Here is a 57,671-nt window from a genome sequence, read left to right on the forward strand (position 1 = left end):
ATTACAAAATAACGTCAATGGTAGCTTGTCGAAGGACCATGTTTTAATTGCTCTAAAGGCGTTTCGACAGGCTCAACGTGACAAACGAAGGTAAAATTACAAATCATGACACAGCTTCTTTTATTTAAGAAAGCTTTTCCTACAAATCAAAAAGCAAACCTGCATTAAAACTCGATCGGTTTGTCCTGACCTGGTAACCTTGATTTTGTTTAAAAAGATCGGTAAGGCCGGATTGTCCGTCAAGTTCCAGTAATACCTTTACTTTATTGGCTACAGGTAATTTTACACCGATACCCAGGTCAATGCCAATATCTCTGTTATGGATAAAATTCTTTAAATCGGTATTGAATTTTGTTTCGTTCGCATTCAATAAAACCCCGAAATATGGCCCGAAGTTCAGGTACCAATTTCTTTTTTTTCCAAAATGCCAGTTCGCCATTACAGGGACAGTCAAATAGTTAATCCGGTAATTTGTAATAAAGCTTTGCCCGTTATCCAAATTGGTGATGTAGCCATTGTCCCAACCTTTTTGATCATAACCAATCTTAGCTTTAATGCTCCACCTGTCTGAAAAGAAGTAGTCGCCAACAGCTGTAAGGTTAAAGCCATTTCTGTAATCGCTGTTTGTTTGGCTACTGGTTGATACGGTAGCGAGGTTAAATCCGGCATGTAGTCCCAATTCCAGACTGTTTTTTTCTTGTGCCGATACGGTTATGCCGAAGCCGGCAACTAATAAAAGCGTTAATAGTTTCTTCATTGTTTGATCTGAGTTAAATTTTCATGAAGATAAAACTAAAAAACAAGTTATTGAAGAACGGACTGTATTCTGGAAAAAAAATGTTAGAAATTAGAGGATGTATCCTATAAGAATGCCTGCTATTACAATAACCGGCGGACTTATTTTAGTTAAATTAAGCAATAGAAATGTAGCGAGCATAATACCCAGAAACAACCAGTTAAAGCCTATTGGGATCAATAACAGCACAAAAGCAGCAATAATAAATCCAACACTAACTGCATTAATGCCCGAAAGGCTATGGCGGATCCTGGAAATCTTTTTCAGATCATCCCAAAAAGGCACAATGAATAACACGAGGATAAGGCCGGGTAAATTAATCCCGATCACGCCGATCAATCCACCTAAAATCTGCCCCCATAATCCATATCCGAAATTCTTCATGCTTAGCGCGCCCAGATAGCTCGTAAAAGAAAATGTCGGTCCAGGTAAGGCTTGCTGTAGCGCGAAACCTGATAAAAACCCGGATGAAGGCAGGTAATGTTTCATCTCTACAAACTCGGTAAACATTAGCGGAACCAGCACCTGCCCTCCTCCAAAAACCAATATTCCGTTACGGTAAAAGTTCTCCAGTAAACGGATGGGTAAACTGAAGGGAGACGTTCTGTTTATGATTGCGCCTACCAATGCAAACAAAAGTAAAGCACCAAGAAAGTAAACCAGTTTTCGGGGATTGATATTCGAAAAAAGTTTTACCCTTAACTCCGTTTCCTCTTTTGGTGTTTCAATAGCCGAAGAGATCATTCCTCCTATCAATATCGACAATGGAAAAACATAAGCATTTCTTAAAACCAATGTGGCAATAACCGAGGCAATAGCTAAAAATATAGAAACCTCTGATGATAAAACTTTTTTGCCAAGTTTCCAGGCACCATAAGCAACAATACCGAGTGCTATGGGCTGAATATATTCTAAAACATAACTAAACTTCTGTTTTTGATCAAGTAAAGCGTAACTGATGGCAGCTAAAGTCATTATCGTTGCGGTGGGTAATATCCAAATCAGGAAAGTGATAATGGCCAGCTTGAGCTTTCCAACCTTCCAGGCTATGCCAACCAAGGTTTGTGTAGATGCTGGTCCGGGAAGTACCTGTGCCAAGGCATTCAACTCTAAAAGTTCTTCCTCTGAAATAAACTTAGCACTCTGGACAAAATATTTTAGCAACAAGGCCAGATGCGCCTGTGCGCCACCAAAAGAAGTGAAGGTGAAAAAAATTACATTCCGGATAAACAGCAACTGTCTTTTAGCAGCGATGGGTTTGTTTTGCATTAATTTAAACTGATAACATTAACTGAATGCAGTCAACTGACAAGTGTAAACTGAGAATTGTAAACTGACAACTGTAAACTGAAGATCTGCCTAGTCATCCTCATAATCTAATCCCGCGGCTGTATTATACGCGCCCTGCAATTCTGAAAAGGCGTGCATATCTCTTTTATTTCGGGCTACCTGCATCCCCTTTTGGTAAATTTCGATTGCTTTCTCTTTTTGATCGTCTTTTTCCAATAACTTGCCTAAATGGTAATAGGTACCTACATAATCAGGATGTTTATCCGTTAACTGAAGGTAAAAAGAATACGCTTTTTCTTTATCATTTTGAGCATTATACTCTGTGGCTAAGGCATATAGTATAAATGGATCGTTTGGATCGCTTTCTAAAAATTCCAATAACTTACTTAAACGGGTGGATGACATTTTATTTCCTTGCTTTTTTAATTAAATTTGCAGAAAGACCTTATATAATAATCATATCGTATATGGACTGATCGATAGCTAAACAATTTTAGTTCGAGATCGTTCATAACAATAAAACCACTATTAACATATGAAAATATTAGTTTGTATCAGTAACGTGCCAGACACAACGACAAAAATAACTTTTACTAATGATAATACCGAATTCAATACCGCAGGAGTTCAATATATTGTTAATCCATACGATGAAATCGCTTTATCACGCGCAATTGAGTTAACTGAAGGTGGAAAAGGAACGGTAACCGTGATCAATGTTGGCGAAGCAGCTAATGACCCAACCATCAGAAAAGCCCTTGCGATTGGTGCTGATGATGCGATTCGGGTAAATGCAGCGCCGAGAGATGCTTATTTCGTGGCTAAACAAATTGCTGAATATGCAAAGGGCAAAGATTTTAATCTTATTTTAACGGGTCGCGAATCAATTGACTATAATGGTAATCAGGTTGCCGCTATGGTTGGCGAATTTTTGGATATTCCTTCGGTATCTATCATCAAAAAATTAGCTATTGATGGAGATACTGCAACAATTGAACGTGAAATTGAAGGTGGTAAAGAAGTTTTAACTGTTTCGGGCAAATTTATTGCCAGCTGTGCTGAAGGTGTGGCGGAACCTAAAATCCCGAATATGCGTGGTATTATGAGCGCCAGAACCAAACCATTGAATGTGGTAGATGCAGTTGATGCTGAAGAAGTAACCAAAGTCATCAAATATGAAACCCCTGCTCCGCGTGGAACGGTAAAATTAATTCCTGCAGATCAAACAGAATCGTTAATTGATCTTTTACATAGCGAAGCTAAAGTAATTTAATTGGCCTTTTAAAATTTTCAGCTGCCAGTTGATAAAGAGATAATAAATAGAATTAATTCATTGTAAAATTAAATTCCCAAATAAGGGAATTTCGGGATAAAAATATATGTCAGTATTAGTATATGTAGAACAAGCTGAGGGAAAATTTAAGAAGTCGGTTTTTGAAGCTGTATCTTATGCCAAAGCCATTGCCGATCAACAGTCAACCAATTTAACTGCTATTTCTATTGGCGATGTAGCCGACAGCGAATTGAAAGAATTAGGTAAATACGGTGCATCAAAAGTGCTAAATGTAAGTGCCGATCAGTTAAAAACGTTTGTAAATCAAGCTTATGCAAGTGTTATCGCTGCAGCTGCCGAAAAAGAAGGTGCAGATATTGTTGTGCTGTCTAATTCCTTTTCTGGTAAGGGGTTAGCACCGCGTATTGCAGTAAAACTTAAAGCAGGTTTAGCCGATGGAGCGGTAGATTTACCAAGTACAGATGGGAAGTTTGCAGTTAAGAAAACAGCTTTCTCTGGTAAAGCATTCGCCATTACCGAGTTAACATCAGCCAATAAAGTAATTGCTTTAAATCCTAATGCATTTGGTGTGAAAGAAAATGCTACCGATGCAGCGATAGAAACTTTTACTGCAGATGTGAAACAATCAGATTTAGGAACGGTTATAAAAGAGATTGTCAGGGCAACCGATAAAGTATCATTACCTGATGCAGAATTGGTCGTTTCAGCAGGCAGAGGTTTAAAAGGACCTGAAAACTGGGGAATGATCGAAGAATTAGCTGGTTTATTAGGCGCTGCTACTGCCTGCTCTAAACCAGTATCAGACGCAGATTGGAGACCGCATTCAGAACACGTTGGTCAAACTGGTATTGCAATTAGCCCTAACCTTTATATAGCAATTGGTATTTCCGGCGCTATCCAGCACCTGGCGGGTGTGAGTTCATCAAAAGTGATTGTTGTCATCAATAAAGATCCGGAAGCGCCTTTCTTTAAAGTAGCGGATTATGGTATTGTAGGCGATGCTTTTGAAGTTGTTCCAAAATTAATTGAGGCATTAAAAGCACATAAAGGATAATATCTTATAGACCTTATCGGTTTTTAAAAACCGATAAGGTCTTATCACAAATATGAAAAAAGTTAAATTAGATATTGTAGGTTTATCTTACAGCCAGACACAATCTGGTGCGTATGCCCTGGTTTTAGGAGAAGTAAACGGGCGGCGGCGCTTACCGATTATTATTGGCGCATTTGAGGCACAGGCGATAGCGATAGAAATTGAGAAAATGACTCCTAGCCGGCCATTAACGCACGATTTATTTAAATCAATGGCTGATACTTTTCATATCGGTATCAAAGAAATTATCATATACAATTTGGTTGATGGTGTTTTTTATGCAAAGTTGATTTGTAGTGATGGTAAAAACACCCATGAGGTTGATGCGAGAACATCAGATGCTATTGCTTTGGCTGTTCGCTTCAATGCCATGATTTACACTTACGAATTTATCCTGGCTTCTGCAGGAATCGTAATCGAAGGAAATGACTTTCTTTTCCTAGAAAATATGGATTCAATTGCAAAAGAACATGAAACCGAAAACTTGTCAGGCTCAACGCAGCAACCGGGCTTTGGTGATTTAACATTAGACGAACTTCAGCAAAAATTACAGGAAGCCATTGCTGAAGAAGCATACGAAAGAGCCGCAAGATTAAGAGATGAATTGAATAAACGCAGTAAATCCTGATAACAGCGTGCTTAAAATGTTCATCCTTTCAAAAGCTCTTGAATTTTTTTCTCAAATCCCATTTGTAAAAGCTAAATTCTAAAATGATCCGAATTAATTAAAATAATTTGGGTTCATTTTGGATTATCATTCAAAATAATTCTATATTCAGCTTTTACTTTCAATCATTCAAACTAAAGTATTATTATGAATGTTAAGTTTCGCTTAACTATAATGAGTTTCATGCAATTCTTTGTATGGGCTGCCTGGTTAATTACAATTGCAAATTATTGGTTTGGGACCAAACAATGGGATGGTGCAGATTTTGGAATCATTTTCTCCACCATGGGTATTGCATCGCTGTTTATGCCTACCATTACCGGTATTTTAGCCGATAAGTGGATCAATGCAGAAAAACTTTATGCTATCTTGCATCTTCTATACGCCGCAACCATGTTTTACCTTCCGCAGGTAGATAATCCCCATACTTTTTTCTGGGTAATACTGGTAGCCATGTGTTTTTATATGCCAACCATAGCGCTGAGTAACTCCATCAGTTACACCACTTTAAAAAACGGCAATTTCGATGTGATCAAAGACTTTCCGCCAATCAGGGTTTGGGGTACCATTGGTTTTATTGCCGCCATGTGGATAACCAATTTAACAGGTAACAAAGCCAGCGCCAACCAATTTTATATTGCAGGTATAAGTGCTTTATTGTTGGGTATATATTCTTTTACGCTACCCGCTTGTAAGCCTTTAAACTTAATCAGCGATAAGAAAACATTTGCACAAAAACTTGGACTGGAATCCTTTAAGCTCTTTGCCGATTACAAGATGGCCTTGTTTTTTATCTTTTCGATGTTTTTGGGGGCAGCCTTACAGTTAACCAATGCTTATGGTGATGTTTTTCTGGATGAATTTAAATTATTTCCTGTTTTTGCAGAGTCATTCGTAATTAAATATTCTACCATTATTTTATCGATTTCGCAAGTGTCAGAAACGCTTTTTATCCTGGCTATCCCCTTCTTTTTGAAAAGATTTGGAATTAAATGGGTTATTGCCATTGCCATGTTTGCCTGGGTGCTGCGTTTTGGGTTATTTGCCTATGGCGATCCATCAACCAATCTATGGATGATCATCATTTCATGTATTGTGTATGGAATGGCATTTGATTTCTTTAACATTTCAGGGTCGTTGTTTGTCGAAACATCAACCGCGCCTAAAATCCGCTCTTCTGCGCAGGGATTGTTTATGATGATGACCAATGGTTTTGGTGCCGTTTTTGGCAGTTTGGTTTCGGGCTGGATGATTAGCCGTTTCTTTACAACATATTACCATACCATCGGATCGCTATCCAAATATGTTAAAAGCGAAGAAGACAACGTGCATCTGCTTAAATTTCTTAAAAATAAAGGGATTGATGTACTGCCAAATGGCGAACTGAGCCGGGCGCTGGATGTAAAAGACTGGCATAACATCTGGTTAACCTTTACCATTTACGTACTCATAATTGCCATTATCTTTGTTATCACTTTCAAACACAAGCATACCCGAGCCGAACTCGAAGTCATTAACCATTTATAATTTGCGATTAGCCTCTTATGTCAGCTGGTAAATATAGAAAAGAACACAATTGCTTAAACTGCGGTGCTCATGTTGAGAAACATTATTGTAGCGATTGTGGTCAACCGAATTTAGAATTAAAGGAAAGTTTCTGGACTTTTATAAGTCATAGTATTGCCCATTATTTTCATTTCGACAATAAGTTTTTTCAAACGCTGGTCCCTCTCCTAACCAAACCAGGTAAAGTTACACTCGATTATCTGGCTGGTAAAAGAGCCCGGTATATCAATCCGGTAAGCATGTACATTTTTGTTTCCATTATCTATTTTTTGGTGGTATACTCTCCAAAACATGTAGAAAAGGATCCTGATCATGGCCATATCGACATTGAAGAAAAAAAAGGTGCGGATGTTTCCGATAGTGTGAATAAAGCATTAAAGCTTACAGGTTTATCTAAAGAAATTGCCAATAAAGCAACAAAATCAATTAATGAAGCAATCAGGAGAAAAGAATTTATAAAACTTGGCTTTGCTGATCAAGAGAAGGAATTAAAAAGACTTAACGCAGAAAATGCCAAACTGAAATCCGATTCTCTCAGCGATATTATCGATGAGTACAACGATATTCATATCGAACGAAACGATAGCACCTATGTGGCTTATCTGTCAAGACAAAAAAAACTGCCTGTTTCAAAACAGGATAGCTGGTATGATAGATTGATTAAAAAAAGAGCAATCACCCTTGGAGAAAAATCAGAAGTCATTCAGGAGACCCTTGAACATAACCGGCCGAAACAATATTTTTTATTGATGCCATTGCTGGCCTGGTTTATTATGCTCAATTTCAGGAAAAATCATATCTATTATCTTGATCACCTGATTTTCACCATCCATGGTATGATGGTTTATTTTATCGTTTCGATAATCACCCAGCCTGTAATGAAGCATGTTTTCGGTGAAGATTCCTTCATAAGTAAAATTATAGCGGTGTGTGTGACGATATTTTTATTCTGGTACATGTTTAAGGCGCTTACTATTTTTTATCAACGCAAAACGTGGAGTACCATTTTTAAAATATTCTGGATCTTGATTTTGTATTCAGTGGCATTTAAGCTAACTGAAATGGTGATGATCAATTTAATTTATTATGTAGCGACTTAGTTTAGCGAGATCCCGATTGGAATGCAGTGAAATGGAGAGCTCTACTTATAGCAGATTTTTCGGCTACCTTGCACTCTGCTCAAGACGAATCTGATCACGCAAAATCGTGTTTCTGAACTTGTTTTACGAGTAGAAATGATATTTTCAATGGCCTTGTGTCTGTTTTATGGTCAGCATCTTATTGTTGAACCACCTTTCTATAAAGACCCTGAAACAAGTTCAGGGTGACGACCGTTTCCTGTAAGTTGGCAACAAACCTAAATTATAGCAAATTATTAATTGAATTCAGGTTTTTATCACTTAAACATTGTTTAAAGATCTCTCGACTGCATTGCACTTCGCTCGAGATAACGCATAAAACCAAAAAAACCACCCGGATTCGGGTGGTTTTTTATCTTTTTTTTGAAATTATTTTCTGTCTTTAATCTCAACAAATTCCCTGTCGGTTTCGCCAACGTAAACCTGACGTGGACGACCAATCGGTTCTTTGTTTTCGTGCATTTCCTTCCACTGTGCAATCCATCCTGGTAAACGGCCTAAAGCAAATAACACCGTGAACATTTCGGATGGGAAACCCAATGCGCGGTATATAATACCTGAATAAAAATCCACATTCGGATATAATTTACGGTCAATGAAGTATTGATCCGTTAAAGCTGCCTCTTCTAATTTTTTAGCAATTTCTAAAATCGGATCATCAATACCTAAGTTCTCTAAAATATCATCACAAGCTTTTTTAATGATTTTAGCTCTTGGATCGAAGTTTTTGTACACTCTGTGTCCAAAGCCCATCATGCGGAACGGATCGTTTTTGTCTTTAGCTTTTGCAATCCATTTTTCTGTATCACCACCGTCAGCTTTGATCAATTCAAGCATATCAATTACAGCCTGGTTAGCACCGCCATGCAATGGTCCCCACAGCGCGGCAATACCAGCAGCAACTGAAGCATATAAATTACAGTCTGAAGAGCCTACAATACGAACGGTTGACGCAGAACAGTTTTGCTCGTGATCGGCATGCAGAATCAGCAATTTATTCAAGGCATTTACCACGATAGGATTCACATCATAATCTTCTGTACGTTGGCCAAACGTCATCCAAAGGAAGTTGGTTACATAATCATATTTATTTTTTGGATAAATAAGCGGGTGACCTAATGACTTTTTGTAAACGAATGAAACAATGGTTGGAAATTTAGCCAGGAGCTTAATAATGGTTAAATTCTGCTCTTCTGCAGTTTGATTTGGCTTTAAGCATTCCGGATAGAACGTAGACAACGAGAAGATCAGTGAGCCGAGTTGCCCCATAGGATGAGATCTTGACGGATAACCATCAAAAAATTTCTTCATATCCTCGTGGATGAGCGTATGTTTGCTGATTTCGGCCTGTAATTCTTCTAATTGAGTGTGTGTAGGAAGATCGCCATAAATAATCAGATAAATCACTTCCAAAAAACTCGATTTTGCTGCAAGTTCTTCAATAGCGTATCCCCTATATTTTAAAATGCCTTTTTCACCATCTAAAAAAGTGATTTTACTTTTTGTAGAACCAGTATTTTTAAAACCAGTATCTAAAGTTACGAAGCCTGTTGAATCTCTTAATTTCGAAATATCTATGGCCTTTTCATCTTCTGTTCCTGTTATTACTGGCAATTCTACTGTCTTACCATCAACTTTTATCTCTGCAATATCTGACATATTATTGTATTGTGTTTATAGCTTTCTAAATTATATAAAATTAATATACATGCATAACAAATCTGTTAAATTAATATGAATAATTGGTCAAAATGACGTAACAATCATGCTTAATTTAACCCGGTTCAGCCTCTTATTTTGCTTTGATTTCTTCTGCAACTCTGCCACATTCCAACATTTCATTGCCGTAATAAGGGTTTTTAATTTCCTTTTCGGTTGATAACCAGTCCCCTCCATCTCCTTTATTCGCCATCGGACAATGCTGAACATAAATGGTTCCTTTTTCTATTTCCGCATTTTTAAGCAAAGCAATGATATCGGCACTTAAAGCAGTAAAATCTTTTCTTTGTATAACCAGGTTATTACTTGCCGCTATTTTCTGAGCAATTTCAGCAGTTGGCTCACAGCCTTCGTAGGCAGCCAAACTATTTTTCAGTACGGCAGCAGTTTTTTGTGCATTTGCGGCATCAGACCTCACCAGCGCATTTTTCAAATTCACATAGTTTTTAAATATCGCCAGTTTCTTCTCGTCCTTTATTAAAACCTCGTTCTTAACCGATGTAGCTTCGGTTTTGGTAGAATCTTTGGTTTCAGTAGATTTCTGCTCTGCCTGGTTGCAGGCCATTAAAGTAGTAAATATGGCTATCCCGAATATTCTTTTCATGGTATTTGGTTTTCGGCTCAAAATAGGAATTAAAATGGTAAATAAATAAAAAAGTCCCAATTTTCATCGGGACTTTAATATTATATGATGTTTGAATTATAATTTGAAATTGTAAGCCAGCCTTAATGCGTACTGACCTGTTTTTCTGAAATAGGTTGCTGATGAGCTATCATTCACATAACCTTCATATCGAACACCAGCGTCGAAACCGCCAAACTCATAACCCAGTCCACCCGAGTAAATAAAGTTCGTTTTGCCACCATCTTTAATAGCAAAGCCTGCACCTGCTTCAGTGGCTAAATACATTCTTTTAATCGGAAACACTTTAACGCCACCTTTGGCCGGGATAAAATCAATGTCAATGGCGTTATTCTTAGCCATTAGTTTGGTATAACCGCCTGAAGCAGTCACGGCAACATATGGTGATAAATCCCATTGCAATTTCAAATCAGCACCATAAGCGTAATCCATTGGCGATTGATCACGGAAGAGTCCGCCGTTAACACCAACCCCTATTTTGAAAGCCATTCCCTTAGGAGCCGGATTCGGATCAGTTTCTGTCATGGTTTGCGCATTTAGTGTTGTAGTGGCAAACAAAGCAACTGCAGTAGCTGCTGTAGCGAAAATTTTAGTAATCATTTTCATATTAGATAAATTAAGTTAATACTAAGGTTTTGGTAGATATACGTAGTGTGATTTGGTTCAGATTTTTTTATTTTCATTTTTTTCAGAAATAATGATAAATAAAAAAGCCCCGGCATTTGCCGGGGCTTTAAGTATCAGGTAAATAATCTTACAAGCTAAATCCGTAAGCTAAGCGAATGCCTGCAAAACCAATGCTACCATTGTTTGAATAACCTTCGTATTTCGCGGCTAAATCTAAACCATTAGCCCATGCATAACCAATTGCTGGTGAATAAACAAAAGATGTACCAGCACCTTTTTCAGTTCCAAATCCAGCACCAAGTTCAGCTAATCCGTAAGCACCAGAGCCAGAATCATTAAAGAAATATTTAGCACCGGCTTTTACAGGAATAATTCCGAAGCTACCTCCACCGTACGAATCTTTTCTTGAAAAATTGTTGTACCCAGCGGTTACAGGGATAGATAATTGCTTATCTACATTGAATTGGTATCTGATATCTCCACCAATAACCAAACCTAAACCTGTTGTTGTTCCTGCACCAACATTTAAACCTATACCTAAGTTTCTTGCAGAGCTTTGAGCATTTGCATTAGTTGAAAAAAATAGTGCTACAACAGCTGCTGATGTAGCAAAAATTTTTGTAATTGTCTTCATGTTTAAGATATTCTTTTTGAGTTAAAATAATATCGGATGCAAATACAAAGGTTGTGCCAAAAGGGTATTTTTGGGCTTATTTGCGCATTTTGCTTGCTAAAAATTAGCTTTTGAAGCTAATTTTTATTTGTTGAAACTTTTTCCAAAACCAGCTGTTTTAACAAGTTTGTCGGCATGCTGGCATCAAGCCAGATAATCTCCACACTGTCCTTTTCCATTTTTCTGAAAAATGTATTTTGTCTTTTAGCATACTGACAAATGGCCGTACCAAGTTTTAACTTTAGTTCCTCAAAGGTTAATAATCCATCAAGATAGTTTACGATAAATTTGTACTCCAGGCCGTAGAAAACTAAGATTTCCCGGTCAATTCCCTCTTTCAGCAATTGTTCTACTTCTTCTACCAGGCCGGCTTTGAGCCTTTCGGTCAGCCTGCTTAGAATTTTAGCCCTGGTAACTTCAACCTCGTTTTTTAACCCAAAAATAACCGGTTTAAGTGACGGTCGATTTACTTCTTCGAGTATGTTATGTTTGAGATAATCTGCTATTTCTAATGCGCGGATCAGTCTTTTTTTTGAGGATAGATCAACGTGTCCGATATTTTGGCTTTCATCACTTTGCAATATCAAAACCAGTTCTTCCTTTGATAATAAATCTAATCGATCCCTCAAGGGTTGATTGACGGGGACAGCGGTATAGGTTTGATTCTGTAGTAGGCTGTGAATGTACATGCCTGTACCGCCACACAGCACCGGCATGTTGTTTTTTTTCGTTATGGCTGCAAATGCCTTGTAGAAATCGTTTTTAAAGGCATCTACATGATAACGTTCGCCTGGCGATAAAATATCGATCAAATGATATGGAATTGTTTTGCCGTTGATATGATACTCTTGCAGATCTTTACCTGTGCCGATATCCATTCGTTTAAAAACCTGACGGCTATCGGCACTAATGATCTCGCCATTTAAAGCATCCGCAACGCTCACGGCCAGCTTCGTTTTACCAGATGCAGTTGCTCCTAAAATGATGATGAGATTATGTTGGTCCATTAAAACTGAAGAATAAATTTAAAACTCCCGGTGTTAAATACCTCCTGTGCAAAAACCAGAGCATCTTTTTTGAGTACACGATTAAGATTCTCATCCAGGTTGTAAATCTGCGGTTCCAAAATTGCAGTTTGTAAAAAGCCCAGTTTAGTATAGGCCTCTCCTGCAGACCAATCGCGATCAGCGTAAGTCATGAGGTCGTTAGGTTGATAGGTTGCAGCAAAAAATGAAATCAATTTACTTAATCCGCCTGTAATAGAATAACCCGCTTTAACTGCAAACCTGATCAGTTCTGCAGATTTGTAATTTTCGGTATGGTTCATTTTGCGCAATCCCGAGAAGGTAGCAACAGCCACCAGTTGATCTTTTTCAAATAAACCCATTTTATAACGGCTCGTTACAGCACCCTGCAAATGATTTTCAGTTAAAAAAGAATCAGCAACAGGTTTGGTGATTTTTAATATTTTAGTTTTCCTGCCGTGAATGCGGCTATTTTTGCCAAGCAAAGATTTTATTCTCGCTAAAACCTGCCCGGGTTTTGATAACCAGAGGTCTTCCCAAAGGTGAATGAGCTTAATGCCTTTCTGATAATGTCGTTCCTGCAGTGCAATAAGATCCTGTGGAACAAAGCTGTTTTGTAAGCTGACCAGGTGGATGATCAGTTGATGATCAATCCGAAATAACTGAAAACCATCTTCTGAAAAAAAAAAGCACCCAATTTTATGATCAGCAAGAGCCAAACTAAATTGATGGTGCCAGTTATATTCAAAAGTTAAATTATTCAATCAGTAGAATGTTATTCAGAAATATATCTGCTGCAAATTTAACCATCAGATTGCTAAATCCATTCTTTTTCTTTAAAGTTGGTACCAATAATCTCTATTAAAGTTTCTACTTCCTTTAATTTGGCATCGTCAAGAGCCGAAATTTTCAAGCCAGCTTTATTATGGCCAAAATCAGTTAAATTATGATTGTCTGTAGAAAATTCTTCTGTATTGATCTTAACTTCAACGGCATCTCCATTGATATAAACACCTGCAAAAAATCGCTCGGTTATTTTTTGTCCATTTAGTTCAATATTTTTTTCACTATACAGATCATATCCGTTTTCTGAATTTTCGTGTACCGTATATCCGCGGGTGGCATAGGGCTGTAAGCCGGCTCTGATGGTCTGAAAAATTTCTACAAGATCAGTTTTCATAATGGTATTTGATTTTAGCATTAAACACCATAGTCTTCTTATTGTTTAATTTTTTATTCTTTTAGCCACCAGTTTTCGGTTGGTAAATATTCATCTAAAATAATGGTTTCTCCTAATTTTGGAGTGACCAAAGGAAACTGTTTGGCTGCTGCGGCTACAACTATCCGTTTTATTGGCTCATTCCAGGGGTGCATGGCCAAGCTAAATTTTCCCCAATGTACCGGCATTAAAATTTTAGCTTTCAGGTCGATTGCGGCCTGTACAGTTTCTTCCGGGAACATATGGATGTATGGCCAGTAAGCATTATACTGTCCGCACTCCAGCAAGGCCAAATCAAAGGGACCGTGCTCCTCACCTATTTTTTCGAAGTGTGTATCATAACCGGAATCGCCACCCAAAAAAAGTTTAAAGTCTGCAGTTTTCAGCACGAAGGCTGACCATAGTGTTTGATTTCTTTTAAATTTTCTGCCTGTAAAATGCCTGGCTGGAACAGCTGTTAAATGCAAACTGTTAAACAATGTGACCGATTCGTTCCAACTCAGCTCATTAATTTTTTCTTTTTTAATTTTCCATCGCTCCAGATGCGACCCTACACCAAGCGAAGTGACAATACTGTTAACCTGCGGCGAAATTTTTAATATACTCTCATAATCCAAATGATCATAATGATCGTGTGTAATGATGAGGATATCAATATTTTTGAATTCTTCGGCCTTTATAATGTCAGTGCCCAAAAAAGCCTTACTCCCGATAAATGAAAACGGAGAAGGTGTTTTGCTGAATATAGGATCAACCAAAATTCTTAGTCCGTTTATTTTGATCAGATATGATGAATGACCAAACCAGATAATTTCAGGTGCATTATCCTTAGCACTGCCATTTACATTCGGTGAAATATATGGAAGCGCTTTGCTCGGAGCCTTATCCGGATGTTTTTCGAAAAAGAAAGCACTTAAAATCTTGAAAAAACTTACTCCTTCTGGCTGCATTGGTGTGATGGATAAGTTCTGTAGCGCACCATTGCGATAATTACTCAGGCTACGGATTTTATCCAAACGCAATCCCTTTGGTAACTGTCCGAAAACGGGTAGATTGGTTATAATAAGGAATAAGGCGACAACAAAAACTAAAATATATACTGCGATCATTTTTAAATTAAATAGCAGCCAAAATATGAATATGATTTCAAAGATGCGGCCAGTGTCATATATATGACGAATGGATTACAGGTTAGGTGTAACTACATATAATTTTAGCTGAACAAAGGAGTGAAAACAGCGCAAACGTTTGATTAATTTTGTATTATTATATGTTGAAGCAATTTAATATAGTAGTTTAGTACGCATCATGCAGTCGAAACCCACAACGATCAAAGAAATAGCCAGAATCTTAAATATCTCTCCCTCCAGCGTTTCAAGGGGCCTGCACGATCATCCGAGCATTGGGGCAGTTACCAGGGAGAAAATTAAACAATTGGCGAAGTCGCTAAATTATGAGCCTAACAAGGCTGCCATTCTATTTCAAAAAGGAAAAACATATACCATTGGTGTCATTTTACCGGAGCTATCAGAACACTTTTTTTCAATCGCTATTTCTGCAATTGAAGATGAGGCGATGAAGAAAAATTATACCGTGATTTTTGCCCAGTCGCACGACCGTTATGAGCTCGAAGTAAAGCTTGTTGAGAAAATGAAAAATCAACGTGTTGATGGCTTATTGGTATCAATCAGTAAGCATACCTGTAATTTTGATCATTTCGAAAAAGTTAATTCGTTTAATATTCCGGTTGTATTTTTTGACCGGATACCACCTTTAAAAAACGTGCATTACGTAGCATCCGGCTTGGAAAGTGCAACAGTTAAAGCGGTGAACTATCTTTTAAAAAAAGGACACAGAAGTATCGGGATGATTAATGGTCCAGGTACCTTATATGCCAGTGAAGAGCGCAAAGACGGTTATAAACAGGCGATTACTTTTAACCGTTTAAAGTTCGATCCATCATTGGTCATCAATTGCGATTTAACAGAACAAGGTACTATAGATGCTGCCGAAAAGTTTTTAAAGCATAAAAGAAAACCAACGGCTATAGTCGCTTTTAATGATTATGTGGCACTTTTTCTAATCAAACACTTTAAAAAGATGAATGTAATCGACGATTTTGACATCGTAAGTTATGCCAACCTTCCTATTATCAGTTATCTTGATCACGCTCCCGTAGCTTCGGTAGAGCAATACCCATATTTGCAGGGGCAAAAGGCGGTAAATATTCTATTGGATCTTATTCATAGCCCCAATACTGAAAACCAGGCCTATTATAATACCATTGTTGATGCCGATCTTATTGTAAATGAAACGAATTACTGAACAAACGTTTGCGTGATGCTTCAGGTTGCTTAAACTTTCGGGTAAGCGTATTGAGCCTGTAATCATTAATCTCCATTTTATTTGGTATCTGTGTTAAAGAATGACAAAGTTGTAAATCTGCCTTACCAATTTCTTCGCTCACAGAATCTTCAGTATATCCCCCGCTACTAAAATTTCTTTTTCTTGTTTTTGGTAGACGTTTTGTAATAGTGATGTGCATACCAATAAAAGAATTTGAATGACGTGTAATGTTTCATGGTTTGCAGTGAAAATTGTTTCACGCTCTTACATAGCTTAGTACCATGAAATTTTCCCGATGCATCTGGTCATTAATAAGTTTTTTTCCTGAAGAAAGGAAAGGTAAATTCATATTCAATCATCCTTTTAGCGTTATCCTCTTCCTAAAGAATATGAATATATTTTATAATTATTTATAATTAGTCTAAATAAGTTATAAGATAATTATATATTTGTGTAAGGAACGGGCCAAGAGATATTTGGATTACGAACAATAGGGCTTGCAAATTTGAAAATTCAAATTTTACCACAGAATGAGTAATTGAACCGGGTTAATCTGATAATGATTTATAGCAACACACCGGGTTTAAACATATTGATAAAAAGAATATCCATTTTAGTGAAGATCCTAACCTGGTAAAAATATGTTTTGTTAGTTGGATACATGCTCCCCGCGATGGGGAGCTTTATCATTTATATCGGTATGTTTGATAAGCACGCTTTATTTAGCCGCTATCAAATTATCGCAGCATTAAGATGCTAAAAAAGTCTGGAATGGAGATTTCTGGTATTCGCTTTATTTTATGTGCTTAAATAAGCAGAGTGTTTGTAGCTAAACCGAATTTAGATTGAAGAGCGATGATATCTAAACGCAAAAAGGGCTTTGGCGTACCAAAAACCCTTTTTGTTTCATACTCGCGAAATATTATTTTCCAGAGTTTTTCTTTTCAGTTACTTCTGCACGGATTTCTTGTGCTAAAACTTTAAGATCTTGCATTGCTTTACGCACACGAGTACCAGCAGCTGCGTTGCCAGCATTGTAAAATTTTTCTACGTCTGCTTCAATAGCAGCAACAGCAGCTTTAACTTTTGAGAATTTTTCCATCGCTAATTGATGTTTTAAGGTTTAAAAAATTTATTTTTTTTCAATAATACATATTTACCTCGAATTAACAACAGAAAGCAAATATTTATTTACAATAAGTTTTGCACATTTTCAAAATCAAAAAAATGCCCTGGCACATATTACAACCACATTTTTAGTTTTTTTAAATTAAAATAAGTTGATTTATGTCATTTGTTTGGAGAGCATAATCAGGTTATTAAAGGTTTGGTTTGCGCTATTGCTACAACGTTCGTAATCGGCTTCTGCAACATGCTCATTTATTACCATAACAAAGCTTTTCCATTTAGTGCTGAGCTCATCACCATATACACCGTAATAATTTAAGCCACCCTCCTGGTTTATAAAATTTGGATTGGCCAGTATATGCTTTTTAATTACGTTACCACCTAATGTAGCGCCCTCAAGCACATATAATGCGCCTAAAACCTCTGCTGTATGCTGTTCAGGAATAAATAATTCGAAATTTAAACCCGGTAATGTCAAACTGCTTATTTCCCAGTAATCCAGGTCTTTTTCTAAAGCATTTAACTTAAAACGACCTTTCATGTCTAATCTCTCCGCAATAGCCAGGTCTAGCATATTTGCCAGTGCATTCTCCAGTTTTTGGTGAACGATATAATTAATGGTTAACAGCTTTTTGTATTGATCGATACTTAGAGAATGGTTCATAATTTCGTTAACGAACATCATTGACTCTAATGTTTTGTGATTATGTGCTGTTTCTGTTCTCAGTAAATTGGCAATCATACAGGGAAGTTTACGATGAAATAGAAAAAATCTGGGTCTGCCGCCAGATTTTTTCATATTTGTATTATATTATTAATTTAACCTCAAGTGCTGATTAAACCAAAAGTCGTGTACGGAATGTACGCACTTAACCAGGTTCTCGTAACCATCCGGTTTGGTGAGGTAAGCATTGGCTCCAAATTCTATCGATGCTTTTACATCGTCCGGATTATCGGATGTTGAAAATAAGATAACCGGTACGGTTTTTAAATAAGGAATATCACGTATAAATTTCAATAAATCCAAACCGGATAAGCCCGGTAAGTTCAGGTCAAGCAGGATTAACTTTGGTTTGGTTTTATGTTCTGCAAAATGCTGAAGTTTTTTCAATGCCTCTACCCCATCTTCAACTATGGCCAGATTAAGCGTATCCTTAACTTCCTGTACAGCACTTTGCATAAAAAATGCATAGTCTATGTCATCTTCAACATAAAATATATCTGGTGTTCTCATTTATCTGTTTTTAAAAGCTACAAAAAAGGTAGATCCAACATTTAACTTACTTTCAAACCAAACCCTGCCATGATGTTTCTCTACAATCCTTTTTACTATAGCAAGCCCTACTCCTGATCCTTCAATATCTTTCACATTATCCATGCGCTTAAAAAGCTCAAAAACTCTGTCGTAATAACGGTTATCAATTCCTATACCATTATCTTTTACCGAATAGATGATTTCTCCCCCTTCTATATACGCAGCAACTTCTACTTTGGGTTTGTCGGCATTTGAAGAGTATTTTACAGCATTTCCGATCAGATTGGTAAAAACCTGTGTAATCATGGTTTTATCTCCTTTGATATTGGGAAGTTGTCCTAAAACCAGGGTAACATGATCTGCTTTGTAGGCTGCCCAAACTTCGCTGGTGATGTCTCTTATTAAAGAGGCTATATCAACTGTTTCAAAATTAATTTCAGAGCGGCCAACTCTTGCTAAATTTAAAATCTCTTTAATTAACAAGTTCATTTTATCGGCACCCACCAAAATTCTGCTTAACATTTTTTTACCTCCCTCATCTATGCTTTTGTTTTTAGACATCAGCTCTGCGTAGGTTTTAATAGAGGTAAGCGGTGTTCTTAAATCGTGCGACACGGTGTAGCTAAACGTATCCAGTTCTTCGTAAGCGGCCTGAAGTTTTTCATTAAGCGATCTGATCTCGTTTGCTTTTTTATTAATATCGGTAATGATAATTTCGCGTATCCTTAACACGGAGGCAATTTCTTCAGCCATCCATTTTTCTGAAGTATTATTAACAACCTCCGCCCAGATTTCGAAAGATTTACGTGGAGATAAACTCATCAAACCATTTTCTGATGGAACTACAGCTTTGTCCGGATTTCCAGCCCAATTTACCTGTGTAATCATTTCCGGCTTAAACCAAATGATCATTTCGCCCATTTCCTTATTGATCACGCATGAAAGAATGCCAGACGCTACAGATTTGTATTTCTGAGCCGGAGAATAGATTTCAGACAACCGATGGGTATAATATAACGACTCATCGCTGGTGGTTTTTAACCAAAAAGCAAGGTCACTTATTTCTTCTGCTGATGGTACATTCCCAATAGTTTTAAGCTCGTTTTCAAAAATGATCGCCACTCCGCTGGCTTTAGTGGCATCCAGAATGGTTCGTTTATGGGTGGTTATCGCTTCGATCAGATATTTATCCCGGTTTAAATGGTCTGACAGTATATTCGCGGTATTTTTAAATTGTTCAATAATTTTGGCATCTTCCTCTTCCTGGCGATATTCAAGCGCTGAAGAAAGAATCTGTCCGATTAACTTGGCACCCTCTCTTGCCTTATAATCTATAAATTTAGGGCTATAGTTATGGCAGGCAATCAACCCCCAAAGCTCGCCATGAGAAATCAGGGAAATACTAAAACTGGAGTGAACACCCATGTTTTTCAAATATTGAATATGAATGGGTGATACGGCACGTAAGCCGCCGTTTGTTAAATCCAGCGCTTCACCCTCCTTAAATGTAATCACCTTCGAATCGGTTATGTTTACATCGGCAATTAACCTCGTTAAGTTGAGTTTATACAATTGTCTGGCCTGCTTTGGAATATCTGTTGCCGGATAGTGTAAGCCAAAAAACGCTTCCAAACCGGCTTCTTTTTCTTCTGCTACCACTTCACCATGGCCATCTTCTAAAAATTTATAAACCATAATCCGGTCGTAATTGATCAATCGTTTTACTTCCTTGGCAGCACCTTTTAACAAGGACTCTATGTTTTTTCCCTGAAGCATCGATGAGGCCGAGCGGCCTATAGAACTTTGAATGTCATATTGAAGTGTAACGGGTTCAAATTCCAATAACCAATCGTTTTTTGAGGAAGAAATAATCAGGTAAAAGGGATTTCCTTCAATTTCTATCGGATGCGGACTTATGGCATCGAAACTTTTACGAATGATACCCAGCTTTAACAAATTCTCGATATGCAGAGCTGAATCCGGTTGGCTGATTAAATCATTTAATGTAGATAATGGGGAATTTAATAAGCTTTTGGCATCTTGTTTTAAAAAATCTCCTGTATTTTCACTGATATAGGAAATGGTTGAGCTATTTTTATCAACAGCTATCAGAAAACCATGTGATTGAATCTTGCCCGGTATATGAATTGGCTCTTGATCACAATTGGTCAGGTCTACAGAAAATTTACTCATGTGTTTGATGTTGCAACATATTTAATCTCGCAAATTAACAATTTTAAAGCCTAATTTTAGAATGTCTCTAATTTGATAAATTCAGATTTGAGATTTATTTTTTGTTATATATTTGTTTGAATTTAAAAAAAAACCATTCAAACTTTGGCAAAGAAAAACATTTTGGTGATTGAAGATAACCATGCAATCCTAGACGTTATCACACTTATTTTAGAGAGCGAAGCATTTAACGTTGAGGGATTAAATAAGGGTGCTGATTTTATTAACCATGTTCAGGAATTCAATCCAGACGTAATCATCATGGATATTATGCTCCCTGACGTTGACGGAAGGGTCCTTTTAAAGGAACTTAAAAATTCCGGGGCTACAAAGAACATTCCGGTTTTGATGATTTCCGCCCGGTATAATGCCAGCAACTATGCACTTGATGGTGTAGAGGCGGATGACTTTATGGCCAAACCTTTCAACATTGATGAGTTAATGGATAAGATTTACGCTTTATTAAAAAGCTAAATTTTTAGTCAGGCATACCCGGTAATTTTATTCCTCCAAGTTTTAGGTTTTTCATCAGCACTTCCAGAAATGAAAGCTTGGTATCGGTAAATCCATGCGCATTTACCCAGATATTTAAACTTGCTTTGAAACCGTTATCCTCTAAAGAGGATACACCAATTCTCCTTTCGGGGGTTTTTAAGCAAGACTTAAACTCATCCACCGTTTTATTAAAAATGGAAACTACTTTTTCGTAATCTATTCCGTAGCTAAATTTAATTTCTATATCCAATCTGCGGGTGCCTTCCCTGCTGATGTTGATAATCACCTCATTAGATAGTTTACTGTTGGGTATCACCACAGTTCTGTTATCAAATGTTTTCACAATGGTATAAAATATCTGTATTGAGGCTACTGTTCCTTCCTGGCCCTGCGCAATGATGTTATCTCCGGCAACAAATGGTTTCAGGAGTAAAATCAATACACCGCTGGCAAAATTTTGCAGGGTGCCCGACAACGCCAAACCTGCCGCAACGCCAATACCACCAATCAGCACAGTTAAAAAAGTAAGCTGAATGCCAATAACCTGCATCACGGTAAGAACAAGCAAAACCCTCAAAGTAATGATGATCAGGCTTGTTAAAAAAGGTCGTAGTGACGGATTGATGTCTTTACGGTGCATGCCGCCCTGCATCCATTTTCCCAGCAGCTTAATGAGCCATAAGCCAAAAATAAGCAGTATGATCCCTAAAATTACTGAAGGTCCCCTGTCTATTATCCAATCGTAAGCTTTATCATAAAAACGGTTTACATTACCCGCATCAACTTTCATAATGGTATTCAATGTATCTGATTATTGTTTTTTCTTTTTAGCTGATTTGTCTTTGGTTACATCCACTTTCTCCGCATCTTTTGCTGATGTCACTTTATCATCAGCACCTTTGGCTTTAACATTTTTCGGTGCAGTAGCCTTGCTACTTTCGGCCGATGTTTTTGAATCTTTCATATAGTTTAATCGTTAATCTTCAGCATTAAGCCAGGCTTTTGCATCTTCTATTTCTTCAGGTTTAAAGCCTTTCGACTGACCAGGTGTAGCGATGGTGAATACATCAGTAAACCACTCCACTCCTTTTTCAGCGCTTACAACTGCAATTTTTTTCCATTTACTGAAATTTTGCAGGCCCGCTTTAATGTCTTGTGCCCATGCACCGGCCGTAAAATTTTTTACGTCAGTTTCCAATACCAGCAAATACCTGATTTCTTTAAACCTCCTGGCCGTCCTTTGCAAACCAGTTAATAAAACGCTTTTAATATCATCACTGGTAACTTCTCCCGTGGCCCTTACGCCAAAAATGTGATCTGGTAGTCCTGTAATTTCTGTCAACATAAATTATTCGTTTATTTAAGAACAGATTAAGCTGTCAAGAAGTTTGCCATTTATATAAATTCTGAAAAGTTGTGTTATCATAAAAACACTTGTATTACCGATTACGTTATAAAGCCGTATTAAAAAGTAAAACAACCCTATGAAAAACAATCTGCTAAAACCTATTATTCTGGCTTTTGGAACAACCATTTTGCTTTCAGCCTGTACTGGCGAAACAAAAAATACAACAGTTACAGATTCTTCCATGACTGATTCTACACAGATGGCGACATTAAAGCCTGCCGGACCTGCACCGGAATGGGGCAAAACGATCAGACCTGAAATGCAGGTAATAATAGAAAAGTTAAGCAGTTATGGTGATCAACCCATAGAAACTTTAAGTGCTGCTGATGCACGTAAGAACCATACCCCAACAGATGCGGTAATGGACTTAGCCAAACAAAATAATATTGCGGTACCAATGCCTAAGGTAGATACCACTGGAAAGGATATTGATGCCGATAACGGGAAGGTTCACCTGCGTATTTACACGCCTAAAGTTGGAAACGGGCCTTACCCGCTCATTGTTTATTATCATGGCGGTGGTTTTGTTATTGCTAATGTGGATGTTTATCATGCATCTGCCCAGGCCCTGGCAGAGCAAGTGGGCGCAATTGTCGTTTCTGTGGCTTACCGCCTGGCGCCAGAGAATAAATTTCCTACGGCGCACAATGATGCATTTGCAGCTTACGAATGGGCAGTTAAAAATGCTGTAGACTTAAAGGCAGACCCGGCAAAAATTGCTGTAGCTGGCGAAAGTGCGGGTGGAAATTTAGCAGCAAACGTTTCTATTATGGCCAGAAACAAACACATTATGCTTCCTGTACACGAAGTTTTGATCTATCCCATTGCACAAGAGGATATGAATACCGAGTCTTATAAAATGTATGCGAATGCAAAGCCTTTAAATAAAGCGATGATGGGCTGGTTTACAGAAAAATACCTCAATAGCACGATCGAAGCGCAAGATCCAAAGATATCATTGGTTGATGCCAATTTAAGCGGACTTCCATCAACCACGATCATCACCGCCGAAATAGATCCTTTGCATGATGATGGCGTAATGTTGGCTGATAAGCTTAAAGCTGCCGGGGTAAAAGTTAATCTTAAAAATTATGAGGGTGTAACACACGAGTTTTTTGGCATGTCGCTTCTTGTACCAGAAGCTAAAGCCGCACAGGCGTATGTTGCTGACCAGTTAAAAGCTGCTTTTAAGTAAAATCAGCTGCATTGGAGTGGAAACACTTCAATGCAGCCTCGTATGTGCGCTCAGTTGAAACTTTAAAAAATTCCTCTTCCAACCTAATAACTGCAAACTGACAACTGCAAACCGCTAACTGAATACTGCAAACTGTCTAAGCTCCTTTCTTCGAACCCAGACTCTGCATCAACTGGTCATACAAATCATCACTTGAAGCTTTTTTCGGTTTCATCTTTTTAACGGTAGCCCGCTTTCCTTTGGCCTTGGCTTTAATAATTTTCAGTAATTCATTACTGTAATCATCTTTGAATGTACTCAGGTCAAATTTTGAGCTGTATTGTTTAATCAGGGCCAGTCCTACATCCATTTCTTTTTTAGTGATGCTGATATCATCCGCCTTATTAATTTCGGATAAACTTCTGATTTCCTGGTCAAACCTAATTTTTGTGATGACAATAACGTTTTCCATGGGATGGATAACACAAAGATTTTCGGTATTCCTTAACACAAACCTGGCCACGCCGGCTTTGCCAGATTTCTGTAAGGCTTTTAACAATAAGCTATAGGCCTTTCTACCCTGCTTTTCAGGTTCGGTATAATAAGATGTTTCGTAGTAAATGGGATTAATATCTTTGATATCAACAAAATTTTCGAGTTCAATAATCTTTGTTTTTTCAGGTGCAGCCTCTTCAAAATCATGTTTGTCTAAAATGATGTACCTGTCCTTTAAAAAGTAACCTTTTACGATCTTATCATAAGGTACCTCTTTTTGTGTATTTTCATTTACCCTCAAAAATTTAATCTTGGCATGGTCGCGTTCGTCAAGCATATCCAAATCAAGGTTACTGTTCTGGACACCGGAAAATAACTTAACCGGAATATTTACCAAACCAAATCCAATTGAACCTTTCCATATTGATCTCATAGCGAAATGTTTAAAATATTAACCTATTAACAGGTGTCTAAACTTATTGTTTTGGGTTTGCAAGCCGTAAATCGTCCAAACAGCAAACTATTTGGAACCAATAATGTTATTTAACCATAACCTTATAGAAATACTTGTGAAACTATTATGATTTTTCAAAGTAATAAAGGGAACGAAGAGATCACGATTGTGTAATTACCATTGAAAACATTTATAAAGATGAAAATAGCCTATATTTCTACCTATCCGCCCCGTGAGTGTGGTTTAGCTACCTTCAACCAAAATTTAGTTAATGCTTTAAGTTTAAATCCTACCTACGATGCCAGCAAGAGTTTTGTAGTGGCCATGAATGAGTCGGATGATGTAAACGAACATCAGTACCCGGGCGAAGTAAAATTTGTTATCCGACAACAAAATCAACAGGATTATATTGAAGCAGCTGATTTTATCAATAACAGTGATATAGATACTTGTATTATTGAACATGAATTTGGCATATATGGTGGTAATAGCGGTGTTTTTTTGCTTTCACTAATTAACCGGTTAAAAAAACCTTTCATCACTATTTTGCATACGGTTTTGAAAGAACCAAATTTTATGCAGCAAACCATTATCAAGGAGATTGCATCTAAAACGGCTAAATTGGTAGTAATGAGCAAAAAGGCAGTAATGTTTTTAACAAGCATATACCAGATTCCACAGGCATCTATTAAGTTAATAGAACATGGTGTTCCTGATTTAGAACCGATCGTTAATAATCAAATCGAACAGAGTGATTTATTTAAGGGTAAGAAAGTACTTTTTACTTTTGGTCTGATTAGCAGAAATAAAGGTTTAGAAACCGTAATCAATGCTTTACCGGATATCGTAGCAAAACATCCTGATGTTTTATACCTGATTTTAGGAAATACCCATCCTGGTGTAGTTAAACACAACGGCGAAGAATATCGCGATAGTTTGAAGGCCCTGGCAAAAGATTTAGGTGTAGAAAAGAATATCGCTTTCGTCAATAAATTCGTTTCGGAAGAAGAACTGCATCAATATTTAACCGCATGCCATTTATACATTACTCCCTATTTAAATGAAGCCCAGATTACCAGCGGTACCTTATCATACGCTATTGGCGCTGGTGCGGCAGTAATTTCTACACCTTACTGGCATGCACAGGAATTATTGGCCGATAACAGAGGTAAATTATTTGATTTTAAAGATCATCATAAACTGGCAGCAATTGTTAATGATCTTTTAAGCGACAGCGATAAATATCACAAACTGAAGCAGAATGCATATGAGTACGGATTAAACCTTCGCTGGCCGGCGATCGGAAGTATTTATCTCAATGTATTGAATGAAGCGCTATCTGCAGGGACGAAAACAGAGCGGTCAATCCCGCCGATTATCGACGTAGAAGGAATGCCTGCTTTGAATTTAAGTCACATTGCTCTACTAACAGATGATACCGGAATTATACAACATGCCCGCTTTGGCATTCCGAATTTAAAAGAAGGTTATTGCATTGATGATAATGCGCGGGCATTGATTATGTCCATTATGGCTGTGGAGCAGAATAAAAACCGAAGGGCTTTAGCTTTTATGCCAATATACCTCAGTTTTATTCAGTACATGCAAACAGAAGATGGAAATTTCAGGAATTTCCTGAGTTTTAACAGACAATTTTTAGATGAGGTTGGCTCTGAAGATTCATTCGGCAGGACCATTTGGGCATTAGGTTATCTGGTTTCCAGCGCACCGAATAATTCCTATCGGGAGTTTGGCCGCGAACTTTTTTCTCATTCGGTAAAACACTTTAAAGAACTAAAATATCTGCGCGGAAAGGCAAATACGGTTATTGGTTTATCTTATTACCTGAATGCTCATCCAGGAGATGAATTGATTAGCCAGGAGATTAATATGCTGGCAAGTTCATTGGTGGCATCATATAAAGAAAATAAAGATGGAGACTGGCATTGGTTTGAAGATATTCTGACTTATGATAATGCCATTCTTCCTTTAGCTTTGCTTCATCATTATGATGTTACAGGCAACAAGGAATCGTACCAGGTAGCTATGGAAAGTATTAAATTCCTGAACAGTTTCTCTTTTGAAAACGGATACCTGAATCCCGTTGGAAATGCCGGCTGGATGAAAAAGCATGGTAAAAACCCTATTTATGATCAACAGGCTATAGAAACAATGGCCATGGTTTTATTGTATGCTAAAACTTATGAGATTACTAAAGATGATCAATACCTGAACCTGATGCACATCAGTTATAAATGGTTTCTAGGCGAAAACAGCCTTCACATCCCATTGTACGATTATGAAACCCATGGCTGTGCGGATGGATTGCAGTTTAACAGTGTGAACAGAAATCAAGGTGCCGAAAGTACATTGGCTTATTTTATCTCGCACTTGGCGATTTTAAAAATTGCTGAAGTAGAATATGAAACTTTGTCTTCACCACTAATGGAGACAGAGAAGATCAGTTAGATCAAAAGACTTACACGGAGATATTAAAAGCTGGTTCGAAATGAATCAGCTTTTTTTTTGAAGATCAATTCATTTGATAACATCAAAATACAAAAGCCATCTTTTGCTTGCTAGAGATGGCTTCGTGTGAAAGGATTTGTTACTAAAAATATTAAACCAATAATTTCAGCTTTAACTTCGATTCTGGTTTTGTCCAGGCTAACTTTAGCCTGTAATAATAAAGAAGAAGTGTCTAAACGATTTGTTTTAATTTAATGGCGGTATTTAAACTGCTTGAGCCGAAACTTCTGAATCTCGCGCTGAAATTAAATTATACCGGGGTGTCACAACATAACGATGATCGATGGCAGTATATTAAATCTGATTATTCTCTAATAGCCTATTCAACAGTAACTCCAAATTTACCGTAGCAAATGATGAGCTATAATCTGATAAACCATAAGGTATAATCAATTCGCCATTGCTGATAATAGAACCACAAGAGTATACTACATTTGGTACATAACCTTCCCGCTCGTCGTTATTAGGGATAATCAATGGTTCCTTTAAATGGCCTATTTCAATACTGGGATCCTCCAGGTCCAATAAACTCACACCAATGCAATATCTTCGCATCGGCCCAACTCCATGCGTAATCACCAGCCACCCTTTTTCAGTTTCTATGGGCGAACCGCAATTACCGATCTGCACCAGTTCCCAATCGTAACGGGGCTGCTTTAAAAGAACCGGGTTTTCCCAAACATTCACCTTATCCGAAAACATCAGGTAATTGTTCCATCCATCTATCCGACTCATCATCACATATTTTCCTTTGATTTTCCTTGGAAATAAAGCAAGGTTTTTATTCTGTGCACCGTCGCCATAAAGGGGAATCACTTTAAACTCATAAAAATCTTCTGTTTGAACGAGTTTGGGAATAATTAAAGAACCATCAAAAGCAGTGTAGGTGGCATAGTATAGTACTTTGCCATCATCTTTAATAAACTTGACAAAACGAGCATCTTCAATCCCCTTGCGTTCAAATTCTGAGATAGGAAAAATTACACGATCAGAAATATCCGTATCCTTTGAAAAGGTGATGGTGTGATAAGTGTCTGATAGCCAGAGCACCTTATCGTATTCGATTAAACGTGCCGGATTCTCTTTATATAAGCTTTTAGAATCTTTGATGATATTGCTTAAACTGGTGTATTCAAATTTATCATCAAGTTTAGATTCAATTTCTTCTAAAACAGCAGGATCAATCTGCGCATAAGCCGCTTTTTTCAGGAATAGTTTTTTAATGTAGATGGCATTTTTTACTACCTCGGCCTCATCAACATAATTTCCAACTGGTAAAACCTGTATGTTGTTATTTTTATCAATTAAGGCACGTCGGAATACGATAGACGAAATATGTCCCTCGCCTACAGCCCTAAAACTTATGATTACCCTTTTTTCACCTTCAACTAAATCGGTCTGATCAGGATCATCAACAATACTCGGATTGAAAAAAGCAGCCGATTCTATGGAATATTCGTGTGTAAAATATGCGCCAATCAATAACCGGGTATATTCATCAATATCTTCGAATGAGGTGCCCAGGGCTAAAAACTGCTTTTTTAATTTCTTACAATGACGGGTTAAGATTTTAGTGATATTCCGGTGTCTTTTGGAATATTCCTGCAGTATAGGCGATATCAGTGAAAACACTTTTTCATCCGAAAATTCCAAGACCTTTCTGATTACTTCCAGTGCCCTCTCCTCTCCATTAAAAAAAAAACGTGCAATAACTCTCTTTGTATCTGGATTTACCTTAACAGGTTTACGTTCTATATATAGTCTCATTTTTTAAAAGTTATGATGGTAATTTTAATGCATTCGGCTCTGTAATATCCAACCTAAACATAACGAAAATTACGGCTTAATTGTTTATGGTATTGTATATAATTTTTACCTTTAGTGATTCATCCATCTATTAAATTGTGCCATAAATGCTATACGAAAAAGCAGAACATGATATCTCCTCAGATGAAACCTTACGTTTGGAAAAGCTGGGTAATTATGAGGTATTAAATACCCCGCCAGAAAGTGCTTTTGACCAGATTTCGCAGCTGGCTGCCGAAATATTTGATGTTTCATTTGCCGGGATATGCTTTGAGGGTGATGGTAATTTTTTCGTGAAGTCGGAGGTCGGCGGAGCTGCATTGGAAATTATTCAAGATCAGGCTAAGGCAGGATTTACTTTTTTTACTTCAGCACCCATCGTATCGCCTGATGGTTATCACCTTGGACTGATTTACGTTGCAGATACAAAATCTAAAACGATCGACGAAAAGAAGTTGAAAATGCTGAGGTATTTGGCTGATATGGTAGTTGAAAAACTGGAGTCCAGAATGGCAATAAGGAGAACTTTAAGGGCTTATGATGATCGTTTACATGTACTTGTTCATGATCTTAAAAACCCAATGACCACCATTACGCTACAATCTGAATTGTTGGGACGAATTCCAGGTATTGATGATAAGGCATCTTTAATTGCGGGTAAGATTAATGCACAATCTAAAAAGATGATTGATAATCTGAACGGCATTTTAAGTGCTGCCCGGAAAGAGGCAACTTCATTTAAGCCCCAAAAGAATAAGATAGATTTAAGACAAATTCTGGAAAAAGTAAAGAAAGAATTTACGCCAGCGCTTGAGCGTAAAAACCAGACAGTTTTAATCGAAATTGAGGAAACTGCTGAGGTTTTTGCTGACCCGGATAAAATCGCTATGGTTTTTAGCCAGTTGATTGATAATGCGATCAAGTTTTCGCCGATAGGAAATAAAATTGTGATCACCCATCAAAGTTTTGATAATCACATCACTATTGCGGTAAAAGACCTTGGCGTGGGTTTAACCCAGGAGGATTTAGACAGCGTTTTTCTGAAATTTGCGCGTCTGAGTTCGGTAAGTACAAATCGGGAAAATAGTTATGGATTGGGACTGATTACAGCAAATGCGCTTGTGGAGATCCATAAAGGGAAATTGTGGGCAGAAAGCGATGGAAAAGATTTGGGAACTACTTTTTATGTAACGTTACCCGTTAAATAAGTTTGAATCCACTAAATCGTTGATTTTCATTTCCTCAAGTATTATCCTTTCGGGTACAGTATTGGTATGGTATGACCATTTGATTAATCTTATCAACCCATCAGCAATTTCGATCCCGGTAATATCGCCGTCACTAAAGCAGCAACATCCGCTGTTAAAATAAACCGGCTTGTATTTGCCAAAAACCGGGGCCTGGTCTCCTTCTTTGATCCGTTTATGAAGTTCGGCATTTAGAAACGCGATGTCGCTGGTGTTTTTCTCGTCTTTTGCTTTTTTGAGCTTCATGTAAATTCGTTCCAGATGAGTTAATGAGGCAAAAACTGGCTGGTGCGTGTGCCCCGTAATTAAAGCCATATTACGCTTGGTAATCGCCCAATTGTACATCAGTGTGTTATGAACTGTTTTAAGCTGATTATCGTATGCCGGCGTATTCAGATTAATCTGAAGGTACGACTGTAGCGGTGCCCATATCGTACTTACAAACCATTTGCTAAACCAATTTCCGTCACTCTGCAAGTCGCCCTGATGTCCATGCGTTAAGAAAATATCAAGTTTGCCATTCTTTACCGGCATCCTTAATATGGCTCCTTCGTATATACGGATCGCGGTTCCGTAAAGTCTGGTGAGATTAAATCCAGCCAACGGATCATTATCCCAATATAAATCATGGTTGCCAAATATCTTGGTGAACTGATTTTTAGCAATAAATGCTTTCTCTGCTTCGAATGTTTCTTTATTGTGTTTGATTACCGATTCGAGCAAATTCTCCCAAAGCTCCTCACTATCCCCTAAATTTATATAATGAAAGTTCTGTTCATTATAATACTGAAGTGCCTTTAAATAATTTTTTTCAGCTAAAGTGAAATCGTCTGCATCATCTCTGGCACCTTTATGCTGATCTGAAAAAATAATGAATTTATGATCATCATTAACTTCGAAAACAAGTCCACGTTTTCCAGGATTATCATTAATGGTTTTGTAAAGTTTATCTAAAGCCTCATGGATGCGTTCAGGGTTGGGATTTGAACTAAACTTATTCGACAGGTGAATAATCCAGGAACTGAGTAAACGTTGTAGAAATTTGCGCATAGATAAATAAGCCTTTGCCAGGATGTTATTGCTCAAAATAACAAAAAATATGATTAATCGTTTTGTTTCGTGAAATCGTTCAGGGGTATTGCTTTTAAAACATGTGCAAAAATTAATTAGCCACGGAAACACAGAAATCACGGAGGAGATTAAAATTTTTCCGTGTTTTTCGTGCTTCCGTGGCGAAAATAATGCTTATGCATGCGCAGAAAGAGCTAGAACTAACAAAGAAAAGTTAAAAGCGATTTCCCTGTTAAATCGGTAGTTGCTTTTTCGCTTTTGTAAATTTTTTACTAATTTTGTTAGTATTGAAAAGATCAGGAAGCGCAGATTTACCCTTACATTATGGCCATGTACCACCATGGCTGGCACAACGCATGGCCAAACTTGGCTTAGCAATAACAGAAGCCATACTATTGGAATATGGTAAAGCCGAAGTAATACGCCGGTTAAGTAGTCCGTTCTGGTTCCAGAGTTTAGGTGCGGTAATGGGGATGGATTGGCATTCTTCAGGAATAACGACATCAGTAATTGGCGCTTTAAAAAAATCCATAAATCCTTTATCAAAAGAGTTGGGCATTTACATCTGTGGTGGCAAAGGAAAGTATAGTAGGGAAACCCCAAATGAACTTCTGAAAATTGCCGATAAAACCGGATTGAATGGTACAGATTTGGTTCGTGCGAGTAAACTCAGTGCAAAAGTAGATAATACGGCCATCCAGGACGGATTTCAATTGTACCTTCATAGTTTTATTTTAAGCAATGAGGGCGATTGGGCAGTGGTGCAACAAGGCATGAGCAATAGCAACGCAACAGCGAGAAGATACCACTGGCACTCTAAAAATTTAAAATCCTTTGTAGAAGAACCGCATACGGGAATCTGTGGCATTAATCAAGGCCAGATCCTTAATCTGACAGCTAATAATGCTGATCAAACCAGGCAGAGCATGATGGGCATGACGGTTGAATCGCCTGCTCGTATGCTTAATGAGATACAAAAATTGGTGTTACCTCAACATCACGATGTAAAAGCAAAAGATGTGGATTTGAAACGTTTGGGCAGTATATTGTGGCTGGCACAGGAAAAGCAACCCCGCGATTTTGAAGACTTATTGTTACTGGAAGGCATGGGACCAAGAACCTTACAATCTATGGCTTTAGTAAGTGAGGTAATTTACGGTACGCCTTCGCGGTTTACTGATCCTGCACGTTATTCATTCGCTCATGGAGGCAAAGATGGCCACCCTTTCCCTGTTCCGGTAAATGTTTATGATGAAACAATTAATGTTTTGCAAAAAGCAATTGATAAGGCGAAAATCGGCAATACCGACAAACAACAAGCGATAAAATCACTATATCAAATTGCCCGAAATGCAGAAAAAGACTTCGTTCCTAATATGGATTTTGAAAAAGTGATTCAAAAAGAACAAGCTGAAAGCTGGAAATATGGCGGTAGAACAGTTTTTGGGAAAGAGAAGCCACCCATAGATAAACAGTTGAAATTGTTTTAATTTTTATTCTGCCAGGTCATTTATTATCATACTGTTTTCAGTTTCTGTATGTAAACTTCTGAAAGACTCTGGGATTGTAAAATGGATAAGGGTCTCTGACTCGGTTTTGTTACTGAGTTATAAACTCAGTTCTATTCGCAAATCCGTAGGAGGCGCTACGGATAGTCTATGAGAATGGTAAGACTCTGTTTATTCTATAAAGTCTATTTCTATCAATCCTCTTTCTGTTGTATAATAATCTATAGCAGAGGAATAAACGTACTTTTCTGCACTCCTAACCGCACCTGATCTTACAGGATTATCATGTAAATAATTTAATCTTTGATCCACCATTTCATTTGTAGAAAGTTCCACCGGATGATTTTCCTGCTGCCAAAATTGATAATCTTTATTTCTTTTATTTTCTTCTCCAGCTTTTTTAAATATCCAAAGCATCCAGCTTCGTCGACTTTCATGATTATTGTTTTTGATTGCTTTAATGATGTTGTTCGATGTAAACTTTTTAAAATCTCTTAACGTATCAGATAGATTACTATCACTTGCTGATAAAATCAAATGAAGATGATTACTCATAATACACCAGGCATGAATTCGTAAACCTTTATTCGTTTTGCAATAAATTAGACTTTCTACAACGATATCAGCATATTCTTTTCTGGTAAATACATCTACCCACTGTACAGTAGCAAATGTTATAAAATATATAGCCTCCTGATCTTTTATTTGATAGCCATTTTCTCCCATATACTAATATAAGTTTTTAGAATTAAGATATTTACGTCGTTTCAAAATAGACCGTAGATTATAGACGATTTATAGAATAGCTAAGTCTCTGAGTCGCCATTTTGCTGAGTTATAACTCAGTCTATTCTTAGATCCGTAGAGATGCTGCGCTTAACTCTACGGATAGTATGGTAAGGATATGGTTCTATCCGTAGAGTTCCGAAGGGTTCTACGGATTTTGGAATGGACAAGGGTCTCTGACTCTGTTTTGTTGCTGAGTTATAAACTCAGTTCTATTCTTAAATCCGTAGGAGATTCTGCGCTTAACGCTACGGATAGTATGGTAAGGAGAAGAGTCCAGAAGGGCTCTACGGATTTTGGAATGGACAAGAGTCTCTGACTCGGTTTTGTTGCTGAGTTATAAACTCAGTTCTATTCTTAATCCGTAGAGACGCTGCGCTTAATCCTAAGGATAGTACGGTTCTATCCGTAGAGTTCCGAAGGGCTCTACGGATTTTGGAATGGGCAAGAGTCTCTGACTCTGTTTTGTTACTGAGTTATAAACTCAGTTCTATTCTTAAATCCGTAGAGACACTGCGCTTAATCCTAAGGATAGTACATTTTTGTTGCTGAGTTATAAACTCAGTTCTATTCTTAAATCCGTAGAGACGCTGCGCTTAACTCTACGGATAGTACGGGATGCTGACCACGAAGTAGCTACAAGGCAATTGAAAATAATATTTCTTCCTTGTAAAATAAATTCAGCATCACGATCGAATGAAATATCAGTTTCATTGTATAAAACAAAAAAGGTCGTGGTTTACACCACGACCCAAAAAAATATAGAATTTAAACCTGTTTAAGCATATGCTACTGCATCTTTCGATGCCAGCTTAGTTGCTCCCATTAAGTATTCATCTACCTTACGGGCAGCTTCTCTACCTTCTGAAATGGCCCAAACCACTAACGATTGTCCACGGCGGACATCTCCTGCAGCAAAAATCTTTGCAATGTTGGTTTGATAGGTATGTTCAGATGCCTTTACATTTCCACGGTTATCTAATTCAATACCCAATTTTTCAAGTAAACCTTCTTTTTGCGGATGTAAAAATCCCATTGCTAAAAGCACCAGCTCGCATGGAAGATCCCTTTCAGTACCTGCTACTTCTTTAAATGTAACCGGACGCCCGTTTGCATCAATTTCCCATTCTACATCAACAACTTTTAATGCTTTAAGATTTCCTTTTTCGTCAGCAATAAAGTTTTTGGTATTAACTGACCAAGCTCTTTGTGCACCTTCCTCGTGAGAAGAAGTATTTTTCAGCAACATTGGATAATTTGGCCAAGGCATATGCTCATTGCGTGCCTGGGGTGGCATTGGCATGATCTCGAATTGCGTAACGGATTTTGCGCCATGGCGGTTTGAAGTACCAATACAATCAGATCCGGTGTCACCACCACCAATTACAATCACATTTTTACCTGTAGCCATAATATCTTCTGCTTCTACAGTCCTGCCAGCCACACGTTTATTCTGCTGCTTTAAGAAATCCATTGCAAAATGAACACCTTTAGCTGAACGGCCATCAATCGGCAGATCACGTGGAATTGTTGAACCGCCTGCCAATACAATCGCATTAAAATCACGTAACAAAGTACCTATTTCAACATTCTCGCCTACGTTGGCCTTGCATTTAAAAATGATGCCTTCTTCTTTCATCAAATCAATACGGCGATCTACCACGTTTTTTTGCAGTTTGAAATCGGGAATGCCATATCTTAATAACCCACCCGGTGCATCATCGCGTTCGAAAACGGTAACTTCATGCCCGACTTTATTTAGCTGCGCAGCAGCTGCCAGGCCTGCAGGACCTGAACCAATTACGGCAACTTTTTTACCCGTTCTGATTAACGGTGCTTTAGCTTTGATAAATCCTTTTTCGAAAGCAATTTCGATGATATGCTTCTCAATCTCTTCAATAGAAACCGGTGGTTTGTTAATACCTAACACACATGCCGATTCGCATGGTGCCGGGCAAATTCTACCCGTAAATTCCGGAAAATTATTGGTGCTTAATAAAATATTTGCCGCTAATTCCCATTTACCCTGATAAACAGCATCATTAAATTCAGGTATCACGTTACCCAGCGGACAACCTGACTGGCAGAAAGGCACTCCGCAATCCATACAACGGGCAGCCTGATTATTTAATTCTTGAGGCGGTAAATTATTTAAAAATTCACCATAGTGTTTTACACGCGTTGCAACCTCTTCTCTAATGGGTGCAACTCTGTCGTATTCTTGAAATCCTGTTACTTTACCCATGGCCTAGTGTGTTTTTACTTGTTGGTTACGTTTGCTTAAAACTGCCTTGTATTCTTTAGGGAATACTTTTACGAAATGCGCAGACTGGGTTTTCCAATCGCTTAAGATAAACTCAGCTACCTTGCTATCTGTTAAGCGGATATGTGCTTTAAGTAAGGCTAAGATACGCTCTTCATCTTCTGCCTGAAGTGGATCCAAATCAACCATTTCCTTATTGCATTTTCGCTCGAAAGTTCCATTGGCATCGTAAATCCACGCCACACCACCACTCATTCCAGCGGCGAAATTGCTTCCGGTATCGCCAAGAATCAGCACCTCACCGCCAGTCATGTATTCACATCCATGATCGCCAACTCCTTCAACAACAGCTGTTGCACCAGAGTTACGTACGGCAAAACGTTCGCCTGCTTTACCACGGGCAAACAACTCACCAGAAGTTGCACCATACAGGGCCACGTTACCAATAATGATATTTTGTTCAGGAACAAAAGTAGCGTTTGAGAAAGGGTAAATAGCCAGTCTCGCACCCGATAAACCTTTACCTACATAATCGTTTGCCTCGCCTTCCAGTGATAAAGTAACCCCGCGGGTATTAAAAGCACCAAAGCTTTGTCCGGCAGAACCCACAAATTTAAAGTTGATCGTATCCGGAGGTAAACCAGCGCTTAAATGAACTTTTGAAATTTCATTAGACAGCATAGTGCCTATCGCACGGTCAGTATTTTTTACATTAAAGCTGGCAAATACAGGTTCGTTATGATGGATGGCAGGTTGGGCTGCAGCAATCAGCTGGTGATCTAAAACCTGATCCAAGCCATGATCCTGAGCTTCTGTATGATATAAAGGTAAACCATTTTCTTCTGCCTTGTATAATATGGCTGATAGATCAAGGTGTTTCAGTTTCCAGTCTTCGGCAGGCAATTCACGTAATTTTAAAATATCAGCCTGGCCAATCATTTCGTTAATGGTCCTAAAGCCAAGTTCGGCCATAATCTCCCGTAATTCCTCGGCAAGGAAATAGAATAGGTTTACTACATGGTCTGCATCACCGGTAAATAATTTCCTTAGTTCCGGATCTTGTGTAGCCACTCCTACCGGACAGGTATTTAAATGGCATTTACGCATCATGATACATCCTGAAGTTACCAACGCAGCTGTTGCAACGCCCCACTCTTCTGCACCTAATAAAGCTGCAATGGCGATATCCCTACCTGTTTTTAGCTGACCGTCTGTTTGTAAAACTATACGGTTGCGCAATTTGTTCTTTACCAGGGTTTGGTGCGCTTCCGCCAGACCTAACTCCCATGGTAAACCCGCATGCTGAATAGAGGTTAATGGCGAAGCACCGGTACCGCCATCAAAGCCGGATACAAGAATAACATCGGCATGCGCTTTAGCTACGCCGGCTGCAATAGTACCTACGCCAGCTTTAGATACGAGTTTAACATTGATCCGTGCCGCGCGGTTGGCATTTTTAAGATCATAAATTAACTGTGCCAAATCCTCGATGGAATAAATATCGTGATGTGGAGGAGGCGAAATTAAACCTACGCCTGGCGTAGAGTGACGAACTTTTGCAATCCAATCATCTACTTTGTGTCCAGGTAATTGCCCGCCTTCTCCCGGCTTAGCACCCTGAGCCATTTTGATCTGTAACTCATCAGCATTGGTCAAATAATAGCTCGTTACACCGAAACGCGCAGAAGCCACCTGTTTAATCGCTGAGCGCATGCTATCGCCATTTGGCAGTTTGGTATAACGCATTTCATCTTCACCACCTTCTCCGGTATTGCTCTTTCCACCGATACGGTTCATGGCAATGGCCAAAGTAGAATGTGCCTCATGAGAAATGGAGCCGAAAGACATCGCTCCTGTGGCAAATCTTTTTAAGATAGATTCCGTAGCCTCTACCTCGTTTAAAGGAACAGAAGGGCGGCTATAATTGAATTCAAACAATCCACGGATGGTGTAAGCCTGTTGTGTCTGCTCATTTACCAGTTTAGAATATTGTTTGAAAATATTGTAGTCGTTTTTACGTGTGGCGTTTTGTAGTAAGTGAATGGTTTGCGGATTAAATAAATGCGCTTCACCTTTGCGGCGGAATTTATATGTTCCGCCAGCCGGCAATAAGTTTTCTGTCTGCGTTAGCGGGCCAAAACTGCGGTGATGTTTGATTAAAGTTTCTTTCGCAATCTCATCCAAACCTAAACCACCTATACGCGAAACTGCACCTGTAAAATAGGTATTTACCACCTGTTTGTTTAAACCTAAAATCTCAAAAATCTGCGCACCCTGGTATGATTGAAGGGTCGAGATACCCATTTTAGAGAAAATTTTAAGTAAACCGCTGTTTACCGCGTAGATATAGTTTTTGGTAAGCTGTTCTGCCGACAAACCAGATTCTTGCTGGAAACCATTGATGGTTTCTAGAGCCAGGTAAGGGTTTATAGCCGTAACTCCAAAGCCCAGCAAGGTTGCGAAATGGTGTACTTCCCAAATATCTCCAGCCTCAATCACAATACCAACCGCACCACGGTATCCTTTACGGATCAAATGATGGTGTACTGCTGAAACCGCCAGTAGAGAAGGCATCGCGGCATGTTCAGAATCGATAGCCCTATCGGTTAATACAATCACCTGGAAACCGTCTTCAACCGCATCAACTGCATAACGGCACAAACGATCTAAGGCTTTAGCCATAGCGCCTGGTTTGCCATCTGCCCTGAAATAAGTCTGCAAAGTTTTTGCCTGGAAAACGCCGGTATCAATACTCCTTAATTTCTCTAATTCCTGGTTGGTTAAAATCGGATGTTTAATCGCAACACAATGTGCCTGTTTTGGTGTTTCTTCCAGCAGGTTGCCCATGCTGCCCATAAAACTGGCCAAACTCATTACCACTTTTTCCCTGATCGGGTCAATTGGCGGGTTAGTTACCTGTGCAAATAACTGCTTGAAATAAGATGATAAGTGTTGCGGACGTTTTGACAGGATAGCCAGAGGCGTATCGGTACCCATTGAACCAATCGGTTCCTTGCCTTCAATGGCCATTGGTTTAAGCAAAAGATCTACATCTTCTCTGCTATAGCCAAAAACCTGTTGATATTTGAAGATAGATTCAGTAGATAAGCCGGTAAACATTACGCGGGGCTCAGGCAATTCCTCTAAGCGGATCTGGTATTGGTTAATCCAGTCGCCGTAAGGACTTTTGCCACAAACTTCTTCTTTAATTTCATTGTCGCTGATGATCCTGCCCTGCTCCATGTCTACCACAAACATTTTACCGGGAGTTAAGCGGCCTTTTTCGATGATCGTGCTCTGATCGATGGCCAGCGCTCCCGCTTCAGAACCCATAATTACGCGGTCATCAGAAGTAATGGCATAACGCGAAGGACGGAGACCGTTACGGTCTAAAGTAGCGCCAATTAATTTGCCGTCAGTAAAAGCGATGGCGGCAGGTCCGTCCCAGGGCTCCATTAAAGTGGCGTGGAATTCGTAAAAAGCCTTTTTAACAGGATCCATATCCTCATTGCCATCCCAGGCTTCAGGCACCAGCATCATTAGTACATGCGGCAGGCTTCTTCCTGAGTGAAGCAAAAGTTCAATCACATTATCCAGACAGCCTGAATCTGAGTTTGTTTCGTCGATTACAGGCAATAACATATCAAGTTCTTCCGGTGTAAAGTAAGCAGAAGCAAAAGACTTTACGCCTGCTCTAAACCAGTTTAAATTTCCTTGTAAAGTATTAATCTCTCCGTTATGCGCAATAAAGCGGAACGGCTGGGCCAGTCTCCATGAAGGAAAAGTATTGGTGGCAAAACGCGAGTGAACCAAACCCAGGGCAGACACCATACGCTTATCGGTAAGATCGGTAAAATAGGTGCGTACCTGTAAGGAAGTGAGCTGACCTTTATATATAATGGTTTGTGCGGAAAGCGAAACGATGTAAAAATCTTTACCGCCATGAACGGTATTTACGATCAGTTTGATCAGGTAATTTTTAAAAATGTAAAGTTTGCGTTCAAAATCTGCACCTGGTGCCACCGCATAAGGGCGGGCAATAAACACCTGTTCAATTTCAGGCTCAACGGAAAGAGCCATGTTGCCTATATCCGTTGTGTCTACATCAACCTTTCTAAAACCTAAAATTTCAAGGCCTAGCTTTTCAGCAGCACGGTAAATCAGCTCTCTGCATTCTTCTCTGGACCTGATATCCTTTGGCATAAATAACATACCAACACCATAATTATTGGTTTCTGGTAGGCTAAAGCCTGCTTTTAAACATTCATCGTAAAAAAATTCGTGAGGAATCTGAATCATGATACCTGCTCCATCGCCTGTATTTGGTTCTGCTCCACATGCCCCTCTATGATCTAGATTCTCTAAAATAGTAAGTGCATCAGAGATGATTTGATGCGATTTCCGCCCTTTCACATGTGCAACGAACCCAATACCGCAGGCATCGTGTTCAAATTGCGCATCGTACAATCCACTGTTTGGTTCCATTCTTTGCTCGTTAGTTGTTAGTGTATAGGAAACACTAAGATAGGAAAAAGAAACTTTAAATTACAGAGTTGACACGATTTTTGGAAAAATTTTAGTTCCTAGGTAATTTAATGCGTTTAAATTTAAAAAATAATAATTATTGTGCAATACATTTAGCAAATTGATAATGGTAATATTGTACAATAAATGCTCATATTAGCTCAATTTTAAAACTAAACCGTTTTAACAAGTATTTCAGGTATGAATGATTTATTTAAATATAAAATAAACTACCGAAAGTGAATCTGTTGTGGTCAAATTAAAATGCTGGTTTCGATTTTATTAATTTATTAATCAGCTATATAGCTTAAAACTAAAAAAAAATACAGAAATGCGTTTTGCAAAACAACTTCTTTTTCTACCTTTGTGGCCGGGCAAGTCTTTTACGACCAGCTCCCTTTGAACTCCCCCAGGGTGGGAACGCAGCAAGGGTAGAAGGTTGTAGCGGTGCGATAGAAGGTGCTTGCCCTTTTTTTACCCCCTTATTCCCCTGAAGGGGGGATATTAAATTCTTCAGGGCTTCTTGCAGCAGAACCTAATAATCATTTTAAGAATTTATAAACATGAAATTTTTTATTGACACAGCAAATCTTGATCAAATCAAAGAAGCTCAAGATCTTGGCATTTTAGATGGCGTAACCACCAACCCTAGCTTAATGGCTAAAGAAGGTATTACCGGCGATGAAAATGTAATTAACCATTATAAGGCAATCTGCGATATTGTTGACGATAATGTAAGTGCAGAAGTAATTTCGACCACTTTTGAGGAAATTATCAAAGAAGGCGAAGCACTGGCCGCATTAAACCCGAAAATCGTTGTTAAAGTTCCGATGATTAAAGATGGTTTGAAAGCCATTAAATATTTTTCTTCAAAAGGAATTAAAACCAATTGTACTTTGATTTTTTCTGCCGGACAGGCTTTATTGGCAGCAAAAGCAGGTGCAACATACGTTTCTCCATTCTTGGGCCGTTTAGACGATATTTCTAACGATGGCCTGGTTCTAATTGAAGATATCAGAACAATTTTTGATAACTACGGATATGAAACACAAATTTTAGCGGCATCCATCCGCGGACCATTGCATATTGTAAACTGTGCTAAATTAGGCGCCGACGTTATTACGGCACCATTGGCTGCTATTGTTGGTTTATTAAAACACCCATTAACAGATAGCGGTTTAGCAACATTTTTAGCCGACCACGCTAAAGCAGCGGGTAAATAAGTTTGGAGTATTGAGTTTGGAATGTTGAGTTCCAGGCACACAAGAAAGTCCTGAATTAAGTAATAATTTAGGACTTTTTTGTTTAACAAAATTTAATGAATATGAGTTTCTTAGGGTTTGCTACCTGAGCATTTTGCTTATTCCAAACCCCGAACGCCAAACTAAGCTGAATATTTTATTTTCAATAATTTAGCGTTTTTCCTTTCCCATTTTCCCTGATCTTTTGGAGAGCAGAACCAGTACCAATCGGTTGCTCCAGTCCTGCTTTCCATTATATTCCGGTGAATTTTACGGAAAGATAATTGATCTAACACCGGAATGCCATTTCAATCAGGTCTAGTTTCCATGGGCAGCTTAAGAAAGTTCAAAGCACAAGCGCGTGGAAAGATTTGGTAATTTTGGCAAGGCAGGTTCCATCATCCATTTTCCCTGATCTTTTGGAGAGCAGAACCAGTGCCAATCGGTTGCTCCAGTCCTGCTTTCCATTATATTCCGGTGAATTTTCCGGAAAGATAATTGATCGAACACCGGAATGCCATTTCAATCAGGTCTATTTTTCATGGGCAGCTTAAGAAAGTTTAAAGCACAAGCGCGTGGAAAGATTTGGTAATTTTGGCAAGGCAGGTTCCATCATCCATTTTCCCTCTTCCATTTTCCCTGATCTTTTGGAGAGCAGAACCAGTGCCAATCGGTTGCTGGAGTCCTGCTTTACATTATATTCCGGTGAATTTTCCGGAAAGATAAATTGATCAGACACCGGAATGCCATTTCAATCAGGTCTAAAAGGCAAGGTAACTTGAGAAATTTTAAAGGAGAAGTTTCTGGAAGGATTCAAATATTAGGTACGAAAAAACGTAATGTAATATCATAAGCTTCTGACTGGCAGTGTATTTATTCTTTCCTTTTTAAACTTCGTATATCTTTGCGAACATTTTGAGTTAACGATGGAAAAGGCATCCTTTTGGCTATCATCCTGGGGGATAATTTATGATATAAAAATCAATATGATTGACAGATAAAATTTAATTAGGAAATATCCCTCAGGAAATCGTCATTCCCAACTTGATTGGGAACCACGAAGTGCTCATGAATGCCGCTATATAAAAGCAAACACTGATGAATAATCTTAAAACGTTTTATTAAGATTCCCGCGTACGCGAGAATGACGATCAAAATAGTGGATTCTGTCAATGGCAGCGTACTCGAAGGGCAGCCAAAAAGATATAGTGTACAGCGTGTGAAAACGCCCAAATAAAATCAATATAAGCCCTGGAGTTAAATTCTTGTACGCCTTAAAAAGAGACTTTAGACTAAAGACTCACGACTAAGGACTTCCTTTACCTTCTCGTAACTGATCTGCTCATCCGGTTCAATCAATATGCCCTTCACTCCTGCCCCATTTGCGGCTTCTACGTCTCTGGGTTTATCGCCGATCATAACAGACTGTGCCGGATCAATATCATACATGTCAATGGCATCCAGAATCATTCCTGATGCAGGTTTTCTACATTTACACTCCCCACCAACAGTTGGATGATGCGGACAGTAATAAAAGCCGGCAATATCAGCCCCCTTAGCCAAAAAAGCATTGCGGAGCATCTGGTGCATAATAGCCAGTTCTTGTTCGGTATAGCGCTTTAACGCAATGCCGCCCTGGTTCGTAATGACAATCAGCAAATACCCCTCATCAAAAAGTTTCTTTAGTACAGGAATTTGGTAATCCAGGATTTTAAAGTCTTCAACGCGACAAATGTAATCGTATATTTCGTGGTTAAGTACACCATCGCGGTCTAGAAAGATAGCTTTGTTCATTGTTGATATTATGGGTTTTGGGGGTATTAGTATCAAGATTTAAGTATTAAGTATCGAGATTCTACCTGTTTATAATTTCGCCAAAATAACTGAAAATTAAGCATAAAAGAAAGCTCAACCTCATTAAAGGCCGGGCTTAATCATAAAACTGATATGCTTTTGCTTATTTCAAGTTCAATCCTGCCTTGTGGCCTTTTATGGCAAAAAACAGAATGTACAAGTAGCAGGGCAATACCGTTAACAGGTAGGCCAGTTGAAAGTTGATATGCAGTTTTTCATTTAAGAAAGCATATAGTAGCGGCATTATGGCACCCCCTGCAATACCCATAATCATAATGGCTGAACCTATTTTGGTAAATCTGCCCAGATGACTAATGCCTAGCGGGAAAATTGCAGGCCACATTAATGAATTGGCTAAGCCGAGTAAAGCCACGAAAATTACTGCGAACCAGCTGGAAATTACAAAAGATAAAATGGTGAATAAGATCCCTAAAATGGCACAGATTCTTAAGGCCTTTTGCTGCGAGATGTATTTTGGAATGGTTACAATTCCAACAATATAACCAATTAACATACTAAAAAGGGTAATGGAAGTTAGTTTTCCGCTAATCTCGGCTTTAATGCCCAATTCGCGGCCATAAATTCCGATAATATCACCGGCCATAACCTCCGCTCCCACATATACAAAAATACAAAGTGCTCCCAAAAATAAATGTGGAAACTGGAAAATGCTTTTGTGTTTGAGTACCGCCCCTTTGCTTTTGTCTACCACATCCTCTTCAACCTCAACCTCCGGCAAATTGGTAAATTTAATCAGCAATGCAAAAAGGCAGAAAACAATGGCTAAAACGACGTAAGGCATATTCACGCGACCTAAAACATCATTTAATAGCTGTTCGTGCACTGCACCGGTAGCCGATTTAATCTGTTTTTCTACTTCAGAAGCATTTTTTAAAAACAAGGTGCCCATAATCAATGGCACAATCATTCCGGCAAATTTATTGCAGATCCCGGCAATGCTGATGCGTTTGGCTGCACTTTCAATAGGTCCTATAATGGTTAAGTACGGATTTGATGCGGTTTGTAACAAAGCCAGTGCCGCCCCTTGTACAAAAATACCGGTTAAAAATAAACCAAAAGTTCTGGTTTGAGCTGCGGGAATAAATATCAATGAGCCTAAACCCAAAATAATCAAACCTAAAACAATCCCGTTTTTAAAGCCCACTTGTTTCAAGATCCACGACGATGGTAGCGCCAAAAAGAAATAGGCCATGTACGAGGCGAAGGTTACAAAAAATGCCTGTAGGTTTGACAGGCCGAAAGATAACTTAAAAAACGGAATCAGGGTTCCATTTGCCCAGGTTACAAAGCCGAAAATAAAGAATAAAGCACAAATAATAATGAGCGGTTTCGGCCCCTGTGCCAGGGCTGATTTTGTTTTTTGCTGCATGAGTTTGGTTCGGTTTATTTGTTTAGGCCAAACTAAAAAATAATTTTTAATAAATAGGTATCACTGCTTTCGTAATTTTATTTTTAACATGTCTTTAAACCACATTTCGCTATGGATGATCTACATGTTAAGTATAGAAAACTTACAAAACCATTTTAAAAAAGGACCGCCAGATAATTAATTTACCTATAAATCAATAAACTACCGCATTTATCGATTTTTTATTTGCAGGAAACAGTCTATACGCCTATATTTGCAGCACTTTAAAGGAAACGGTTAACGTTGATGTAAAGTAGATTCCGTAGCTCAGCTGGTAGAGCATTACACTTTTAATGTAGTGGTCCTGGGTTCGAATCCCAGCGGGATCACAGAAGATAGTATAAAAACTACGTAAAAGCTTGCAAATCAAATGATTGCAAGCTTTTTTGTTTTAGTGGAAAATTCAAAATACTCACCGATTCTCATATTAAAAGTGTGTAATTCGGTGAGTAATTTAGGTACTAAAAGAACTCACCGAATTATTTATAATCACTTGTTTAATAAGTCGTTCATCCATCGAACATCTTGACGTTTTCAGAATGCAGGGCTAATTTTGTTAACCTTAATTCAGTTTATATGAAAACTAATTTTAGCCTGCTTTTTTATCTTAAAAAGCAGAAAAACTATCGTGGCGGCCATGTGCCAGTTTATTTACGAATAACTGTTGGCGGAAAAAGGGCAGAAATGACCAGCGGGCTTGAGTGCGATCCTGAAAAGTGGAATACCAAATCAGGCAGACAGGATGGAAAAAAGGAAGATGTCAGAAGCTTCAATGCTCATCTGGACAATCTCCAGTCAATGATCAACCAGGTTTACAGGGATCTTTTTGATGCCGGCGAAGTTATTACAGCCGAAGGCATTAAGTGCAGATTTATCGGGCGGGAAGTCCGGAAGCATACCTTGATGGAAAGCATCAAAGTTCATAACGAAAAAATGGAGGCTTTGGTAGGAAAGGAATATGCCATTGGTACCTTGAAGCGCTTTCAAGTTTTGGAAAGGCATCTTGTCGCTTTCATGAATGAAAAATACAAGATAACAGACATCAACATCAAAAACATTAACCATGCGTTTATACGCGATTTTGATTTTTTCCTGAGGTCAGTAAACGGTTGTGCCAACAATACCACGGTAAGGTATCTGAAAAGTCTTGGTAAAATTCTTCGCATTTCAATGAGCTTAAAATGGATTGACAGCGATCCAATGTTTGGATACAAACTAAAGAGTAAAAATGTAGAGCGTTCATTTCTTACAGAGGATGAATTAACTAAAATTTCAGAAAAGCAGTTCCTAACCGAGCGGCTAAGTCAGGTACGGGACGTTTTTATCTTCTGCTGTTTTACCGGACTTGCGTATTCTGACATAGAGAAACTGAACCTATCTAATATTAAAACAGGTGTAGATGGCAAAAAATGGGTTTACACAAACAGAACCAAAACGGGAACTAGGTCTGCTGTTCCCCTATTACCACCTGCAATCGCAATATTGGAAAGATACAGCGATCATCCCTATTGCATCACCAAAGACAGGGCATTGCCAGTTTCAAGCAATCAAAAGCTAAATGAGTACCTCAAGGAAATTGCCGCGGTTTGTGAGATTGATAAGCCTTTAAGCTCACATATTGCAAGGCACACATTCGCTACCACCGTTACCCTTCTTAATGGGGTGCCGATGGAAAGCGTATCTAAGATGCTTGGGCATACAAATATCAGGACTACACAGATATATGCAAAGGTCTTGGATATCAAGGTAAGTGCAGATATGGCGATTCTAAATAATAAATATAATTAGATAAATAACCACTAACTGACAAATATTTAAAAATATTAGGCATTAACTTCTGTTTTGGTTAAGTTTGTATGATGTCAAAGGAATTGAATAAAAGAGTAATTGTTGTGCATTGGAAGAGATTTGCCAGTACGGACATCGACGTGTTTTCAAGTCTGAAGGGATTTTGCGACAGCTACCCCGCTTATAACTATCATACATTGAACAACTATCTTTCCAAAAAGAAGGTTCCATTCGAAAATGACGAAATCAAAATCGAAAGACAGCCCCTGATACAGAAAGTTAGAAGACCCGACCTGCCCAAGGTATTGTTCTGGGACTTTGATTTTGACAAACTTGACTGGAACAGAAGTTATAGAACCGTAATGGAACGGGTGCTTGATAAAGGCAACCCCAAGGATTGGGAGGAGATGATCAGGTTTTACGGGATGGAAAATGTGGTAAACGCTCTTAAAAATGACATTACCTATCTTTCCGACATGACCATGGAAGCCGTTTGCAAATATTTTCAGTTGAGCAAAGAAAAACTCAGATGTTACACAAAGAAACAGTTAAACCAGGGACACTGGATCTAATCCAGACGCTGATGAAAGACCATCACCTCAATTCTTTTTACCTCGTAGGCGGTACAGCACTATCTTTGAGGATTGGGCATAGGGAATCCATAGACATTGATTTGTTCAGCTCTTCGGATTTTGATAGGAACGAACTAGCCGAACACTTACGAAATAAATACGGCGCAGACGTAAAACGCAATAAGGAAAATTATGCCAGCGGAAGTATTGGCGAAGTGGATTTTGATTTTATTTCACACAAATATCCATCCATTAAACCGATCGAAAATATAGAGGGGATTAGGATGATGTCCAATCAGGACATATCGGCTATGAAGATAAATGCAATAGTTAATAGCGGACAACGCATCAAGGATTTTATCGATATACATTATCTTTTGAAGGAAATGCCATTGGATGAAATAATTGGTTTCTACTGCCAAAAATATCCAAATGTAGATTCTAACACCGCCAAGTCATCTTTAATGTACCATAATGATATCGACTTCAACGTTCCAGTAAAACTGATGGATGGAAAGCTAAAATGGCAGGATGTTCAGGATAGTATAGTAAAAGCAGTACGGGAATATACCCGTGTTCAGGAAATCAAAGCGCTGAACAATAAGTTGAAAGAAACAAGGAACGACAATAAAAATGAACGAGGCAGAGGAATTGGTCGTTAGGTTAGAGAATGCACTAATCCAATCATTTCGGCCAACCACCGTCCTAAAAACAATCGCATTTTCATTACAAGGCTCAGCACGAAAAATAACTTCAACAACTTCACTAGCGACGAAGATTTTTTCTAGCAAATCCTAAGGGCTTGCTGTTGGCACAAAGGGATTCTCCAATGGTTATCACAATTTGTGACAACCTGCTATCGATGTGAATATTTAACTCATCCGAATATTTGCACTACTTAGCAATATGATTGCTGATAACACCTAAAGTCGTCTGGGGATAGAAAAGAAAAAGCTGAAAAACTATTGTTTTTTAAGAACTGTTAGCGTTAAAGGAGCCACCTGTTGCTAAACGAAAGAGGATCGGGTTCAAACCGGATGAACTGTATTGCCTAAGGCGGAATCGCATTTCCGTATATACCATAGTGAAAACACAGGGGTTGTGATTGGGCTTTCACAGGCCGAAAATGCGGGAGGGCCAGCTCTAGCAATAGTAGATTAAAAATAACTTAATGATAACAGAAAGCGACTCCCTGATGATCTTGCTTTCTGTTACTTATTCATCTATTTTGTTTCTGCCTTGTTACTATAAAAGAAAAGTTCATGAAGCTGATCATCTGGTTACAGAAAAAAAGCATGTTAGTCATTTCTTCACCTTCCGGAGATTCAGCTTCCAAATGTACCCAACCCTTGTAAAGTTCCCATAAATTTGCCCTTGCCTCATGCAAGGGAAAATTCACGAAAAAATATTCCATCTCAGAATCTGCATTTTCAATTTCGTCGTCGGTAAGCCCTGTAGGCTGAAAATCGAGTAGTTTTTTAATCTCTTCCATGTCGCTTTTCCTATTTGATCTCAAGCTCATACTGTTTTTTAATTTTGTCTACGTACGGTTCAAAATGCTCTTTGTAATACCCTTTGGGAACCTGAATCTTAAAGTTTTTACGACTAAAAAACAGAACCACCCTCGAATCCGTTTCGCATTCCAATAGATACCAGACAGTGGGGTTTGAAGACGAACCGATAAAAAACATAGAAATCCTATCTTCGCAAAAATGCAAGACCTTTCCTTTCACCTTGAACCTCAATTTAAGTTCGTAATAATCACCCTTATCACTAAGTAAAAAATTGAAACTCGGTACATCACCTGAGAATTTGGCAACCTGCATATCCTTTTTCATAGGTTTCTTCTGAATATTTCTCATCTTATAGGTAAACAGGTAATGTGTAAACGACTCCGTCGATAGCATTGGGAGTGCTTTATTGAATAGTTCGAAAATCTTCCTCTTATTGCTGAAATTGAGATCGTCTATTTCGTCAGAACGTTCATCACCGTCTGCGTATTCCCTGAACTGAATCCTTGCAATTTTCTTCATCTCGTAGCAGATGCTGTTCAGCTCAGCTTGATTTTCGGACAGTTCAGATTGTTCAAAACTATCGTCTTCTTCAAAAAGAAACCCAGTAAAAGATTTTACCGTTTTATTGTCTGCATTTAGGGAAAAGCTGTACGGTATCAGAAATGGATAGTGGTTGGAATGGAACCTGACAGGATTGGTATTTGCAAGGCAATAACCAATAAGATACTCCTGGTTTAAAGTAACTATTTCATCATTCACATATTCTCTCTCCAATACCTTCCGTTCGGATATGTGCAGGAAATAATCATCTGGCCTGAAAAAACCCTTAAATTCCTTATTAAGCCTGATATCCACTCCATACCTATCACAGATTACTTCAAGATATTTGGATTTTCCGGTTGCTTCATTGAAGCATTCCGGCCAATAATATTCTTCAAAGTCATGAAATTCATTCCATAACATCGCCCTCAAAGTTCGATAGGCATATCTTCCTAGATAATTTTCATCCGTATCTATATTGCAGCTTACCAGTAAATGATCATACTCAACCTTTAAGTAAACTTTTACCGCTGGCTCGTTTTCTAGCTTAACCCTCATTGTCAAGACGCCTTTCTTAAATGAAAGTGGCTTTCTCTCGACAATGTAATATGGCCGCCTCCCGGCTCGAAGTTCTGTGTGTGACTCCAAAACATTTAACCTCAATATACGGGTACTTTTATCAAACGGAAGTTTATAGAACTGGGATTTAGGTTTTCCGGCAAGCACTATTTCATTATCCATTTTCAGTTTCTCCTTTCGATGCTTCCGCCTCTTCACATTCGGCGGTTAGAAGATCGATCTTTTTATCACAAAGATCTTTAGCGAGAATTAGAAAATTATGAACCAGGCTATATAGTTTATCCGCATCGCTCATCTCGACATTGAAATTATCTTTATACCTGGCGTGGCTGTAACTATTCATGAGCTTCTCAAAAAGCCTTCTGTTTTCTGGCGTTCCAAGCAAAAGCACTCTTGGCTGCTCCGAGAAACATGCACAAATATCCAATAGCCTGCCCAGATGATGAATATCAGACCTATAAGCCATAAAAACCCTGATCATCGCAATGCAGGATTGCTCAACAACTTGGTGAAGCATAAAAACGCACACATTGAATTTTTCATTACTGTAGCATTCCCCTGCTCCGTCCAAAAATCCCTGCGCCATTGGAATTCTATGGTATAGATGCTTACAGGCTTTTTCAAGAGATATCTTTTTATCAAGAATATATTCAGGAAACAGATTCAGTGTACCATCATAACTGTATAGCTGAATACCTGTATCAAACACAGTTATAAAAAATCTGTTATTAGCTGCAATCGCGGTGTCCACGCTTTCTATGCTATGAACAAGGATCGTGATTTTGCCATGGTTAAAATGTGTATTTACATAGTCCTGAACACCATGTTCGATTCTTGTGGTGCCCTCAATTACCATTAATAAGTAATAGTGAAAATTGCTGATCTTCTGTTGTGGTGAAAACGAAGTACAAGAATTCGTTATGGAACTTATTTCACCGAATTTAAGAATATGCAAGGGCGTGAACCGCTCTGCAAGTTCTTTAACAAAATTTAAGAACGGCCCTTGCTGGCCCTCCACTGGCTTTAATGATTTCTTTTTCATATCTTCATGATTATTACGAGAACCAATTTCGATTAGAAAAAGTACGTACCGAACCAATACCTGTTGTTAAATACAAGCGTAGGGTTGTTTTTAACTGTCGGAATTTTTTAAATATATTTGGCCATGGAAACCTCAGAAAAAACGAATAGAATGCATCTTGGTAGAAAAATAAGCCGTATCCGTGAACTGCGTGGAATGAAACAGGAAGCACTTGCTTCAGAGCTTGGCATAAGTCAACAAGCTATAAGCAAACTTGAACAAAGTGAGGAAATTGAAGAATCTACACTAGAGAAAGTGGCAAAAGCATTAGGCGTAACTTCAGAAGGAATCAAACACTTTACAGAAGAGACAATTTTTAACAATATCAATAATTTTCACGATAATTCAATTCAGAATAATTTCAATCCCATTGAAAAAATAGTTGAATTGTATGAACGCTTGTTGGCAAGCGAAAAAGAAAAAAATGAGCTCCTGAGAAAAATGTAGTTAAACCCATTCCTCTTCTTAATAGGGACTAAATATTGAGCCCTTACTTTGTTGGCTACATTATAAATGAAGTTTGATAGTGAATCTGGGGTTTTCCCTAGAAAGAAACGTTAAAATAGATAATCTCCGCAGAGATACCGGTTGATCGGTGACAACAATCAGGAATTTTTAGTTTTGATAGACGTGTTTATTTAGTCGGGAAAAAACAAAAACTTTCTAATTTCATTAACTAGGATACAGATTATTGAGTAATACTTTTTCTCTAGCATTCCTCGGCAGATCATTTCGTTTTAAGCTAAAAATTGTAGCTGAATGTTGCTAATCTTTGAGTTTGATCTTGTCTAGTTTAATTACTTTCTCTTCTATTTGAAAAATAAGAGAATCTGTACCATTTTCTAATAGAATAACTTTCCCATAGTGTAACTGTCTGTGGTGAGTTGCGCATACAGTGATGATATTTTCCACGCTGAGTGCGCCTAATTTCAAGTTGGCTACTTGCTCGACATGGTGGGCTTCCACATAGAAGGTTCCATCTAATTTTTTAAAAGAGTATGGATTAAGATTAAGTGATGCGCAAATCATGCATTGATAATTGGTTAACGCTTTGACTTTAGTTGCGATTGCACCACGTTCGATATATCTTGATAACCTCATCTTGAGCATGGGTGTTTGTTGTTTAGCATGCTGTTCTAGCGCTAAAATGTTTTTTACGGAATTGGCTGACAATTTCCGCTTGATTTGGTGAAAAGTTTCCTGCTCTTGAGCAGTGGCAAATTCTGGGTTGAGATTTATCCAGTATTTTCCTTGCCTAACGGCTTGGCCCTTAAAATCCCGATTTAAGTACAGGTTCAGACTGCGCTGTGGTGTTTTTGAATTTTCGAAACTAAGGTATTGATTCGATTGAATGACATGAAGAATTTCCAATTCTGTTCCTCGACCATTTAAGTCTTCAAAGGCTTGGTTTATGGCCTCTAACCAGCTACTAAGTTGCATTTTGTTTATAAAAATTTTGTTGTGCATCTGAAAATTATGGATTGTATCAGTTACTTGCAGTATGCTAAACTTTTACGACTCTTCATGATTGAAACTAATATGTCGTATTGTGAATACTATATCTAAAAGACTTTAGTTGGTGATTGTATCTAATATCCCATTTGTAGGCACCTACTAATCTGCTCAACGTGATTGCGCTAGGATGGCCATAGGTATTCCCAAAGCCGAAATTGAATATTGCGGTCACCTTATTGCTTAGTGCATGTGGGATGGACTTGTCCCAATGTGTGTGGGCACCATGGTGAGGGTACTGAAAAAAGCGTATCTGATCTAGCTCAATTGCCTTAGGTAAGCGAAGTCCCTTGAGGGGTATATCGCCCATTAGTAGCGTTGCGTGTTTTTTTCGGTTTACCAGTTTTTTACCGGAAGATATACGATTGTTTTTAAGCAATGAGCTATGCTGGACGATGAGAGATGAAAAATTTAGACTTCGCTGGTTAAAGTTATCCTTATAAATCTCTGCGAAAGTTTTCCAATTATCGAAGAGAAACTTCAGATTTAACTGATTCAGGGGTGCTATGCTAATTGCATTGATGTAAAAATAGTTATTAACCTCCAAGCTAAAGTCGCTTATTTGAGCATTGTGGTTAGATGAGCGGGGTTGGTTATAAAAATAGAATTGCCAGAATGGATAGATGTACATTTTTGTTCGGTCCCTGTAAAAGCCAATTGAATTTGGGTTGGCTTCAAGTTCGGCTAGATATTCTGCAGGAGGAGAAAGACTCGTTGAACGAATCATCGAAACATCAACAGTAAAACTGGAGAATTCTCGCACATAGAATTCGTTTCCTAGATGTGCAGATTTGCCATCAGGCCCAAAAGAGTCATCGTCAAAAGCTATAGATTCTTCATCTTCTCCGTTGCCAATGAACATGATTTCACCAACATTGAATTCCTGGAGATATCCTACAGGGTCGATTAAAAATTGTTGGTAATCCGCTGATTCTGCACTTCCCCCAGCCCTTTGTTTCAAGTATAACACGAATCGCTCACTGGGTGTTAAGTAAGGAAGAATAACTCTATCGCACTTTTTTAAACCAGACAACAGTGTTGATACATAATTTACATGGTCCTCATCAAAGTGAGAGATAATAAGTGCGTTTAGTGTGTTATTATTGTGGAGATTAAGTTTTTCTTTAAATTTTGAAATTTCTCTTTTAAGGTATTTCTGGTTACTGTGGGTGCCGCAATCATATGCGAGCGCATAAGCAGAATTGTTATGATTGAAAAAACCAGTATAAAAGCAGCCTTGTCCTGCTTTATTGAATCGAAAATCTACGTGCATATTTATTAATCTTCGTCGAAAATAAATTAAATTAAACAATTGATTGGGCTGGCGCTTGAACAAACTAATCTTAGTTTAGTCTAATATTGATTTTTTACATATTCAGTAGTTATTTGCCTTATCACAACTACACGCGAATGCTAGAGAAATTCCTCAGACTATTACGGGCTTTAAACTAAGTGAAGTGCCGCTAGTCAGCATAATGCTGTACTCTAATACTTTCATATGCTTTTTATTTTTATAATAGTCGTCAGAAAAATACTCCAGGAACTTTTTATCTGTAAGCCTTTCTGTGGTCAGGGCGAACCTAGCGTTCAGCATCTCTCCTGACTGAAGAATTACCGGATTAGCGAGATAATCTTTAACAGTGATGAATTCCATTTTTTCATGCACAGAAGGATCATCAAACAGACTCATGGTCATTGATATCGAACTTATCGAGACAGGTCTACGACCAATATTTTCCAATATTACATTTAGTTTTGTATCTAGAAACCATGTGCCATCCATAACCCCAGTTAGCGTTAACATCAAGGAGGTTATCGGGATGGTTGATAGTATTTCGTAGTCTGGTTTGATATTTTTCCGGTCATAAAACATAAGCTCAAGATCTGCTTTACTCGCAGGGTATGTACTTGAACCACGACGCACAAAAATTTTATGATCTTCATTGCTCTTAATAGTGTTCGTCAACTTTTCAAATGTCTGATAATTTCTTAAGACATGAGGTTTGTCGAATGATGGAGGTAGGTGGATGATTCCCAGATTGAATCCCATAATCTCCCCTTCGTAAAAGTCAAACTGGAACATCCTGTCTACACGCTTGGCTACAAGACTGGGAAGCTGGGATGAATCTTTCAATCCGCAATCCGAAAACTTTGTGTTACTGAGCTCACGTTTCTTCTCATCATAACCGATGATAATCATCCCGTCGGGACCAAAGGAATTAGCGATTGCGGTAGAGTCCTTCAAAAATTCGTTTATCCCTTTCGGAGTACTTAAGTCGTACCAAACAGATTTAAAATCGACTTTAGCATTTTCAATCTCAAGGCCAGAGATGGATTGACTAATATAGGATAATGCCTGATGAAGAATGTCTGATCTATTTTGCATGATTTAAATTATTAATTATATACAACTCTCCATTAAAGATTTAGATATTTATCATCATACTTAACTTAGCAAATAGTTTGTAAGTTCAATTTTGTAAAAGGCTTTAGGATGCCATTATGGACAAACTGCAGGAACTTACATCTTGTAAATAAGCTTCCGTACCAGACAGCAACCGCCTAATCCGTTCAAATGCATTTTGCTGGGTTGTGGATAAATTTTGAGTTTTTAGCCCAGGCTGCACGATAGTAATTTCTACAGGAATAATTGGGTTTTCAAATTCTTCCAATATTATTTTGATCTGTTCTAAACTTCCCTTTTTTAACTTATGATGACTGTTATTCTGATCCGCCCGATCATAGATTTGTTTCAGCAATAGCTTACGGTGCGCCCAATTTACTGATTTCATTGCCTGGCCGGATACTTCATAAATATCAGTTACATTACAACTTGGAGTGGCACCACTCTGGCTTTTACAGTGGAAAAATTGGATTTTACCTTTTTTAAAACCAACGACATCTGCAATTTCAAGCGAACCGTGATCATAAAACACAACATCATATTCATTCTTTGCGATTTCAATAATATACTCATGGATAGACATAATGGAGTTGTTGTCAGTTGCATTATTGGCAAAATCTTCTGCGCTATAAAATTCCTTCTGTACATTAACATTTGCAGGCCAGCTATGAGCAACGATTTTATCAGAGCTGATTGTATCCAGCTCACCTAAAAAATCAAAATGAATTTTTCCAATCTGTTTATCTAAATTTTCATAGTAAAGGTGAATAGGTGTTGTTCTCATCATTTTCAAAAAAACCTCCGAATCAGTAAATCGTTCTCCTTTTGCGATGGCGAGCGTATGCGTAGTCTGCTGCGCGTAGTTGAATTCTATCTTTGGGTCGAGTGTGTAAGTAATCATCGCCGACACATTGCCTTTTGAAACCGATAATGTTACAGCGTTAAAGGTCTGCTCAATTAGAGTGATGTCGCAGGAACAAATCAATGCTTTTTCTGCAGGTTCACCAACTTCGTTTAAAAAATAGACGGCTGTCAGTTTGTGATAGAAACTTGGATCCCAGTCTAACATGAATACGGGCTCATCGGAAAAACGTTTCACCACCCGGCCGCTATCCAGGTCAGATAGTGGGGCAGGGAGTTTATCCATATCAGGGTCGCCCACTTTTCGGCTGATAAACTTAAGCCATTCAACTACATATTTAATTTTGCCATCTCCCAAGGTCCAGACTTTTGAGCTAGTACTGATTCCCGCAAGAACCTGCTTTCCAAGCAAGGGTTCATAACCACCACCAAATGAGTGACCTCTGGTATAGCTGTATTTATCTGTGGATAACACACTTTTCTCGGCCTGCGAACCTAAAATGTTTTTATAAGACTCACTGCTACCTTTAGTTTTCCGGCTTTTCATACCAACATTATACATCTTTGCCTCTTTCCATCCGGCCATTACCCTTTTCAATAGTGGTAAGGGAATCATATCATGAATCGTGTCAAGGGTTAAAAATTGTTCGGCAATATGCTCATATATCTCATTTTCTTTTACAGATGAGCAGATGAATAATATGCGGTTATCCTTATTGTAATAAACCACAACCAATTCATTTTGAACATCGACGAGCATGTCCTGCTTCTGATACCAGTCCGGCTTCTTAAGTTCAGAGACGATGAAGACGGCCACATCAAAATCTGCGCTGACGTTGTGGTGTCGGATTACCGGATTGCTAAATAGGCTTGTACCTGAAAAATCAACTTCTATGGAAATATCAATCAGTCCGTCTTGCTCATCTGGATCGAGAAGTGCTTGCTGGGGAGGGGGAATAATCTGATAGGCCTTAGCATGAAAGGATGGCCTCAAATCATCATTTTCAACTTCGATCTGGGTCTCACTGTCGAAATCGAAAAGTGGAGCAGGTTCGGTGAGATTTTCAAAAGAGTCAAAAAAATCCTGCTCTTGTTCTGTTTTCTGAATTTTGGCTCGATGTAGATCGGGAAGCACAATGGACCAGTCTTTGGTGTCATGCTTAAACAACTGATAAGATTCGATTGCGAATTCATGTTCTCCGGCGATGACCGTAGCAATGTTTCCATTTACGATATTAGTTCGGGATATTCGTCCAACAAATTGCAAGGTAATGGCGAGCGATTTATGTGGAACATGAACGGCTGCAATCTTAAGGGCCGGAAAATCATAACCTTCACCCATCATATCAACGCATATTATCCCATCAACTTTGCCTTCCCTTAGCTCCTTAATGCGACGGGCAATATAGAGGTCAGAAAGTTTACTGTGGATCATATCCAATTTGAGCCCGGTGTGTTGTGCATAGATTTTTTTAAGTTCGTTTGCTGCACTCTTGGTATCGGTACGAACAATAATTTTATGTTCTAAACTTTGGCGAGCTTTAAAAACTTCTTCTGTTTTTTTTGCAATAGCGATATTTTTGGCTTCATCCGTAAGCAGGGCTTTTGTCTGGATGGGAACGAAATTAATCCTGCTGAATAATCCATTTTCATAGGCCTGCTTTAAGGGATAGCTGTAAATTAACCTTGCCTTTATGTCTTTTTTATCTCGTCGAAATGGTGTTGCAGTTAGTAAAATCTGTTTTGCGTTCGGATAACTGTCCAAAAGATACTTCCAGGATTCTGCGCGACTATGGTGTGCTTCATCAACGAAAACGACATCAA

The 57,671-nt window shown here is 38.3% G+C and carries 49 protein-coding genes, 1 tRNA gene and 1 other RNA gene (1 of these 51 running past the window's edge); 18 read left to right on the forward strand and 33 right to left on the reverse strand.

Features of this window, described 5'->3' with window-relative positions; genetic code table 11:
* Positions 1 to 139 precede the first annotated feature (139 nt).
* The 3 genes from BM107_RS00480 to BM107_RS00490 form a co-directional block, all read right to left on the reverse strand.
* Positions 140 to 757, reverse strand: coding sequence for a porin family protein (locus BM107_RS00480; RefSeq protein ID WP_090979090.1), 618 nt, complete (start codon positions 755 to 757; stop codon positions 140 to 142).
* A gap of 90 nt (positions 758 to 847) precedes the next feature.
* Entirely contained in the window at positions 848 to 2,065 is a 1,218-nt protein-coding gene (gene chrA / locus BM107_RS00485; RefSeq protein WP_090979093.1) for a chromate efflux transporter, read from the reverse strand.
* 90 nt (positions 2,066 to 2,155) lie between these two features.
* Complete coding sequence (locus BM107_RS00490) at positions 2,156 to 2,491, reverse strand: tetratricopeptide repeat protein (RefSeq protein ID WP_090979096.1); 336 nt, start codon at positions 2,489 to 2,491, stop codon at positions 2,156 to 2,158.
* 130 nt (positions 2,492 to 2,621) lie between these two features.
* On the opposite strand from BM107_RS00490, the gene BM107_RS00495 reads away from it, so the two are divergent.
* From BM107_RS00495 to BM107_RS00515, 5 genes are all read left to right on the forward strand, one after another.
* Complete coding sequence (locus tag BM107_RS00495) at positions 2,622 to 3,359, forward strand: electron transfer flavoprotein subunit beta/FixA family protein (RefSeq protein ID WP_090979099.1); 738 nt, start codon at positions 2,622 to 2,624, stop codon at positions 3,357 to 3,359.
* A gap of 106 nt (positions 3,360 to 3,465) precedes the next feature.
* Complete coding sequence (locus tag BM107_RS00500; protein ID WP_090979103.1) at positions 3,466 to 4,434, forward strand: electron transfer flavoprotein subunit alpha/FixB family protein; 969 nt, start codon at positions 3,466 to 3,468, stop codon at positions 4,432 to 4,434.
* Positions 4,435 to 4,486: 52 nt separating this feature from the next.
* The gene (locus BM107_RS00505) at positions 4,487 to 5,101 is read left to right on the forward strand and encodes a bifunctional nuclease family protein (RefSeq protein ID WP_090979106.1); all 615 of its coding nucleotides are present in this window, start codon (positions 4,487 to 4,489) and stop codon (positions 5,099 to 5,101) included.
* A 186-nt stretch (positions 5,102 to 5,287) separates the two neighbouring features.
* Positions 5,288 to 6,667 (forward strand): nucleoside permease, encoded by a 1,380-nt coding sequence (locus BM107_RS00510; RefSeq protein ID WP_090979109.1) that lies wholly within the window; start codon positions 5,288 to 5,290, stop codon positions 6,665 to 6,667.
* 17 nt (positions 6,668 to 6,684) lie between these two features.
* Positions 6,685 to 7,806 carry a DUF3667 domain-containing protein gene (locus tag BM107_RS00515; RefSeq protein ID WP_090979112.1) on the forward strand — a complete coding sequence of 374 codons (1,122 nt, stop codon included), beginning with the start codon at positions 6,685 to 6,687 and terminating at the stop codon, positions 7,804 to 7,806.
* Between the two features lie 408 nt (positions 7,807 to 8,214).
* Here the strand turns inward: BM107_RS00515 and BM107_RS00520 are convergent, their stop codons facing one another.
* From BM107_RS00520 to BM107_RS00555, 8 genes are all read right to left on the reverse strand, one after another.
* Positions 8,215 to 9,504: a citrate synthase gene (locus BM107_RS00520; RefSeq protein ID WP_090979116.1), complete on the reverse strand. Its 1,290-nt coding sequence runs from the start codon at positions 9,502 to 9,504 to the stop codon at positions 8,215 to 8,217.
* A 133-nt stretch (positions 9,505 to 9,637) separates the two neighbouring features.
* Positions 9,638 to 10,168: a DUF3347 domain-containing protein gene (locus BM107_RS00525; RefSeq protein WP_090979119.1), complete on the reverse strand. Its 531-nt coding sequence runs from the start codon at positions 10,166 to 10,168 to the stop codon at positions 9,638 to 9,640.
* Positions 10,169 to 10,264: 96 nt separating this feature from the next.
* Positions 10,265 to 10,813, reverse strand: a complete 549-nt coding sequence (locus BM107_RS00530) for a hypothetical protein (protein ID WP_090979123.1) — start codon at positions 10,811 to 10,813, stop codon at positions 10,265 to 10,267.
* 148 nt (positions 10,814 to 10,961) lie between these two features.
* Positions 10,962 to 11,468: a hypothetical protein gene (locus BM107_RS00535; protein ID WP_090979126.1), complete on the reverse strand. Its 507-nt coding sequence runs from the start codon at positions 11,466 to 11,468 to the stop codon at positions 10,962 to 10,964.
* Between the two features lie 116 nt (positions 11,469 to 11,584).
* The gene (gene miaA, locus BM107_RS00540; protein ID WP_090979129.1) at positions 11,585 to 12,514 is read right to left on the reverse strand and encodes a tRNA (adenosine(37)-N6)-dimethylallyltransferase MiaA; all 930 of its coding nucleotides are present in this window, start codon (positions 12,512 to 12,514) and stop codon (positions 11,585 to 11,587) included.
* The gene (locus BM107_RS00545) at positions 12,514 to 13,296 is read right to left on the reverse strand and encodes a PDDEXK family nuclease (protein ID WP_090979132.1); all 783 of its coding nucleotides are present in this window, start codon (positions 13,294 to 13,296) and stop codon (positions 12,514 to 12,516) included. Before BM107_RS00545 ends, miaA begins: the two co-directional genes overlap by 1 nt.
* 53 nt (positions 13,297 to 13,349) lie before the next feature.
* Complete coding sequence (locus BM107_RS00550) at positions 13,350 to 13,712, reverse strand: hypothetical protein (protein WP_090979135.1); 363 nt, start codon at positions 13,710 to 13,712, stop codon at positions 13,350 to 13,352.
* A 53-nt stretch (positions 13,713 to 13,765) separates the two neighbouring features.
* A complete protein-coding gene (locus BM107_RS00555) occupies positions 13,766 to 14,860 on the reverse strand; it encodes an MBL fold metallo-hydrolase (RefSeq protein WP_090979139.1) in 1,095 nt (364 codons plus the stop codon).
* A 199-nt stretch (positions 14,861 to 15,059) separates the two neighbouring features.
* Between BM107_RS00555 and BM107_RS00560 the strand changes: the two genes are divergently transcribed.
* On the forward strand, positions 15,060 to 16,076 hold the full coding sequence (locus BM107_RS00560) for a LacI family DNA-binding transcriptional regulator (RefSeq protein ID WP_090979142.1): 1,017 nt from the start codon (positions 15,060 to 15,062) through the stop codon (positions 16,074 to 16,076).
* Positions 16,077 to 17,019: 943 nt separating this feature from the next.
* Here BM107_RS00560 and BM107_RS00565 read toward each other — a convergent pair.
* From BM107_RS00565 to BM107_RS00580, 4 genes are all read right to left on the reverse strand, one after another.
* On the reverse strand, positions 17,020 to 17,199 hold the full coding sequence (locus tag BM107_RS00565; protein WP_056096518.1) for a hypothetical protein: 180 nt from the start codon (positions 17,197 to 17,199) through the stop codon (positions 17,020 to 17,022).
* Positions 17,200 to 17,382: 183 nt separating this feature from the next.
* The gene (locus tag BM107_RS00570; RefSeq protein ID WP_159435171.1) at positions 17,383 to 17,967 is read right to left on the reverse strand and encodes a biliverdin-producing heme oxygenase; all 585 of its coding nucleotides are present in this window, start codon (positions 17,965 to 17,967) and stop codon (positions 17,383 to 17,385) included.
* Positions 17,968 to 18,039: 72 nt separating this feature from the next.
* A complete protein-coding gene (locus BM107_RS00575; protein WP_090979148.1) occupies positions 18,040 to 18,459 on the reverse strand; it encodes a response regulator in 420 nt (139 codons plus the stop codon).
* Positions 18,460 to 20,673, reverse strand: a complete 2,214-nt coding sequence (locus BM107_RS00580) for an ATP-binding protein (RefSeq protein WP_090979151.1) — start codon at positions 20,671 to 20,673, stop codon at positions 18,460 to 18,462.
* 144 nt (positions 20,674 to 20,817) lie between these two features.
* Here BM107_RS00580 and BM107_RS00585 point away from each other — a divergent pair, with 144 nt between their 5' ends.
* Positions 20,818 to 21,186 carry a response regulator transcription factor gene (locus BM107_RS00585; protein ID WP_090979154.1) on the forward strand — a complete coding sequence of 123 codons (369 nt, stop codon included), beginning with the start codon at positions 20,818 to 20,820 and terminating at the stop codon, positions 21,184 to 21,186.
* Positions 21,187 to 21,190: 4 nt separating this feature from the next.
* On the opposite strand, the gene BM107_RS00590 is transcribed toward BM107_RS00585, so the two are convergent.
* The 3 genes from BM107_RS00590 to BM107_RS00595 are packed head-to-tail and all read right to left on the reverse strand — an operon-like array spanning position 21,191 to position 22,552.
* The gene (locus tag BM107_RS00590; RefSeq protein WP_244278681.1) at positions 21,191 to 22,009 is read right to left on the reverse strand and encodes a mechanosensitive ion channel family protein; all 819 of its coding nucleotides are present in this window, start codon (positions 22,007 to 22,009) and stop codon (positions 21,191 to 21,193) included.
* A 9-nt stretch (positions 22,010 to 22,018) separates the two neighbouring features.
* The gene (locus BM107_RS24580; protein WP_159435172.1) at positions 22,019 to 22,171 is read right to left on the reverse strand and encodes a hypothetical protein; all 153 of its coding nucleotides are present in this window, start codon (positions 22,169 to 22,171) and stop codon (positions 22,019 to 22,021) included.
* A 12-nt stretch (positions 22,172 to 22,183) separates the two neighbouring features.
* Positions 22,184 to 22,552 (reverse strand): SpoIIAA family protein, encoded by a 369-nt coding sequence (locus BM107_RS00595; protein WP_090979160.1) that lies wholly within the window; start codon positions 22,550 to 22,552, stop codon positions 22,184 to 22,186.
* Positions 22,553 to 22,691: 139 nt separating this feature from the next.
* Between BM107_RS00595 and BM107_RS00600 the strand changes: the two genes are divergently transcribed.
* Complete coding sequence (locus BM107_RS00600; protein ID WP_090979162.1) at positions 22,692 to 23,810, forward strand: alpha/beta hydrolase; 1,119 nt, start codon at positions 22,692 to 22,694, stop codon at positions 23,808 to 23,810.
* A 136-nt stretch (positions 23,811 to 23,946) separates the two neighbouring features.
* Here the strand turns inward: BM107_RS00600 and ku are convergent, their stop codons facing one another.
* On the reverse strand, positions 23,947 to 24,717 hold the full coding sequence (gene ku, locus BM107_RS00605; RefSeq protein ID WP_090979164.1) for a non-homologous end joining protein Ku: 771 nt from the start codon (positions 24,715 to 24,717) through the stop codon (positions 23,947 to 23,949).
* A 219-nt stretch (positions 24,718 to 24,936) separates the two neighbouring features.
* On the opposite strand from ku, the gene BM107_RS00610 reads away from it, so the two are divergent.
* On the forward strand, positions 24,937 to 27,207 hold the full coding sequence (locus BM107_RS00610; RefSeq protein ID WP_090979166.1) for a glycosyltransferase family 4 protein: 2,271 nt from the start codon (positions 24,937 to 24,939) through the stop codon (positions 27,205 to 27,207).
* 354 nt (positions 27,208 to 27,561) lie between these two features.
* Here BM107_RS00610 and BM107_RS00615 read toward each other — a convergent pair whose 3' ends face one another.
* Positions 27,562 to 29,034 carry a glycoside hydrolase family 130 protein gene (locus tag BM107_RS00615; protein ID WP_090979170.1) on the reverse strand — a complete coding sequence of 491 codons (1,473 nt, stop codon included), beginning with the start codon at positions 29,032 to 29,034 and terminating at the stop codon, positions 27,562 to 27,564.
* Positions 29,035 to 29,180: 146 nt separating this feature from the next.
* On the opposite strand from BM107_RS00615, the gene BM107_RS00620 reads away from it, so the two are divergent.
* Positions 29,181 to 30,281: a sensor histidine kinase gene (locus tag BM107_RS00620; RefSeq protein ID WP_090979173.1), complete on the forward strand. Its 1,101-nt coding sequence runs from the start codon at positions 29,181 to 29,183 to the stop codon at positions 30,279 to 30,281.
* Here the strand turns inward: BM107_RS00620 and BM107_RS00625 are convergent.
* On the reverse strand, positions 30,267 to 31,370 hold the full coding sequence (locus tag BM107_RS00625; protein WP_090979945.1) for a metallophosphoesterase: 1,104 nt from the start codon (positions 31,368 to 31,370) through the stop codon (positions 30,267 to 30,269). The genes BM107_RS00620 and BM107_RS00625 overlap by 15 nt on opposite strands.
* A gap of 308 nt (positions 31,371 to 31,678) precedes the next feature.
* Between BM107_RS00625 and BM107_RS00630 the strand changes: the two genes are divergently transcribed.
* The gene (locus tag BM107_RS00630) at positions 31,679 to 32,881 is read left to right on the forward strand and encodes a DUF763 domain-containing protein (RefSeq protein ID WP_090979176.1); all 1,203 of its coding nucleotides are present in this window, start codon (positions 31,679 to 31,681) and stop codon (positions 32,879 to 32,881) included.
* A gap of 189 nt (positions 32,882 to 33,070) precedes the next feature.
* Here BM107_RS00630 and BM107_RS00635 read toward each other — a convergent pair whose 3' ends face one another.
* From BM107_RS00635 to gltB, 3 genes are all read right to left on the reverse strand, one after another.
* The gene (locus BM107_RS00635) at positions 33,071 to 33,625 is read right to left on the reverse strand and encodes an REP-associated tyrosine transposase (protein ID WP_090979180.1); all 555 of its coding nucleotides are present in this window, start codon (positions 33,623 to 33,625) and stop codon (positions 33,071 to 33,073) included.
* A gap of 838 nt (positions 33,626 to 34,463) precedes the next feature.
* On the reverse strand, positions 34,464 to 35,930 hold the full coding sequence (locus tag BM107_RS00640; protein ID WP_090979183.1) for a glutamate synthase subunit beta: 1,467 nt from the start codon (positions 35,928 to 35,930) through the stop codon (positions 34,464 to 34,466).
* Positions 35,931 to 35,933: 3 nt separating this feature from the next.
* Positions 35,934 to 40,433, reverse strand: a complete 4,500-nt coding sequence (gene gltB, locus BM107_RS00645) for a glutamate synthase large subunit (RefSeq protein ID WP_090979187.1) — start codon at positions 40,431 to 40,433, stop codon at positions 35,934 to 35,936.
* A 411-nt stretch (positions 40,434 to 40,844) separates the two neighbouring features.
* Between gltB and ffs the strand changes: the two genes are divergently transcribed.
* An RNA gene (gene ffs, locus BM107_RS00650) (signal recognition particle sRNA small type) lies at positions 40,845 to 40,944 on the forward strand.
* Positions 40,945 to 41,035: 91 nt separating this feature from the next.
* Entirely contained in the window at positions 41,036 to 41,695 is a 660-nt protein-coding gene (gene fsa, locus BM107_RS00655; RefSeq protein WP_090979190.1) for a fructose-6-phosphate aldolase, read from the forward strand.
* A 1,305-nt stretch (positions 41,696 to 43,000) separates the two neighbouring features.
* Here fsa and BM107_RS00665 read toward each other — a convergent pair.
* On the reverse strand, positions 43,001 to 43,507 hold the full coding sequence (locus tag BM107_RS00665) for a D-glycero-alpha-D-manno-heptose-1,7-bisphosphate 7-phosphatase (protein WP_090979197.1): 507 nt from the start codon (positions 43,505 to 43,507) through the stop codon (positions 43,001 to 43,003).
* Between the two features lie 163 nt (positions 43,508 to 43,670).
* Positions 43,671 to 44,957 carry a sugar MFS transporter gene (locus tag BM107_RS00670; protein WP_090979200.1) on the reverse strand — a complete coding sequence of 429 codons (1,287 nt, stop codon included), beginning with the start codon at positions 44,955 to 44,957 and terminating at the stop codon, positions 43,671 to 43,673.
* Positions 44,958 to 45,252: 295 nt separating this feature from the next.
* Between BM107_RS00670 and BM107_RS00675 the strand changes: the two genes are divergently transcribed.
* From BM107_RS00675 to BM107_RS00690, 4 genes are all read left to right on the forward strand, one after another.
* Positions 45,253 to 45,325: transfer RNA gene (locus BM107_RS00675), tRNA-Lys, on the forward strand.
* Between the two features lie 247 nt (positions 45,326 to 45,572).
* Positions 45,573 to 46,784, forward strand: coding sequence for a site-specific integrase (locus BM107_RS00680; protein ID WP_090979203.1), 1,212 nt, complete (start codon positions 45,573 to 45,575; stop codon positions 46,782 to 46,784).
* A gap of 68 nt (positions 46,785 to 46,852) precedes the next feature.
* A complete protein-coding gene (locus tag BM107_RS00685; protein WP_159435173.1) occupies positions 46,853 to 47,356 on the forward strand; it encodes a DUF6922 domain-containing protein in 504 nt (167 codons plus the stop codon).
* Entirely contained in the window at positions 47,314 to 48,018 is a 705-nt protein-coding gene (locus BM107_RS00690; RefSeq protein ID WP_090979209.1) for a nucleotidyl transferase AbiEii/AbiGii toxin family protein, read from the forward strand. Before BM107_RS00685 ends, BM107_RS00690 begins: the two co-directional genes overlap by 43 nt.
* A gap of 557 nt (positions 48,019 to 48,575) precedes the next feature.
* Here BM107_RS00690 and BM107_RS00695 read toward each other — a convergent pair.
* From BM107_RS00695 to BM107_RS00705, 3 genes are read right to left on the reverse strand one after another with little or no spacing between them, the layout of a single operon-like run.
* Positions 48,576 to 48,848 (reverse strand): hypothetical protein, encoded by a 273-nt coding sequence (locus BM107_RS00695; protein WP_159435174.1) that lies wholly within the window; start codon positions 48,846 to 48,848, stop codon positions 48,576 to 48,578.
* Positions 48,849 to 48,858: 10 nt separating this feature from the next.
* Positions 48,859 to 50,151, reverse strand: a complete 1,293-nt coding sequence (locus BM107_RS00700) for a hypothetical protein (protein WP_090979214.1) — start codon at positions 50,149 to 50,151, stop codon at positions 48,859 to 48,861.
* Positions 50,144 to 51,031 (reverse strand): HEPN domain-containing protein, encoded by an 888-nt coding sequence (locus BM107_RS00705; protein WP_090979218.1) that lies wholly within the window; start codon positions 51,029 to 51,031, stop codon positions 50,144 to 50,146. The genes BM107_RS00700 and BM107_RS00705 overlap by 8 nt, the downstream gene beginning before the upstream one ends.
* A gap of 123 nt (positions 51,032 to 51,154) precedes the next feature.
* Between BM107_RS00705 and BM107_RS00710 the strand changes: the two genes are divergently transcribed.
* Positions 51,155 to 51,517, forward strand: a complete 363-nt coding sequence (locus tag BM107_RS00710) for a helix-turn-helix domain-containing protein (RefSeq protein ID WP_090979221.1) — start codon at positions 51,155 to 51,157, stop codon at positions 51,515 to 51,517.
* A gap of 318 nt (positions 51,518 to 51,835) precedes the next feature.
* Here the strand turns inward: BM107_RS00710 and BM107_RS00715 are convergent, their stop codons facing one another.
* The 4 genes from BM107_RS00715 to BM107_RS00730 all read right to left on the reverse strand — a co-directional run.
* Positions 51,836 to 52,537 (reverse strand): hypothetical protein, encoded by a 702-nt coding sequence (locus tag BM107_RS00715; RefSeq protein ID WP_090979224.1) that lies wholly within the window; start codon positions 52,535 to 52,537, stop codon positions 51,836 to 51,838.
* Positions 52,538 to 52,604: 67 nt separating this feature from the next.
* Positions 52,605 to 53,855 carry a ComEC/Rec2 family competence protein gene (locus tag BM107_RS00720; RefSeq protein WP_090979227.1) on the reverse strand — a complete coding sequence of 417 codons (1,251 nt, stop codon included), beginning with the start codon at positions 53,853 to 53,855 and terminating at the stop codon, positions 52,605 to 52,607.
* Between the two features lie 153 nt (positions 53,856 to 54,008).
* Positions 54,009 to 54,968 carry an AlbA family DNA-binding domain-containing protein gene (locus tag BM107_RS00725; protein WP_090979230.1) on the reverse strand — a complete coding sequence of 320 codons (960 nt, stop codon included), beginning with the start codon at positions 54,966 to 54,968 and terminating at the stop codon, positions 54,009 to 54,011.
* Positions 54,969 to 55,071: 103 nt separating this feature from the next.
* Positions 55,072 to 57,671 carry the 3' portion of a DEAD/DEAH box helicase gene (locus BM107_RS00730; RefSeq protein ID WP_090979233.1) on the reverse strand. 457 nt of this gene lie beyond the right edge of the window, so 2,600 of the gene's 3,057 nt are visible here — the last part of the coding sequence; its start codon lies off the right edge, out of view; its stop codon occupies positions 55,072 to 55,074.

Source organism: Pedobacter suwonensis (genome assembly GCF_900111825.1).
Classification (GTDB): domain Bacteria; phylum Bacteroidota; class Bacteroidia; order Sphingobacteriales; family Sphingobacteriaceae; genus Pedobacter; species Pedobacter suwonensis.

Bases quoted from the DNA above. Each gene is read 5' to 3' on its own strand.
- BM107_RS00510 (WP_090979109.1), top strand. From the start codon at position 5,288: ATGAATGTTAAGTTTCGCTTAACTATAATGAGTTTCATGCAATTCTTT.
- chrA (WP_090979093.1), bottom strand. From the start codon at position 2,065: ATGCAAAACAAACCCATCGCTGCTAAAAGACAGTTGCTGTTTATCCGG.
- BM107_RS00685 (WP_159435173.1), top strand. From the start codon at position 46,853: ATGATGTCAAAGGAATTGAATAAAAGAGTAATTGTTGTGCATTGGAAG.
- miaA (WP_090979129.1), bottom strand. From the start codon at position 12,514: ATGGACCAACATAATCTCATCATCATTTTAGGAGCAACTGCATCTGGT.
- BM107_RS00490 (WP_090979096.1), bottom strand. From the start codon at position 2,491: ATGTCATCCACCCGTTTAAGTAAGTTATTGGAATTTTTAGAAAGCGAT.
- fsa (WP_090979190.1), top strand. From the start codon at position 41,036: ATGAAATTTTTTATTGACACAGCAAATCTTGATCAAATCAAAGAAGCT.
- BM107_RS00560 (WP_090979142.1), top strand. From the start codon at position 15,060: ATGCAGTCGAAACCCACAACGATCAAAGAAATAGCCAGAATCTTAAAT.
- BM107_RS00580 (WP_090979151.1), bottom strand. From the start codon at position 20,673: ATGAGTAAATTTTCTGTAGACCTGACCAATTGTGATCAAGAGCCAATT.
- BM107_RS00600 (WP_090979162.1), top strand. From the start codon at position 22,692: ATGAAAAACAATCTGCTAAAACCTATTATTCTGGCTTTTGGAACAACC.
- BM107_RS00555 (WP_090979139.1), bottom strand. From the start codon at position 14,860: ATGATCGCAGTATATATTTTAGTTTTTGTTGTCGCCTTATTCCTTATT.
- BM107_RS00575 (WP_090979148.1), bottom strand. From the start codon at position 18,459: ATGAGAACACCAGATATATTTTATGTTGAAGATGACATAGACTATGCA.
- BM107_RS00595 (WP_090979160.1), bottom strand. From the start codon at position 22,552: ATGTTGACAGAAATTACAGGACTACCAGATCACATTTTTGGCGTAAGG.
- BM107_RS00715 (WP_090979224.1), bottom strand. From the start codon at position 52,537: ATGCACAACAAAATTTTTATAAACAAAATGCAACTTAGTAGCTGGTTA.
- BM107_RS00670 (WP_090979200.1), bottom strand. From the start codon at position 44,957: ATGCAGCAAAAAACAAAATCAGCCCTGGCACAGGGGCCGAAACCGCTC.
- BM107_RS00530 (WP_090979123.1), bottom strand. From the start codon at position 10,813: ATGAAAATGATTACTAAAATTTTCGCTACAGCAGCTACTGCAGTTGCT.
- BM107_RS00480 (WP_090979090.1), bottom strand. From the start codon at position 757: ATGAAGAAACTATTAACGCTTTTATTAGTTGCCGGCTTCGGCATAACC.
- BM107_RS00505 (WP_090979106.1), top strand. From the start codon at position 4,487: ATGAAAAAAGTTAAATTAGATATTGTAGGTTTATCTTACAGCCAGACA.
- BM107_RS00495 (WP_090979099.1), top strand. From the start codon at position 2,622: ATGAAAATATTAGTTTGTATCAGTAACGTGCCAGACACAACGACAAAA.
- BM107_RS00535 (WP_090979126.1), bottom strand. From the start codon at position 11,468: ATGAAGACAATTACAAAAATTTTTGCTACATCAGCAGCTGTTGTAGCA.
- BM107_RS00625 (WP_090979945.1), bottom strand. From the start codon at position 31,370: ATGCGCAAATTTCTACAACGTTTACTCAGTTCCTGGATTATTCACCTG.
- BM107_RS00690 (WP_090979209.1), top strand. From the start codon at position 47,314: ATGTTACACAAAGAAACAGTTAAACCAGGGACACTGGATCTAATCCAG.
- BM107_RS00570 (WP_159435171.1), bottom strand. From the start codon at position 17,967: ATGATTGCCAATTTACTGAGAACAGAAACAGCACATAATCACAAAACA.
- BM107_RS00665 (WP_090979197.1), bottom strand. From the start codon at position 43,507: ATGAACAAAGCTATCTTTCTAGACCGCGATGGTGTACTTAACCACGAA.
- BM107_RS00700 (WP_090979214.1), bottom strand. From the start codon at position 50,151: ATGGATAATGAAATAGTGCTTGCCGGAAAACCTAAATCCCAGTTCTAT.
- BM107_RS00640 (WP_090979183.1), bottom strand. From the start codon at position 35,930: ATGGGTAAAGTAACAGGATTTCAAGAATACGACAGAGTTGCACCCATT.
- BM107_RS00550 (WP_090979135.1), bottom strand. From the start codon at position 13,712: ATGAAAACTGATCTTGTAGAAATTTTTCAGACCATCAGAGCCGGCTTA.
- BM107_RS00635 (WP_090979180.1), bottom strand. From the start codon at position 33,625: ATGGGAGAAAATGGCTATCAAATAAAAGATCAGGAGGCTATATATTTT.
- BM107_RS00520 (WP_090979116.1), bottom strand. From the start codon at position 9,504: ATGTCAGATATTGCAGAGATAAAAGTTGATGGTAAGACAGTAGAATTG.
- BM107_RS00610 (WP_090979166.1), top strand. From the start codon at position 24,937: ATGAAAATAGCCTATATTTCTACCTATCCGCCCCGTGAGTGTGGTTTA.
- ku (WP_090979164.1), bottom strand. From the start codon at position 24,717: ATGAGATCAATATGGAAAGGTTCAATTGGATTTGGTTTGGTAAATATT.
- BM107_RS00710 (WP_090979221.1), top strand. From the start codon at position 51,155: ATGGAAACCTCAGAAAAAACGAATAGAATGCATCTTGGTAGAAAAATA.
- BM107_RS00525 (WP_090979119.1), bottom strand. From the start codon at position 10,168: ATGAAAAGAATATTCGGGATAGCCATATTTACTACTTTAATGGCCTGC.
- BM107_RS00680 (WP_090979203.1), top strand. From the start codon at position 45,573: ATGAAAACTAATTTTAGCCTGCTTTTTTATCTTAAAAAGCAGAAAAAC.
- BM107_RS00620 (WP_090979173.1), top strand. From the start codon at position 29,181: ATGCTATACGAAAAAGCAGAACATGATATCTCCTCAGATGAAACCTTA.
- gltB (WP_090979187.1), bottom strand. From the start codon at position 40,433: ATGGAACCAAACAGTGGATTGTACGATGCGCAATTTGAACACGATGCC.
- BM107_RS24580 (WP_159435172.1), bottom strand. From the start codon at position 22,171: ATGAAAGATTCAAAAACATCGGCCGAAAGTAGCAAGGCTACTGCACCG.
- BM107_RS00515 (WP_090979112.1), top strand. From the start codon at position 6,685: ATGTCAGCTGGTAAATATAGAAAAGAACACAATTGCTTAAACTGCGGT.
- BM107_RS00695 (WP_159435174.1), bottom strand. From the start codon at position 48,848: ATGGAAGAGATTAAAAAACTACTCGATTTTCAGCCTACAGGGCTTACC.
- BM107_RS00725 (WP_090979230.1), bottom strand. From the start codon at position 54,968: ATGCAAAATAGATCAGACATTCTTCATCAGGCATTATCCTATATTAGT.
- BM107_RS00615 (WP_090979170.1), bottom strand. From the start codon at position 29,034: ATGAGACTATATATAGAACGTAAACCTGTTAAGGTAAATCCAGATACA.
- BM107_RS00500 (WP_090979103.1), top strand. From the start codon at position 3,466: ATGTCAGTATTAGTATATGTAGAACAAGCTGAGGGAAAATTTAAGAAG.
- BM107_RS00720 (WP_090979227.1), bottom strand. From the start codon at position 53,855: ATGCACGTAGATTTTCGATTCAATAAAGCAGGACAAGGCTGCTTTTAT.
- BM107_RS00705 (WP_090979218.1), bottom strand. From the start codon at position 51,031: ATGAAAAAGAAATCATTAAAGCCAGTGGAGGGCCAGCAAGGGCCGTTC.
- BM107_RS00565 (WP_056096518.1), bottom strand. From the start codon at position 17,199: ATGGAAAAATTCTCAAAAGTTAAAGCTGCTGTTGCTGCTATTGAAGCA.